Below are 55525 nucleotides of genomic sequence, written 5' to 3'. Positions count from 1 at the left end.
GACCAGCTCCGACGACCCGAGCGCTCCCAGCAGAGCACGCCGATCAAAGGGGTCCCTTTTGGATGCCGATAGGGGGTCCCAGTCGAACGCCGATTGACAGACTTGTTGAAAGTTGATAGAGCCAGCTGCGAGAACGCGTTCCAGTCCGATCGCGCGAGCCCCACCGTCTCGTCGAGAACGTCACAGCCGGTCTCTAGGATCGCATCGGTAGGGATCAGCGACCAGCATCCGGATTAGCTGTCTTCTTTTGTCATTCGGCCGGTGAGTCCTAGCCTGCGTTCGCCTTCAACCCCGCCGCCTGGATGCCCGCGACCGCGCAGGCCTCGTCATTGTCGGAGGTGTCGCCGGAGACACCGACGGCGCCGAGAAGCGTCGTGCCGTCCATAATCAGCACGCCGCCGGGGACCGGCACCAGTGCGCCCTTGGCGATCGTGTTCACCGCGTCGATGAAAAAGGCCTGCTCCTGCGCGCGCTGGAACAGCGCGCGTGAGCCCATGCCCATCGCCAGCGCGCCATAGGCCTTGCCGTGCGCGATCTCGCCGCGCATCAGGCTGGTGCCGTCCTGCGCAGCCGCGAGCTTGAGCACGCCGCGCGCGTCCAGGATGGTGACGACCAGCGGCTTCAGCTTGAGCTCGCCGGCCTTCGCGAAGGCGGCGTCGAGAATTTTGCGGGCGGTGTCGAGGGTGAGCTCAGCCATGGCTGGTTTCCTTTGTAGCTGGAGAACTGGAATTGGGTCCGTCGCGATCGAGGCTCATGGCCAGCACCCGCGCGACGTGAAGGGCCTCGCGCCCGGCACCTTCGTGGATCTGGTGCCGGCAGGAGGTGCCGTCGGCGACGACCAGCGTAGTCTGGTCCGCGCGCCGCACGGCCGGCAGCAGTGACAGCTCGGCCATCTCGATCGAGGCATCGTAAGTGTCGGCACTATAGCCGAACGCGCCGGCCATGCCGCAGCAGCTCGATTCGATGGTCTCGACCTCAAGGCCGGGGACGAGGCGCAGCACCTGCTCGACCGGCTTGAAGGCGCCGAAGGATTTTTGGTGGCAATGGCCGTGCACAATGGCTTTGTCGGCCAGGTTACCGAGCGGCAGTTGCAGCCGCCCGGCCTCGGCCTCGCGCACCAGAAATTCCTCGAAGGTCAGCGCGTGGGCACCGACCGCCTTGGCGTCGTTGTCCTTGCGTAGCGAGGCTAGCTCATCGCGGAGCGTCAAGAGGCAGCTCGGCTCTAGACCTATGATCGGCACGCCGCGCGCGGCGAAGGGCGCGAAGGTGGCCACGAGACGATCGAGCTCGGCCTTGGCCTCGTCGACGAGGCCGGCTGACAGGAACGTGCGGCCGCAGCACGGCGCGCGACTGCCGCTCGACGGCTTCGGCAGATGCACGCGATAGCCGCCGGCCGCGAGTACGCGCAGCGCTGCGTCGAGATTTTCGCGCTCATAGATGCGGTTGAACGTATCGGCGAACAGAACCACTTCGCGGCCGCTCTCCGGTCCCACGCTGTCAGCCGGCGGCACGAACACATCGTTGCGGAAGGCGGGCAGGGCACGGCGCGCGCTGATGCCGGCAAAGCGCTCGAACAGCTTTCGCAAGAGCGGGCTGCTGTTGCGCAAATTCGCCAGCGGCGCGAAACGCGATGCAAGGTCGGCATACCGCGGGAGGTAGCCCACCAAGCGGTCGCGCAACGTGAGGCCATGGGACTCTGCGCGCGCGGCCAGCACTTCGATCTTCATCTTGGCCATGTCGATGCCGGTCGGGCATTCGTGGCGGCAGGCCTTGCAGGAGACGCAGAGTTTTAGCGTTTCCATCATCTCGTCGGAGGAGAGCGCATTGGGGCCGAGCTGGCCGGAGATCGCGAGCCGCAACGTATTGGCGCGGCCCCGCGTGACGTCCTTCTCGTTGCGCGTCGCGCGGTAGGACGGGCACATCACGCCGCCCTCGAGCTTGCGGCAGGCGCCGTTGTTGTTGCACATCTCGACCGCGCCCTGGAAACCACCGCCGGCGCCGGGATAGGCGGACCAGTCGAGCCTCGTCTTCAGCTCGCCGACCCGATAGTCGGGCCGGTAGCGGAACAGCGAGCGGTCGTCCATCCTGGGCGCATCGACGATCTTGCCGGGATTGAGAACGCCGTCGGGATCGAAGCGCTGCTTCACGTCCTTGAAGTCGGCGACGAGGCGTTCACCGAACATGGTCTCGTGGAATTCGGAGCGCACCAGGCCGTCGCCGTGCTCGCCGGAATGCGAGCCCTTGTATTCGCGCACCAGCGCAAACGCCTCTTCGGCGATGGCGCGCATCGCCTTGACGTCCTTCTCCAACTTGAGATTCAGCACGGGCCGCACATGCAGGCAGCCTTCGGATGCATGCGCATACATGGTGCCGCTGGTGCCATGCTTGGCAAACACCTCGTTCAGCCGTGCGGTGTAGTCGGCGAGGTGTGGCAGCGGCACCGCGCAGTCCTCGACGAAGGAGACCGGCTTGCCCTCCTGCTTCATCGACATCATGACGTTGAGGCCGGCGGCGCGGAAATCGGCAATGCCGCTCTGGAGTGCCGGCTCCGTGATCTCGACCACTCCGCCCCATTTGCGCTTGTCGTTGTTCCAGCCGAAGCCGAGATCGCCCATCAGCTCGCCGAGCTGCTTGAGGCGCGCCAGATTGTCCGCCTGGTCTTCCTCGGCGAATTCGACCACCAGCACGGCGTCTGGATCGCCCTTGATCGCGGCGGAGATGATCGGCTTGAACATCGCGATGTCGCGGCCGAGCGCGATCATGGTGCGATCGACCAGCTCGACTGCGATCGGCTTGAGCTTGACCAGATGCTGGGTCGCGTCCATCGCTTCGTAGAAATTGCCGAAATGGCAGACGCCGAGCGCCTTGTTGCGGATCACAGGCCACAGCTTCAGCTCAACCTTGGTGGTGAAGGCCAGCGTGCCCTCGGATCCGACCAGGAGATGCGCCATGTTGTTGGGTGCATTGCGCGGCACCAGCGCATCGAGATTGTAGCCGCCGACGCGGCGCTGCACCTTGGGAAAGCGCGCGGCGATCTCCTCGGCTTCGCGCATCCCGAGATCGAGCATGTCGCGGAACAGGGCCCGTGCGCTGTCGCCGGCCTCGACATCGGAGAGATCGCGTGAGACCTCGCCGAAGCGGCTGAGCGTGCCGTCGGCGAGCGCAGCTTCCATCGACAGCGTGTTGTCGCGCATGGTGCCGTAGCGAAGCGAGCGGCCGCCGCAGGAATTGTTGCCGGCCATGCCGCCAATGGTGGCGCGCGAGGCCGTGGAGACGTCGACCGGAAACCACAGGCCGTGCTTCCTGAGCTGGCGGTTGAGGTCGTCGAGCACGATGCCGGGTTCGACCACGCAGGTGCGGCCCTTGACGTCGAGCGACAGGATCCGGTTCAGATGCTTGGAGAGGTCGACCACGAGCCCGTCATTGACGGTCTGGCCGCATTGCGAGGTGCCGCCGCCACGCGGGGTGACCTTCAGCCCCTCGTCGCGGGCGATGGCGAGCGCCCGTAGCGCCTCGTCGATGGTCTTAGGGACCAGCACGCCGGCCGGCATGATCTGATAGAACGAGGCGTCGGTGGCGTAGCGACCGCGGCTGAAACCGTCGAAAAGGACGTCCCCGGTCATTTCCTTGCGCAGGCGCCGTTCGAGCGAGGAAGCGTTTGTCATCCCTGATCCCGGACCGATCGAGCGAGGTGGCCCAGCCTTGCTGAGTTATTCACTATGTCTCGCGTTCGATTACATTGTGAATTCAAAATGAGCAACCCGGCCGTCCTCAGGACTAGGCCGGTGCGTTCTCTTGGGGCTCGGTCAGGTGCTCGATCGCGGCCGCCCGCTTGTTGCGCAGGTGTTGGAACAGGATGTCGCTGAGCTCGCTCGCGGCCCGGCGGCGCAGCGCATCGAGAATGGCCTCGTGCTCGCGCATCGCCTCCGCCCAGCGCTGCCGCTTGCGTGCGAAATTGGCGGAGTAGCGAACGCGCCGGATCCGGCCGGCGAAGTTGGCGTAAGCCGTCTTCAGCGTCTCGTTGCGCGCGGCCGCGACGATGCTCTCGTGGATCCGCTGGTTGGCCTGGAAATAGCCGTGCATGTCGCGATGCAGGTAGCGGCCGTACATCCCGTAATGCAACTGCTCGATCGCGGTGATTTCCGCGTCGGTGATGGCTTCGCAGGCGAGGCGCCCGGCGAGGCTCTCCAATCCCGCCATCACGTCGAACAGCTCCTCGAGGTCGCGCTGGCTGAGCTGACGCACCCGCGCGCCGCGGTTCGGTAGAAGTTCGATCAGCCCCTCGGCAGCAAGCACCTTCAAGGCTTCGCGCAGGGGCGTTCGCGAAATGCCGAGCATCTCGCAGAGCTGCCGTTCGGGAACGCGCCCACCTTCCGGAATATTACCCTCGACCACGTAGTCGCGCAGCCGCAGCAGGATCTCGCCATGAAGCGAGGCCTCCTGGCGGTCGCCGCCATTTGTGGCGGGCGGGGCAATCGGAACCCCGGTGTTGGGAATCGTGGATTTCATTTGCAGCACAGTAGTTTGCCTGTTTGGTCGCGTCGACGGCCACAATCGAATACCAAAATTCGATTGAAAGGACAAAAAATGAATGCAAAATAGCCGATGGGGCCGGTGAGAGTCCCACCGACCGGGAGGTTTCCATGCATCAGGGACGCCATTTCCTCCAGATTCCAGGTCCGAGCCCGGTCCCCGAGCGCGTGCTGCGCGCGATGGACATGCCGGTCATCGACCACCGCAGCGCTGAATTCGCCGAGCTCGGCCGCGCCGTGCTTGAAGGCAGCCAGAAGATTTTCCAGACCAAAGCTCCCGTCGTGATCTTCCCCTCGTCGGGGACCGGCGCCTGGGAGGCCGCGATCGTCAACACGCTGTCGCCGGGCGACAAGGTGCTGATGGTCGAGACCGGCCATTTCGCCACGCTGTGGCGGCAGATGGCCGGGCGCTTCGGCATCGAGGTCGATTTCGTTCCGGGCGACTGGCGCCGCGGCGCCGATCCCGCCGTGATCGAGGCCAGGCTCACCGATGACACCGCGCATGCGATCAAGGCCGTCATGGTCGTGCACAACGAGACATCGACCGGTGCGACCAGCCGCATCGCCGAGATCCGCGCCGCGATCGATCGCGCCTCGCATCCGGCGCTCCTGATGGTCGACACCATCTCCTCGCTCGGCTCGGTCGACTACCGCCACGACGAGTGGAAGGTCGACGTCAGCGTCAGCTGCTCGCAGAAGGGGTTTATGCTGCCGCCCGGTCTCGGCTTCAACGCGATCTCGGACAAGGCCCGTGCCGCGTCCAAGACCAACAGGATGCCGCGCTCCTATTTCGACTGGGAGGAGATGCTCAAGCCCAACGCGAAAGGCTTCTTCCCCTACACGCCGGCGACCAATCTGCTCTACGGCCTGCGCGAGGCGATCGCCATGCTGCTCGAAGAGGGCCTCGACAACGTGTTCGCTCGCCACCAGCGGCTGGCTGCTGCGACGCGCGCTGCCGTCAAGCACTGGGGCCTTGAGATCCTGTGCCAGGAGCCGGCCGAGTACTCGCCGGTGCTCACGGCCGTGCTGATGCCGCCGGGACATGATGCCGACCAGTTCCGGAAAGTGGTGCTCGACAATTACAACATGTCGCTCGGCTCCGGCCTGTCGAAGGTCGCCGGAAAGGTTTTCCGCATCGGCCATCTCGGCGAATGCAACGCCCTGACGCTGCTCGGCGCGCTCACCGGCGTCGAGATGGGCTTGTCGGTTGCGGGCGTGCCGCATCGCTCCGGCGGGGTCGACGTCGCGATGAAGCTCTTGGAGCAGCGCCCGCAGGGCAATGCATCGCCGCATCTGAAGGTCGTCGGCACGTAAGGTGGTCGCGGTGAAAGGGGAGGGTATCCGAGGGCAGGTCGGCCCGTTATGCACGGACGGACCCTCTTGGAGGAGGGGACAAGCCGGTCAAATGGTGCTATTCGGCGCCCACAAACCAAGGCTAGACCGGGAAGGACGCCGATGACCGTGCATACTGGAAGGCATTTCTTACAGATTCCAGGACCGACCAATGTGCCCGACCGGGTGCTGCGGGCGATGGACATGCCGACCTTGGACCATCGCGGTCCGGAGTTCGCCGAGCTCGGTTTTGCGGTCCTCGCCTCGATGCAGCGGGTGTTTCGCACCAAGCAACCCGTGATCATCTTCCCCTCGTCCGGCACCGGCGCCTGGGAAGCGGCGATGGTCAATGTGTTCGCGCCCGGCGACAAGGTTTTGATGTGCGAGACCGGCCAGTTCGCCGTGCTGTGGCGCGGCATCGCCGACAAGTTCAAGCTGGACGTCGATTTCATTCCAAGCGACTGGCGTCATGGCGCCGATCTCGCCGAGATCGAGAAGCGTCTTGCCGCCGACAAGCAGCACGCGATCAAGGGGGTCTGTGTCGTGCACAACGAGACGTCGACCGGCTGCGTGACCCCGCCGCTCGAAGTGCGCAAGATTCTCGACCGCACAAAGCATCCGGCGCTGCTGATGGTCGACACCATCTCTGGCCTCGGCTCGATGGAATACGAGCACGATGCCTGGGGCATCGACGTCTCCGTCGCCGGCTCGCAGAAGGGTCTGATGCTGCCGCCGGGGCTCGGCTTCAACGCCGTCTCGGAGAAAGCGCTCGCGGTGGCGAAGGCCAACCCCGGCATGCGCTCCTACTGGGACTGGCAGGAGGTTATCAGCTTCAACAGGCTCGGCACCTTCCCCTATACGCCCGCGACCAACTTGCTGTACGGCCTGCGCGAGGCAGTGAAGATGCTGGAAGAAGAGGGGCTCGAGAACGTATGGGCCCGCCACAAGCGCCACAGCGTGGCGACGCGTGCCGCGGTCAAGGTCTGGGGGCTGGAGACGCAGTGCGCCGATGCCAACGCGCATTCGCCGGCGCTGACCGGCGTGCGCATGCCCGAGGGCCACGACGCCGACGACTTCCGCAAGGTGGTGCTGGAGAATTTCGACATGTCGCTCGGCACCGGCTTGAACAAGGTCAAGGGCAAGGTGTTCCGGATCGGACATATCGGCCATTTCAACGATCTGATGCTGATGGGCACGCTGGCCGGCGTCGAGATGGGGCTGGATCTCGCCAAAGTCCCGCACCGCGGCGGCGGCGTGCTGGCGGCCATGGACGTCCTGAAGGGACGCGACGTGAGGCCGATGGCCAAGGCGCAGGTCGCCTGAACCACTCTAAAGCGCAACAAGCTTCGTCGCGCTTTGGATCTATCGTTTGAGCATGATCTTTTTCGGAGAACCGCTGCACACTTTTCCGGATCATGCTGCAGTTGAACTGAAGAGAGCGCGCGATGAACCTACCTGCGACCGCCAACGAAGACCTGCTCTACTCCGTCCAGGACGGCATCGCGCGGATCACCTTCAACCGCCCGCAGGCGCGCAATGCGCTGACCTTCGCCATGTACGAGCGCATGGCGGAGATCTGCCAGGAGATCAACGCCGACCGCTCGATCAAGGCGCTGATCCTGACCGGGGCCGGCGACAAGGCATTTGCCTCCGGCACTGACATCTCGCAGTTTCGCGCCTTCAAGACCGCGCAGGACGCGCTCGACTACGAGGCCCGTATCGACCGCGTGCTCGGCACGCTCGAGCAGTGCCGCGTGCCCGTGATCGCTGCGATTGCGGGAGCTTGCACCGGCGGCGGCGCCGGCATTGCAGCCTGCTGCGATCTCCGCATCGGCACCGAGACGACGCGGATCGGCTTTCCGATCGCGCGAACGCTCGGCAATTGCCTGTCGATGTCGAACATCAGCCGCGTCGTCGCGCTGGTTGGTCCCGCCCGCACCAAGGATTTGATCTTCAAGGCGCGCCTGGTCGAGGCGCCCGAGGCCCTGGCGCTCGGCCTGCTCAGCGAGGTCGTGCCTGACATCGAGACGCTGCAGCGCCGCGCCGACGAGACCGCAAAGCTCGTCGCCAGCCATGCCCCGCTGACGCTGGAGGCGACCAAGGAGGCGGTGCGTCGCATCCGCCGCACGCTGTCGCGCGAGGAGGGCGAGGACCTGATCCTGAAGGCCTATATGAGCGAGGATTTTCGCGAGGGCATGGATGCCTTCCTCAACAAGCGCACGCCGAACTGGAAGGGCAAGTAGGGAATTTGCTCAAAGAGCGATCCTGATCGAGAAAGCGAAACAGTTTCGTTTTCTGCTTCGGTATCCAATTCGCGCGACGATTGACCGAAACTTTCAGCGCGTAGGATCTTCTGGAGCGCCGCAGGCGGCCGGCGCTTTATCGGGCCAGTCGAAGCGCGTGCTTTTCGGCGCCTACGTCGAAACCGTTCAGCAGACTATTCTACGCTGATTATGCAACGTTGCGAAATCGACCTGCCTCCACCGGTTGGACTCGCCAAGCGTTCGCAGAGATGAGCGCCGACTGTGGCCGGCCAACGAATTTCCGAAATCACCTCGGCCGTTACGAAGAAAATCCTGGTGCAGGAATTCATCGGTATGTGCACTCGATCCTCGTGCCAAACAGGCTGCCATCGGTCTGTTAGACGCACGCCGCATCTCCAATTCTGATAGATGCATAGTGGATGGAGATTAGTTTGGTTACGAGCTCTCATCATGCTTGGCTTGGTGCCGACGACTAGCTGATATGCAAAGCACCAAAGTAGTGCTTTTGGTATTTACATATTTCCGAAAGCGAAACAGTTTCGCTTTTTAAGATTTTTTGTTTGAGTTAATCAAATTGCCTTGACGGAATTCCGAAGCGCTCTAATCTTTCTTGCGGGGTAGGGCGACAGTCCTGCGGGGGGTCCACAGGATTTCAGCGTGAGAGGGACCGCATGAGGGACGTTGAGAATTACGACTTCACCAAGATTCCCGCCGAGTGCCGCGAAGAAGTTCGGCATCTGACGATCCAGATCCGGGCGTCTTTCCGATCTTCCACCGAACGCAACATCGCGGCCGGCAAGGCGCTGATCGCGGTGAAGTCCAAGCTTAAGCGGGGTGAGTTCGCCACCTACTGCGTCGAAGCTCTCGATCTGAATCCTCGAATGGCGCAGCACTACATGTGCCTTGCAAAGTTGGCGGACCGTCTCGGCGAGGAGGTCGTCTCTCAAGTGCCCCCCGGCGTCGCCTATAAGCTCGCTGCCAAGGATGCCGATTCCGAAGTGGTGCAGGCGATCTTGGCCGAAATCGCCGCTGGCAACATTCCGACGATCGCGATCGTCGTGGAGCGCATGAAAGACGCGAAAGACGCCGGCGCGCGGCGCCGCCACGGCGAGATCTCTTCGGAGGAGATCGACCGGCTGGCCTTCATGCTGACCTCCGCGCTGTCGTCCGCTCAGCTCGCGGCGTTCGTCGGCTTCCTGGCTGACGCCAAGTCTTCGGCGATCGGCGAACTGGGAAGGAAGTGCGGTCTGCTTGGCGGCGCGACCGAGGCACCGGTTGTTCCTCGTCCGCTTCCCCAGACCGTCTTCGGTTAGTTCATTCCGCGGTAAGGATTGCCGGTCTCCTGGCGAAGCGCTGATGTCCTTCATCAACGCACCCATCGTTGGCGCGGCGATCGCTTGTCCCGTTTTTCCGGACGCTTGGCGTCCGACAATAAGGAGGCTGGACCAGCAATGAACGTAAACGTCCGGACACTGCTGGAGCGTACGCTGGCATGTTGCGAGCGCATTCCCAAGCGCGAAGTCAGCCCGAACGCGCTCGATGCCTACCTCGCGGAGTTCGAGCGCATGCTGGCATCGGGCAATCTCGATCCGTTGCGGCCGGAGATCAGCCGCGGCGGCTTCTATTTTTCCCGTGCTGCATTTCATACTGGAGCCAGGATTTCTCTGATCAACCTGTTCTGGGCCTGCTACGATGCCGCAGAACGGGAAGACGCAGATCTCGCTCTGGACTATGCGCGCCGGCTCCATCGGATGTTGGTCCTGGTCGAGAAGGCCTTGGCGCTCGAGCCCCCTTGCGAGCCTGGCGTTCTGCCCTTCGAGAACGGACCTTCCCGTTGGAAACCGTCCAAGACCGAAGAGACGGAAGAGGGTGAAGAATCCGGCGGCGGCTCGGGCGGAAAGAAGGACGTCTTGGCAGTCCTGCACAAGAGAGGGGGCGACTGGACGAGAGAATTGTGGGACGGGGTTCCCACGGACTGGAAATATCGAGCGGCGCTCGCGGTTTGCTTGATCGCTCCGATCAGGCCCGAAGAGCTGACTGAAGGGCTGCGCAACAACGTGCATCGGGTGGGCGTTCGTCTTTCCGTGCGAGATAATGAGCTCGCGATCGAATATACACCCGCCAAGAGCCATCGCGGCCGATATGGCACCGGCCGCAGCACGATAACCGTAGACTGGATCATTGTCGGAGGGCCGGCGCAGTATCTTGCCGACTTGTGCGCGGGCGGGTGCTCGGTGGTGACGATCGCTTCGACCGATGCTTTCCGCAAAGCGCTTGGCAGGCTCGGCGAGCGCGTTCTTCGCGACGCGGTTTCCATCACGCCCTACGTCGTAAGGAACCAGGTTGTGGCGGACCTGAAGGCAACTTACGGGGCCGGAAGGGAGGTCGCTATTGCTGCCGGCCACGGTACCGACAAGACCCAGTCTCATTACGGCCATCACCAGCATGGTCGGAAGCTGGTCGGCTACGTGAGGATCGAAGCCGCCAGAGAGCCTCGCACCGGCAGCATCGACCGCGCGAGGCAGCTCGCAAATCGTCGCACGCTGAAGACCAAGTCGGATCGCTGACGGTCTTAACTCCTGACTGTTGGACGCCAACTGGGCGACGTGCCGTTTCGGGGGAAGGTCAGGGCGAGAGCAAAAGATCGTTCGGGCGTTTCCGATGCAGGGTGTCTGTGGCGGCGCGCACTCGAGCGCAACCTGTGCACAAAACGATTGTGCGTCGGCAGGATGCAGCAATCGCACGACATCGCTCAATTGCGAGCGGCCCAAGCGTCATGCTCGCGCATCACGACCTCTACGATGCGACGCAAGCGACGGACCGAGCCGCCATGCCAATGGCGCGCGATGGCCTCTTTTTCCGTAGTCGTGAACGGGATCATCCAGCGACGGTCGAGACCACGATCGCGCAGGATGTCGGCGATCACGGCAGGCAGCAGGGCCTCGAGGTCCTCGGCGGTGGGCCTGGGAAATTCGATGTGCCGAAATCGATCGCGCAATGGGGAAGGCAGCGTGTCGGGGTGATTGGCGGTGGCAACATAGGAAACATGACGCAGGTCCAGTGCGGTCTGCAGAGCAGGATCAGGGTATTGACGCGCGGTCTCCAATTCCAGGAAGGCCAGCAGGCAGTCGAGCAACCGGCCATATTCGCGGCCAACCGCGGTTTTGTCGATTTCATCGATCAGGATCCCGGGGTTGGCGTGGCCTGCGCGGGCGATCGCCAACATGGGGCGGCAGACCTGGGCGCTCGACCAGCGCCGGTCGGTGCCACCGAAAGCCGAGCCGTCGACTGCCGTGGCATCGGTGCGCCAGAGAGATACTCCGAGGTGATGGAACATGCGCTCCACAAACCGCGTCTTGCCCGACCCCGGTTCGCCGCTCAACAGCAATGGGCTTACTCTCACCGTTGGCCGACCGACGAGATCGGCGAGGACGAAGTCGACGACGACGGCCGCATACGGAAACTCGGCCAGCAGTGCTCGACGCACTTCGGAGAGAGGAGGCATGGCGACGAGCGGCAAGGGGATATTGATGACCTTACTCAGGGGCGCGACGATGTCCTTGAGCCTATGGCGCGAGAACTCTGCCGAATCCAATTGGGCGACCACAACCTGGCCGTTCGGCGCCGGCGTATCGCCGCGTCCATTGCCCTTCACGGGAGCCACGGCGAGATCGGCTTTGGTCCGTTCCACGCGTTCCCTGGTGGCTTGCGCCGAGATTTTGGCGGTGGCGGCCTCCATCCGATATGTTGCCATGCGCGCACCCAGAGCCGCCGCGGCGGTCGCGGCCGGGGTCTGAAAGGTTCTGGTGACGTCGTCCGCACAGACCGGCAAGGCTGCCCAGCCATAGGTCACCGCCTCTGCCTCGGCGGCGAGGTGAGGGGGGCTGTCGTGGTCGAGCTTGCGCAGCGCGGCGAGCAGCGCTCGAGCGACACGGCGATGGTCCTCGATAAGAGCCCGATCGCGGGGCAGTATCAGCGAGGTCAGGCGGATGCAATCGGCAAGTCCCCGCAGCTCACTCTTGTCTTCGGCGACGGCGCGGTGGTCGAGCTCCGCCGCGAGCCTGTGACCCGTTTCGGCATTGGGCATGCCGAGCCATGCGGCGGTGAAGGGTAAGCCGGGACAGCTTTCCTCGATCTCTGCAGCAAGACGCCGATGGACCGAATTGACGCCGCGCGAGGCGAGCAGCCCATAACGCAGAATTCGCGGCAGCATGGCGAGTTCGTCGTCGCTCGCGGCCGAATCCTCAGCCGCTCCCTCGAGGAGATCCAGATCGAAATCGGTGAACGGCGTGTCGTCCGTATCGTCGGTCATCGTCTTGCCCCTGAATGCGTCGCTGCAACCGGCCGAACCGATCGGTGCCGTGACCGACCTCGACAGGCACGGAAGGCAATGCTTGGTGCTTCGGATCTCGATGGGCGGTGAAGTGCCGCCATGCGGTGAGAGACCGACGTCACACGCTCCCGGGAGCGTGCAACGTCGAGATCCGTACTAGAGGTGCATCAGGGGGCGCTGATTGGGATCGATCGCCCGCCACTTCGAAGAGTCGACATGGGCGCCGCACGCCACGGCGGCGGCGATCGCCATCGAGGGCAGAGCGACGTCGACCGTCAGGCGCATGCGATCGGAGGCTCCTGGGATCGGGCTCAATACGCCAGCATCGAACAGTGCCGCGCGGCGGGCGCGGTTGACCGCGCTCGCGCTCGGATTCGTGGTGATGCGGATGTCCGAACCGGCGGCCACCACGAAGCGGTCGCCGGCGGGATAGCCGTGTGCCCACAGCGTATCGTCATACCGAAGCTCGAACTCGCTGCCGCCGCGCGGCAAATCGACACCGATTTCCATCGGACCGGTCTCGTCCGCCTCGACGGTTTCGGACGCGGAGACCTCAGCGACCTGCTCGTGCGCGTTGGCGAACGGCGAGGGCTCGAAAGCGGCGAGGCCGGCGTCGAACAGAAGCCGCTTGCTGTCCTCCAGGATGCGCTCCAAAAGCGGAACGTCGAGCGGGTCGACTTCGGGCAAGCGGGGCGGGCAACCCGCCACCACCTGCAACGCGCTGCACGCCCTGGCGGTCTGCGTCAACGTGTACTGCAGATAGACAGCCGTGTCCTTGGTGAAGCGGAACCCTTCGGCGCCCCTGACAACAAAGATCCTCTGCACGAAGGCCTTCTGGGGATCGGCGGCATGTTCTCCCAACCGGCGGCCGAGATTGTTGGTCTCTCCGAGATAGATGCGCCCCGAGCCGACCATGGTGTAGAAGGCGGGGCAGGCAACCTCGCTTGCGATGAGGTCCGAAATCAGGGTCCACGGAAAGTCGAGAACCCGGACATGGGCGGCGCGGTCGGTGACCTCGCGCACATCGGCAATGCCGCCGTACGGCCGGTAGATGTGCGTGGTGCTGCGGGCCAGCACGGCCTTGCTCTTGAACAACGACATTGAAGAACTCCTGGGGCTTATGAAGATCCTCGTTCCGACGGGCAGCACGGCACCCGGCTCGAACGGGCAAGTGCGCGGTGCGGCCACGTCACGCTGGCGCGTCATAGGTCCGCGGATCGAAATCGGGGGTGAGTATGGCGGTGCTAGTTCGAGGGCGAAGGCAAGGCCATTGCCTCGTTCGCCGACTTGTGGCGCGCGAGCGCGTGCAAAGCGAGCACGGCCTGCCCCCCGGGGGAACCCCAGTCTCCGTAAACAGCGCGCTTGAAAGCGGAAACGATCGCCGAATCGGCGGTATAATGGCTCTTAGCCATGATGGACTCCTGGTTAGTCTGTTGTGGTCAGGCCGTCGTCCGGTGCTGCAACATCGGCGGCGGCCGCCTTCGCGTTCATTGCGATGGCAGGACAAATGTAGAACGCGGATCTGAGAAAACCCAGCGGCGGTGGCATAAATTTTTAGTGGAATGGTTAACGCCGCTGCGGTTCGTTTGAGCGCGGCGGCGCAGCCTATCGTAATCGAGAGGCCACGTGCAGGAAAGGAGCTTTGGTTGAAGATCGATTGTTTTGAACCATCGTCTCGTTCTCGCGTGAGAACTTTGTCTATGGATCCGCTCTAGGAGCGTGGCCGCAAGTGCGGGTGCACCGCGACTCGTCGCCTCAGCAGCAGGTTCCGCCCAAAGTCACATTGCGCAACTGCCCGAACGTGCCATTACTTGCCGAGACAGGGACGTGCCGAGCTTGTCAGCAATAGAACCACAGGGAAGAGACGCGTGCGAAAACTGATGATGGTCGCTTGCAGTGCAGGAGCATTATTGGCATCTGCTCCCGCCTTTGCCGGCTGGGAACCGGCAAAGCCCGTCGAGATCGTGGTGGCGGCGGGCGCGGGTGGCGCCTCCGACCAGATGGCGCGGATGATGCAGGCCGCAATCCAGAAGAACAATCTGATGAAGCAGCCGATGGTCGTCTCGCTCAAGGGCGGCGCATCGGGCGCGGAAGCGCTGATGTACATGAAGTCCAGCGAGGGCGATCCGAACAAGTTGCTGATCGCCTATTCGCTGATCTACATGCTGCCGCTGTCGGCAAAGATCCCGTTCAACTGGCGCGAGCTGACCCCGGTCTCGGTGATCGCGCTCGACCAGTTCGTGCTGTGGGACAACAGCGCAGGTCCCAAGACGATGTCCCAAGACGATGAAGGAGTTCGTCGCGGCCGCGATCGCAGCGCGCGCATTGCGTAGGGCGTGTTGCGGACGGTGAAAGCTGCGCGCGGAATCAGATCAGTTCAAGCGAGCGCTTGAAGTAGGCGATCGTCTCCTTCAGCCCATCCTCGAGCGCGACCTTCGGCTCCCAGTTCAGCGCCACCTTCGCCTTGGCAAGGTCGGGCTGTCGCTGCCGCGGGTCGTCTTGCGGCAGCGGCTTGAACGCCAGCGTCGAACGCGAGCCCGTGAGCTTGATGACCTTCTCGGCGAGTTCGAGGATCGTGAACTCGGAGTTGTTGCCGAGGTTGATCGGGCCGGTGATGTCTTCCGGTGTCACCATCAGCCGCGTAATGGCCTCGACGAGATCGTCGACATAGCAGAAGGAGCGGGTCTGCCCGCCGTCGCCGAATACGGTGATCGGCTCGCCCTTGAGCGCCTGGACGATGAAGGACGACACCACACGTCCGTCGTTGGGCTGCATGCGCGGGCCGTAGGTATTGAAGATGCGTGCGACCTTGATCGGCAGGCCGTGCTGGCGCCAATAGTCGAAGAACAGCGTCTCGGCGCAGCGCTTACCCTCATCGTAGCAGGAGCGGATGCCGATCGGATTGACGTTGCCCCAATAGTCCTCGGTCTGCGGATGGATCAGCGGATCGCCATAGACCTCGCTGGTGGAGGCCTGGAAGATGCGCGCCTTCAGTCGCTTGGCGAGGCCGAGCATATTGATGGCGCCGTGCACCGAGGTCTTGGTGGTCTGCACGGGGTCGCGCTGGTAGTGGATTGGCGAGGCCGGACAGGCCAGGTTGAAGATCGCGTCGACCTCGATGTAGAGCGGGAAGGTGACGTCGTGCCTGACCGCTTCGAACAGTGGATTGGCGATAAGATGGGCGATGTTGCGCCGGCTGCCGGTGAAATAATTGTCCGCGGACACCACCTCGGCCCCCCGCTTCGAGCAGTCGCTCGCAGATATGCGATCCGATGAAGCCGGCGCCTCCGGTCACGAGGATGCGGCTGTTATTGTAGCTTTCAAACGGCATGATCGGTTCCAGGAGGGATCTCGGGGGGCAGACTCGTCCGGGGAGGGAGGCCGGCAGAGTGGTATCGGCTATGGGCGGAAAAGCTAATAGGCTTGCATTCCGCTTATGACCTTCGAAAGTGAACCTGATCCTGAAGGCCTAGATGAGCGAGGATTTCCGCGAAGGCATGGACGCCTTCCTCAACAAGGGCAAGACGAATTGGAAGGGCAGGTAAGGTATCATAAGCTTTCGGCTTCGTCAGTCGAAAGTCATATACGATGAATTGCCCGCCTGCTTGAACTCGTCAGTATTAGTCCGCACAATGCAGGGATATTTTTTCCGCACTACAACTCAAAAAACATCAGGGGATGAAACTCGTGCGAATTCCAGTGAAGGCCATCGGCGCGGCGACGGCGCTGTTGTTGAGCACGCCGGCCTTTGCCGGCTGGGAACCGGCAAAGCCCGTCGAGATCGTGGTGGCGGCGGGCGCGGGTGGCGCCTCCGACCAGATGGCGCGGATGATGCAGGCCGCAATCCAGAAGAACAATCTGATGAAGCAGCCGATAGTCGTCTCGCTCAAGGGCGGCGCATCGGGCGCGGAAGCGCTGATGTACATGAAGTCCAGCGAGGGCGATCCGACCAAGGTGCTGATCGCCTACTCGCTGATCTACATGCTGCCGCTGTCGGCGAAGATCCCCTTCAACTGGCGCGAGCTGACCCCGGTCTCGGTGATCGCGCTCGACCAATTCGTGCTGTGGGATAACAGCGCAGGTCCCAAGACGGTGAAGGAGTTCGTCGCAGCCGCGAAGGCGGCTAGCTCGCCGTTCAAGATGGGCGGCACCGGCTCCAAGCGCGAGGATCACGTGCTGACCGTCTTCCTCGAGCAGAAGACCGGCGCGAAATTCTCCTATCTGCCTTACAAGTCGGGCGGCGAGGCGGCGACCCAGTTGGTCGGCAACCACACCGAAGCCAACGTCAACAACCCCTCCGAAAATCTCGAAGTCTGGCGCGCGGGCCAGGTGCGTCCGCTCTGCGTGTTCGACAAGGAGCGCATCGCCTACACCACCAAAGTGACCGAGACGCAGTCCTGGGCCGACATCCCGACCTGCAAGGAGGAGGGCGTCGATGTCCAGTACCTGATGCTGCGCGCGATGTTCCTGCCCGGCAAAGTCACGCCGGAGCAGCAGGCGTTCTATGTCGATCTCTTCCACAAGGTGACACAGACCGCCGAGTACAAGGATTATATGGAGAAGCAGGCCCTGAAGCCGATCTTCCTCACCGGCAAGGACATGGTGCAGTTCCTCGAGGAGGACGATGCCATAAACAAGGCGCTGATGACGGAAGCCGGATTCGTCGCGAAGTAGCTGCTTGTCACCTCGCCCCGCTTGCGGGGAGAGGTCGGATTGCATTGAAGACGCGATCCGGGTGAGGGGGGACTCTCCGCGAGTCCAACTCTCACTGGCTCCCCGGAGACTCCCCTCACCCGACCCTGTCCCCGCAAGCGGGGAGAGGGGGAATTGAACGCACTCCGTCCGTGACAGGTAATGTCCCAAACCGATCTTGAAATCGTCGTCGACGATCCGACCGCGCCTGAGGAGGACTCCCCCTCCGTCGTTTCCTCCGGCACGATCGAGATCGTCGTCTGCCTCATGCTGCTGGCCCTCGCGGTCACGCTCGCCTACGATAATTGGCGCACTGGTGCGGCTTGGGATGCGACCGGGCCCGAGCCCGGCTATTTCCCGTTCTATCTCTGCGTCATCCTCGGCGGCGGCAGCCTCTACGGTCTGATCGCGGCACTCCTCGCGCACCGCGCGCCGCGCGAGACCTTTGTCACCCGGGCGCAAGCCCGCCGCGTGATGGCGGTGTTCGTGCCGACGCTGCTGTTCTGCCTATTGACCCAATTCCTCGGCCTCTATGTCGCGAGCTTCCTCCTGATCTCCGGCTTCATGCGCTTCGTCGGCAAGATCGCGCTGTGGAAGTCGCTGCTCACAGCCTTCGTGTTCACGGCGATCATGTTCGTCACCTTCGACATCGCCTTCGACGTCATCATGCCGAAAGGGCCGCTCGAAGCGGCCCTCGGGCGCTAGGGCGGATCGCGATGGAAGCGTTTGGTCTCCTGATTCACGGCTTCGCGGTCCTGCTGACGTGGAAGACGGTCGTGCTGATGCTGGTCGGGCTGGTGCTCGGCATCTTCGTCGGCGTGCTGCCGGGGCTCGGCGGCCCCAACGGCGTTGCGATCCTGTTGCCGCTCACCTTCACGATGGATCCGACCTCGGCGATCGTGATGCTGTCCTGCATCTATTGGGGCGCGCTGTTCGGCGGCGCGATCACCTCGATCCTGTTCAACATCCCCGGCGAAGCCTGGTCGGTCGCGACCACCTTCGACGGCTATCCGATGGCGCAGCAGGGCAGGGCGGCGGAGGCGCTGACCGCGGCGTTCACGTCCTCCTTCATCGGCTCGCTCGTCGCGGTGCTCTTGATCACCTTCCTCGCGCCGATGATCTCGTCCTTTGCGCTGAAATTCGGTCCGCCCGAGTTCTTTGCGGTGTATCTATTGACCTTCTGCTCCTTCGTCGGCCTCGGGCGCGAGGCCAAGCACAAGACCGTCATCTCGATGTCGCTGGGTCTCCTGCTCGCCGGCGTCGGCATGGATACGGTCTCGGGCAATCTGCGCATGACCTTCGGCTCGGCCGAGCTTTTGCGCGGCATCAACTTCCTGGTCGCGGTGATCGGCCTGTTCGGCATCAGCGAGATCCTGCTGACGATGGAGGAGCGGCTGGCGCTGCGCGGGCATGCGGCGAGCATCTCGCTCCGCGTCGTGCTCAGCGTCTGGAAGGACTTGCCCAAATATTGGGTGACGCTGCTGCGCTCGTCCTTCATCGGCTGCTGGCTCGGCATTACCCCCGGCGGCGCGATTGCGGCGTCCTTCATGGGCTACAACCTCGCCAAGCGCTTCGCCAAGAATCCCGAGGGTTTCGGCAAGGGTCGCATCGAGGGCGTGTTCGCGCCTGAGACGGCGGCGCATGCGTCCGGCACCTCGGCGCTGCTGCCGATGCTGGCGCTCGGCATTCCCGGCTCCGGCACCGCGGCCATCCTGCTCGGCGGGTTGATGGTCTGGGGGCTCAATCCCGGCCCGCTGCTGTTCGTCGAGCACAAGGATTTCGTCTGGGGCCTGATCGCCTCGATGTATCTCGGCAACGTCGTCGGTCTCGCGCTGGTGCTGACGACGGTGCCGATCTTCGCCTCGATCCTGCGCGTGCCGTTTGCGGCGGTGGCGCCAATGATCGTGGTGTCCTGCGCGATCGGTGCCTATGCGATCCAGAACGCGATGTTCGACATCTGGCTGATGCTCGGCTTCGGCATCGTCGGCTACGTCTTCAAGAAGATCGGCATTCCCCTGGCGCCGTTCACGCTCGCGCTCGTGCTCGGCAACCGCGCCGAGGATGCATTCCGCCTGTCCATGATCGGCTCTGGCGGGACCCTGAAGGTGTTTTGGTCCAACGGCCTGGTGGGCTCCATCACGACGCTGGCGATCGTGCTGCTGTTCTGGCCTGTCATCGACGGTCTGCTCGCCCGCGTTGGTTGGACGCATCGGACCAGGGCGACATCGCGCGAAGCATAATCTCTTAGAGACGATGTCGTTGTGTCCCGATGCGTCCAACGGCCTGGTGGCTCCATCACGACGCTGGCGATCGTGCTGCTGTTCCGGCCCTTTGATCGACGGCTTGCTCGGCCGCGCTGGTATTGCCCGCCAGTGAAACCCCAAACAAGGCCGCACCGTCTCTGAGTCGGCGGCTGCGCGCATTTGGAATGCCAGACGATCTCGCGTTCCATCCTTAGTGGCAGTGAGGGGACAGTGTTAGCGATCCGCCGACAGGAACGAGGCCATTGATCTCTTGATTGGATGATTGGAGCCGGCCTCCCTAGGCTGGCAGGCGGCCTCGGCTATCTCCCTCCAGCCGCTCCAGGGCCGCATCTCGCATGAACAGTGCGTAAATCCTCCGTTCAGCGGCGGTTGGGCATTAGCATCCTATAAGAGTCATTGCGCGAACTTGCTTCCATTGCCTTAGTTACAGCTCGATCAAAGGGGAGAGAAACAGTGCTTATTCAAGCTGCGCTACTAGCGCTGGGTGCCGTTGGACCAATATCGGCCGCACCTGTCCAGGAAGCTCAAATCCAACAAATCCAATTCCGAGGAAGAGACGGCGGCTGTCCGCCTGGCTACGACTTCAACTTTTCGAACGGCCGCTGTTATCCGAACAATTATCACGCCCCCGGGGTCTACAAGAGGCCGCTGCCCGATGATCCGCCTTACGGCTATTACCGGCCCCACCGGCAAAGGTACCCGTACCCACCAGGGTATTATGACCGCTACTAGGATGTCCGCGCGGGCTCTCTCTGACGATTGTGGAATCTTATGTCTGCTGGCGTCTTCGCGAAGCAATGCAGGTTGCAGCGGAATATGCATAAGAAAGCGAAGAAGCAGTCGGCCCGCGGCGGCAAACAGGATCACGCCCTCGTCGCGGGCGGACAGGACTAAGAGGTGCGGTACGAAGCAAAGAAGACGCGCCGATCGGTCTCTGCCGAACAATGTGAAGAAGGTGGGCGGCAGCCGTAAGAATGTTGAGCGGCGCTTAGGTCGATGAGGGGCCATCTATTAACTTAGAAACGAGCGTCGCCACAGCCAGTTCGAATGCTAAGTCTTGCGTGCCATTGAAAGACAAGACGTGTTGCCACTTGACCCCAGTTCTTCCCCCTTGAACTGGGCTTTCGTTTTGCGTCCGATTCACAAAGTTGAATGCATAAGGAGATGTTCTTGAGGATCAAACGACGTTTGCCGACCAGACGGCGGCAGACCGCTCGGTCCTGGCTCGTTTTCAATCGGGAAACCTCCACGCTGGGGCTGATGTGGTCTACGTCGGGTTTCATGCGCGGCAGCTTCGATCGACAACATCGGTACAACAGTCAAGGGGCTTCGGCGCCAACTTCCGCCTGAGGTGGCGCCATGCGCCTGCTTCACTAAGCGAGCGAATTGCCCATAGCTATGAACGTTTTTTCAACGAAAGCCCCAGGTGACATAGGAAGATGCACGTCGCCAGGATCGTCGCGAACCTCCACGGCTCACAAGCCCATTCCGGCAGCGATAACAGGCGCACCGAGACGTTTGCGGCCAGGAAGAACACAAGGTAGTGGAGTAGGTAGATCGAATAGCTCGCATCGCCCGCTCGAACCAGCCAACGGAACGGTGCGCGGCGCCAAGGCAGTCTGATGTTGACGAATCCGGCAAGTAGGGCAGCAACGGCAGGTGCGGTCCAAAATGGGTATTCGTGGGTGCTGCCTATCCATAACAAGGTGACGCCAATGATGATGAGCGGGATCGGACTAAGAAGGGCAAGCGGCTTTCGGAGGCTGAAGACGATGAGTATGTAAGTAACGAAGACGGGCTCATGAAGCCGTAAAGGATCGTCTGGAGAGTTCCGGACAGCCGAGCCCCAGTAATCGTTCGCCGCGCTCGCGGCTGCCGTACACCTCGCTTGGCACCAGGCCATCATACGACTCGCTAATGCAGGCCAGCGCATATGCGAGAGGCTGGGGCGGGTCTTGGATCACAACCAGGACGGCGATGCCAGCAGCGAGTACGCCGAGAACTGTCGGGTGCTGGTCCAAATGCTGATCGAATATCTCGACGGCATCGACCCCGACCCGGACCTAGAACCCACAGTCGGCGGCTCCTGTGACTACGAATGTGCGCCGCCAGAGTGATGCCGATCCGTCCCTTAGCTCTCTCGATCGCGCCCTGGATCAAGTCCGCGGGGTCATTGGCGCCTGCGACGACGTCGAGCATGAGCACGATGGGCGAGAGCCGGAGGACCGTGAGGACGATCCTGCTGAGAGCGGGATTGCGGACTGGGAGGTTTGCTGGAGCAGGCAGGAATGCAGGACTGGACGCATACGATCATGGGCTAGAGCGAAGCCCCGCCGGTTCACGCTGGCGGGCCTTTCAATTTAGGAGGCTGGCTTCTGCTGATCGCCTTCTGGGGACTGCAGCACCACGCATGAATTGCCGGCCTTGCAATCGGTTGCCGCTGGTGAACGCCGGTTGGCGTGGCTAGCATGACATGCAATCCGTGTGGCAGCGGCTACCGACCAAAGTTGCAGGAGTTTTCGGCCGACAGGTCCGTTGAACCTCGCCGCCCTTTCGATTAGGAGTTAAGAGGGCGGGGAGTTTTTTTATTTTGTTTCGTCCTTGGATAATTCTGGCTGTTTTGGGCTGCATGTCCTTTGCACACGGCGCTGTCGCACAGAACGTTGTGGGCGAAGCTCCATATGACGAGGCATGTCTAAAACTTGCACTAGTTGCAGTTTCAAAGGCGGAACTGTCGCAAAATAAAGAAGCTGTGGCTTGGCTGATCAAATGCGCTGCTCATCCAACTCGGCGGATGTGCCTCGGGGCCGACGCGTTTATCAAGGCTGAGCGGAAGGCGTCGCCCGTGATCTGCGAGGAAAAGTCGCTGCCCGAAAGTGCGGCGAGGTCCGCCCTAGTTGCTTATGAGAATGCGATAGCTCAGCCACCTCCGATAATTATGAGTCAGTCACCTCCTCCCGCAACCGCGAAGATCGCAAAATCTGCGCCAGATCCCGTCAAGCGGAAGAGCGCTTCCAGCCGAGTTGAGCGGCGACGCGGCGGCGGCAGTTAGTGGTGCGATACCGACCGATTCCTTGCATTTACTACCTGTTCATGGGAGGTCCGGCGCTAGCCCGAAGATTCGTTAAGAGGCAGCCGTAGTTCATAACTCCCTTCGGATCGCTGCGTGGCTCCAGTTCTCACGTTGATCCAATGCTTCTGCCGACCGCCACGGCACGGCCGATCGCGATGCTTGGAGACCAGGCCCTCGAGTCCCATGCGGCAAGCTGCCCGAAAGGTCGGGTCCGAACTCCCCGCGCTCGAAAGGGGCCACACTGATCCCCGGCCGGCGCGCCAATAGCTGCTGCACATTTGCTTTGCGCAGCTGGAGGGGCCGCAAATCGTCGCCGGCCATCGAGGATATCGAACGCGTAGAGCTGCACGTCGTGAGCATATAGCCGGCTGTATCATATATAGCGGCTGTGCAGCGCGTTGAAGTCGCTGATGCCGTCCAGCCCAAGGATCACAGCCTCGCCATCGATCACAAAGCGCTTCTGCCGGTTCTTCAGCGCCGCGCCTAAGCAATCAAGGGATACGCCTGGTCCAGTCGGTGCCATTGAGAGAGCAGGCGCACGCACTCGTTGTCCCATAACGAGCATCGGATAGCCATCGCGCTTTAATTCGTGAATCCAGTCCGGCCCTAAGGGCACTTGCTTGGCGGCGGTGGCCAAGCAGAGCTCGTACTCCATCGGATGGCGGAAGATTGGCACTTGCTGTGAATTTTACGGATCCTGGCCAATAGAGCACGTCCTGACCGGAACAGTGCTAAAGCGAATAGAGGACTGGGGTGACATGCTGATAGCCTCGTTCTCGCCTGGCCTTGATGCTTGAGGATCAGGGCAAACCTCCAGCGGCCCCGGCCTCACGACCCCTCTAAATTAGCGGGGCCGGCGCCGTCCAATCGCCATCATCGTCCCTTCGCTGCCGGCGCGCAGGATGGCGCCGCGCTGACCGCAAGCCCTACAGACGAACCGAGGCTCGAGCTGTGATAGCCGGTTCTCGTCCGGCCGTTTGTCGACTTCGGAGGCCGGAAGCTTCACGCTGTGGCCACAACGATAGTCCCGACAGAACGCGATCAAGTCACGCACGCCGGTCGCCCGCAGCTCGCCGAGCGTGATCTTGACCGGCCTTCTGTCAGCCTCAGTGCGTGTGGTAGATCGAACGGGACCTGTCATTCCGCAATCAAAGCGGCATCGTAAGTACCTCGCAAATTATCGTACGTAGCGGCTCGGGATGCGCGCAAGCTACTGCCCATCGTGGATATGGAGAACTAAACGGGCGCCTTCTTCTCGAAGCTCAAGGTGACCGCTAGCGTCACGGCCAATGCTTCCCCCATGTCGTGAAGAGAAGGCGAAAGGGCGTATTGCGCCGTGTTGCGTGGAGCAGCCTACGACCATTCCTTCCCGCTGCCGACCGAGACTGTCTTGAATATCCGGCCAATACGCAGGCCCTCCCAAATCACGACATGGTCGTCGGAGGCTATTTCTCCGCGTCCGTCGCTTAGTGAGGTCGTTCGGCATGTTCGCGGGCTTATCGCACGTGAACGCAAAGAGAACATTTGGGCTGCAGCAAAGCGTGTATCGGCCGCTTCAGCCGTTCGCACAGGAAATTTCCGGCGTTCGGCCCGGTGCCGCTCCCGGTTGCGTCTGGTCGGCCTGCTCAAACCCTCGACCAAGCTGCACTATGCTCACTTCATCTGCTGTGCGCTAATGTCTGTTGATCCCGACGTGTAGCCCCAGATGCCCCAGAGAAGCGCGAGCCGAACAGATCGCGCAGCGTGACTGAATGTGCTACCACGCGATCACACGGAGCTTCTGCTTTCAATGTTCCGGGAATGCGGAACTCAAGTGATGGGCGAAGACCTGAGAGTTCTTATCGCGATCACTGTCACGCCATCGTAGCCCTGGGCGAGTCCTTTGCAGTCCGATATCTGACCTCTTTCTAGCCCCAAACGCGGGCGTTGCTATCGCCTTCTGCGATTCGTGCTCTGGGATTGTGGTTGTGTGGCCGAGCCAGCTTCAGCGCCTGATGACGCCAACGTATCAATTCGCGAGCTCACGGCGCCAAGCTGATCAGAGAGGAGTTTGTGCTCCCCTTGGTTCATCGCGACCGCGCGTTGCAGCTGGCTCACTTGCTCGCCCAACTTCTGTTGGTCCGTCTGGATCTCGGTAATGGCCTGCTTAACACCGGCTATGGCTTGCTGAGTTTCGTTGATCGCGCTCTCTTGGCGCGGGGCTGCTGCGGCCTGCACTGAATCAATCTTCTGATTCAACCAGAATGTGCCGCCTGCAGCTAAGATGGCGACCAAGGCCAAAGCAAGCCAAGAAAGGAGTGGACGGCTTACGGACGGAGATGGCAAAGACGGGTCCATGCTGAGAGAGATCCTTGTACCGGGGAGCGGCGAATTAACGCCCGAGTTCTAACATGGTTGCAGCGGTAGTTCCTGTGCGCGGTATGTGAAAGGGGACCACAGAAACGATGCAACAGTTCTCACTCGTGGCTGCCAAACTTCACTAAGTGATCAACGGAAATCTCCCATCCACGCTTTCAAGCTTACGGTAGATGAATTAAGCTTGCTTCGATTTTACATCGAAGGCTGCACATGCGAAACTGCGCTTCGAGAAGCGCTCATCGCAATGGCCAGGCGCGTCATACGATACGGGCTTCTTTCAGTCTTGCGATTTCGTCGGCGTCGAAGCCGAACTCCCTCAGCACCTCGTCAGTCTGCTCGCCGAATTCCGGCGGCCGCGCCACCATCCTGCTCGGCGTGCGCGACAGCGTCACGGGCTGGCCGACCAGGCGGATGTGGCGGTCCTCGTTGTTCGGCACGTCCTGCGCGATGCCGAGATGCTTGACCTGCGGGTCCTCGAACATTTGGTCGATGGCATAGATCGGCCCGCAGGGCACGCCGGTCTCGTTGAGCTCACGGACCCAGGTCTCGGTCGACTTCGTGACGGTCCGCTTCTCGATCTCGGCGTTGAGCGCGTCGCGGTTCTTGGAGCGGGCAGGGGCCGTCGCGTAGTCCGGATGGGCAAAGAGCTCCGGCGCGCCGATCGCCTGGGCGCAGCGCTCCCAGATCCGCCCGCCCGTGGTGGCGATGTTGATGTATCCGTCCGACGTCTTGAACACGCCAGTCGGGATGCTGGTCGGGTGGTTGTTGCCGGCCTGCTTGGCTACCTCTTTCTCCATCAGCCAGCGCGCGGCCTGGAAGTCGAGCATGAAGATCTGGGCCTGAAGCAGCGAGGTCTGCACCCATTGGCCCTTGCCCGAGACCTCGCGCTCGAGCAGCGCGGTGAGGATGCCCATGGCGCAGAACAGGCCCGCCGTGAGGTCGGCGACGGGAATGCCGACCCGCATCGGTCCTCCGCCCGGCGCGCCGGTGATCGACATCAGCCCGCCCATGCCCTGCGCGATCTGATCGAAGCCCGGCCGCTTGTGATAGGGGCCGTCCTGGCCGAACCCGGAAATGCTGCCATAGACGATGCGCGGGTTGATCGCGGCGAGGCTCTCATAGTCGATGCCGAGCTTCTTCTTCACGTCGGGGCGGAAATTCTCGACCAGGACGTCGGCTCTGGCGGCAAGGCGCTTGAACACGGCGAGCCCGCGCTCGTCTTTCAGGTTCAGCGTCATCGCCCGTTTGTTACGGTGCAAATTCTGGAAGTCGGAACCCCGCCTGGGTCCGCCCGGCTGCTCGCCACCGGCATCCTCAGTCAGCGCGTCGATCTTGATGACATTGGCGCCCCAATCCGCGAGCTGCCGCACGCAGGTCGGCCCGGAGCGGACCCGGGTCAGATCGAGCACGGTGAAGCGCGACAGGGCTTCCGAGGCATGCGGAAAGGGCATCGTGAAAGGGCTCCGGGACAGATTGCGGCGTCTACCATAGTGCCGAAAGGCCATGCGGCAAGCCTGGGCTGGAGCGGATGCCGCCTGTCGAAATGCAATGGCTGGCGCGGTTTGCTGCGCTGCGTGAAGGGATCAGCGCGACAGGCGCTTCAGTTCCGCGCGCGCCTGCTCGGCCAGCGGGGTGTCGCCGTGGCGCGCAATGAAGAGTTCGAACGCCTCCCGCGTTCCTTTCCGGCGGGCGACTTCGTATTCCTCGGCCACCGCAACGGCAGGATCGCGAGCCATTGGCGTGGAGGGCGAGCGGCCGGCCTTGCTGCCGTCTTCCGCGTTGGCCTTTTCTACCATGACGAGCAGCCCTCCGAAGGGCGCATGATCGAACGTGGCGAGCGCTGCCAGGGCGCCGAACAGTCCGGCCGCGAATGAGCGTTTTGTCATGAAACCCTGCAAATCATGGGCGCCGCATGGAACTGAGGTTCCTGCTTGTGCCCGTATGAGTACGGGATTTAATGGCTAACAGCGCATTATAAAAGAAGTCCGGGTGCCCTTGCCCAATTAAACCAAACGTTCAACTGTCTCGCTGAATCATGTGTTAACGCCTCGAATCGGAGGCTTGCTGCTTCGGAGATCGCTTTGGCAACCGCAGTCACGGTCACCAAGACCAACAACGCCGACGTCGACGGCATGCTGTCGGGCTACAGATGGTCGGGGGCGATCTCTTACAGCTTCCCAGATTCGCCCAGCGACTACGCCAATCCGTATACTGGCGGCAGCAGCGAGCCGACCGCGTCGGGCTTCGCCCCGGCGCCGACCCAGATGCAGGCGGCGATCAACTACGCCATCGGATTGATCAACGGCTACACCAACGCCAACGTCCAGTATGCAGGCACGAATGGCGCCGACATCATGATCGCGCAGTCGCCGTCGGCCAACCCGACCTCCTACGCCTACTATCCCGGCAATTATGCGCCCGGCGGCGACGTCTGGTTCGGGACTCAATACAATTATTCTCTGGCCAAGCTCGGGAATTATTACTTCGCGACTGCGCTGCACGAGCTTGGCCATGCCTTTGGCCTCAAACACAGCCAGGAAGCGGGCGGCCCCGCCAATGTCGCCGTGCCCAGCGTGCACGACGACAGCGAATACACCGTCATGAGCTATCGCAGCTACGTCGGCGCTTCGACCACGTCCGGATACACCAATGAGGCGTACGGATTTCCGCAGACCTATATGGCCAATGACATCCTCGCGCTGCAGACGATGTACGGCGCGAACTTCACGACCCAGAGCAGCAACACGACCTACACCTGGAATCCCACCACGGGGCAGGAGTTCATCAATGGCGTCGGGCAGCCCGCGCCGGGCGGCGGCGCCGGCGGCTCCGCCAACCGAATCTACGAGACGGTGTGGGACGGCGGCGGCGTCGATACCTACGACCTGTCGAACTACACGACGAACTTGAGCATCAACCTCAATCCCGGTGCATCGTCGGTGTTCTCCTCCGTGCAACTGGCCAATCTCGGCAACGGCCATTACGCATCGGGCAACGTCTACAACGCCTATCTCTATAACGGCGACGCACGCTCCTATATCGACAACGCCATCGGCGGGTCCGGCAACGACACGATCGCGGGCAACGCCATCGCCAACGCGCTGAACGGCGGTAGCGGCAACGACACGATCATCGGCGGTGCGGGCAACGACGCAATCAATGGCAGCTCGGGGACCGACACCGCGGTGTATTCGGGCAGCCGGGCCAGCTACGCGGTTTCGTACAACGCGACGACACAGACCTTCACCGTGGCCGACCTGCGCAGCGGCTCACCCGACGGCACCGACACCGCGACCGGAGTCGAGTTTCTTCAGTTCTCGGACGGCACGATCGCAAGCGCCAGCGTGATCAACGTTACAATCGAGGCGGTCGGGTCGACTAGTCTGGTGCAGACGGGAGACAATTTCTATCTTGCCGCCATCAGCACGGTCAGCGGGCCTGTCCTGAAGATCTCCGGCTCGCCGGTCAGCGCCAACGTGTATGGCACCTGGGCGCCCATTGCAGCCGAGCAGACTGCCAGCGGATACGATGTGGCCTGGAAGGACTCGGCGACGGGTCACTACACGGTCTGGAGCACGGACGGCAACGGCAACTATACGGGCAATATTGTTCCCGAGGTGACGGGGACGAATGCGTCGTTTGAGTCGCTCGAGACCACCTTCCACCAAGACCTCAATGGCGATGGCAGCATCGGTGTTCCCAGCGCCACTATTGAGGCGCAGGGTTCCACCAAGCTGGTACAGACGGGAGACAACTTCTATCTTGCCGCCATCAGCACCGGTAGCGGGCCTGTCCTGAAGATTTCCGACTCGCCGGTTAGCGCCAGTGTGTATGGCACCTGGACGCCCATTGCAGCCGAGCAGACCGCCAGCGGATACGATGTGGCCTGGAAGGACTCGGCGACGGGTCACTACACGGTCTGGAGCACGGACAGCAACGGCAACTATACCGGCAATATTGTTCCCGAGGTGACGGGGACGAATGCGTCCTTTGAGTCGCTCGAGACCACCTTCCACCAAGACCTCAATGGCGATGGCAGCATCGGTGTTCCCAGCGTCACTATTGAGGCGCAGGGTTCCACCAAGATGGTGCAGACGGGAGACAACTTCTATCTTGCCGCCATCAGCACCGGTAGCGGGCCTGTCCTGAAGATTTCCGACTCGCCGGTTAGCGCCAATGTGTATGGCACCTGGACGCCCATTGCAGCCGAGCAGACCGCCAGCGGATACGATGTGGCCTGGAAGGACTCGGCGACGGGTCACTACACGGTCTGGAGCACGGACAGCAACGGCAACTATACGGGCAATATTGTTCCCGAGGTGACGGGGACGAATACGTCCTTTGAGTCGCTCGAGACCACCTTCCATCACGACCTCAACGGCGACGGCGCGCTTGGAATTCCTTCGGGAGCCGCTACGGCCGACGCGTCATCTGCAACGAAGTTTCACCTGCGACATGAGGAGGGTTTTGTTTTCCAACCTGAGATCCAGCACATTGGTCAGATCGAGGCTAGTGGTCCAATCAACATCGGATCCGCGGATTTTTCAAGCGATCTTCGGAACACTGGAGTTCAGTTCGAGGCGCAAACGTCCTTCTATAATCATGGATTCTTGGAAAGCCACCCGAGTGATCCGGCCTTCTCTCATCTTGATTATTCAGGCCTGTCTCATGTTACCGACGTTCTAATGCGAAGCTTCCTCATCCACTAGGCTGACGAGTGCACACGCGACCAACCCTGCGACCCTCACCCGCGCTTCGCTTGGAGAGAGCCCGCGCCATGACCCAAACACTGAGATGATGTTGGAAAGCCAAGCCATCAAGAGAAGCGGTGCATCCAATCAAGTCAGCTCGAGCGTGTGCTTGAAATAGGCGATCGTCTCCTTGAGCCCGTCCTCGAGCGCAACCTTCGGCTCCCAATTGAGCACGGCCTTCGCCTTGGTGAGGTCGGGCTGGCGCTGGCGGGGGTCGTCCTGCGGCAGCGGCTTGAACACCAGCTTGGAACGCGAGCCCGTGAGCTTGATGACCTTCTCGGCGAGCTCGCGGATCGTGAATTCGGAATTGTTGCCGAGATTGATCGGGCCGGTGACGTCTTCCGGTGTCACCATCAGCCGCGTAATGGCCTCGACAAGGTCGTCGACATAGCAGAAGGAGCGGGTCTGCCCACCGTCGCCGAACACCGTGATCGGCTCGCCCTGGAGCGCCTGGACGATGAAGGACGACACCACACGTCCGTCATTGGGCTGCATGCGCGGGCCGTAGGTATTGAAGATGCGTGCGACCTTGATCGGTAGGCCGTGCTGGCGCCAATAGTCGAAGAACAGCGTCTCGGCGCAGCGCTTACCCTCATCGTAGCAGGAGCGGATGCCGATCGGATTGACGTTGCCCCAATAGTCCTCGCTCTGGGGATGAATCAGCGGATCGCCATAGACCTCGCTGGTGGAGGCCTGGAAGATGCGCGCCTTCAGCCGCTTGGCGAGGCCGAGCATGTTGATGGCGCCGTGCACCGAGGTCTTGGTGGTCTGCACGGGGTCGCGCTGGTAGTGGATCGGCGAGGCCGGACAGGCGAGGTTGAAGATCGCGTCGACCTCGATGTAGAGCGGGAAGGTGACGTCGTGCCTGACCGCCTCGAACAGCGGATTGGCGATAAGATGGGCGATGTTGCGCCGGCTGCCGGTGAAATAATTGTCCGCGGACACCACCTCGGCCCCCACTTCGAGCAGTCGCTCGCAGATATGCGATCCGATGAAGCCGGCGCCTCCGGTCACGAGGATGCGGCTGTTCTTGTAGCTTTCAAACGGCATGATCGGTTCCAGGAAGTGTCGGGGCGGAGTGGCCACTGAGTGGTACCGCCAACGGCCGGGCTCGCCAATAGCCAAATGGCTTGAGAGAGAGGTTGGGGTATTTGAAGCAGGACGGCCCTGGAGCCGTGGCTAGAACTCCCGCCGCTTGAGCCAGGCCCGCGCACCCCAATGGGCAAAACACCAGGCCGACCTGATCAGCGACAGGTGTTCGACATTGCGGTAGATCTGCCAGACCCATTTGGCCGAGCGGACCGGGCGGCTGGAGACCGACGAACCCCTGACGCGGTAGCGCGCAAGGTCCTCGTTGAGGCCGTATGCGGTGTGGCCGCGCTTGAGGATCGAGAGCCACAGGCAGAAATCGTCATAGCCCTCGTTCTTCATCGCGACGGGACCGGCGATCTCGCGGTCGACCATCGCGGTCACCGTTGCGATTGCGGTGTTCTCCAGGAGCTGGCCATAGGTGAGCGAGGCCGGCACGTCGATGAGCCGTCCGGTGACCGTGTTGGTTTCGTTGATGCGGCGGAAGGCGGTATAGCTGAGGGCGGCCCGCTTCGCCTTCGCGAAGGCGAGCTGCCGCTCGAGCTTTTCGGGCAGCCATAGATCGTCGCTGTCGAGGAAGGCGAGATAGCGGCCCTGAGCGGCGCCGATCGATGCCTGGCGCGCGAGCGCCGGGCCGCCATTTTTGGCCTGCCGGATCAGCTTGACGCGGGCATCGCGCGCGCCGATCGCCGCGATGATGCCCGGCGTGTTGTCGGTCGAGCAGTCGTCCGCGATCAAGAGCTCCCAATCGGCGAATGTCTGGGTCTGCACCGAGCGGATCGTCTCCTCGATCAGGCCTTCGACGTTCCAGGACGGTGTGATGATCGAGACGAGCGGCATGATGGGTCCGTTCAATTCACACAGGCCCGTTCGGCCATTGCGGCGTGCAAGGAGGCCGCAAACGTATCGAGCAGTTTGGGATCGCTGATATAGAGCTCGCCCGGATGAGACCGGCGCCAGGCGGACTCGAAATAGGGCGCACCCTTGGCGGGATCGAATGGCCCGGTAGAGAGCGCTTCGCGCAGCCGCGCGGGCACGTCGGCCAGTCGATCGACCGCATACACCAGAGGGCAGGAGCGGTAGAAGGCATCGCCCATCACCACGACCGGCTTGCCGAGCAGCAGCGCCTCGGCACCCGACTTGCTGTTGACGGAGACAACGGCGTCGGCGCGATTGAGCACGGCGTAATTGTTAGTCTGCGGCGTCAGCAGCACGAAATTGTCGAACCGGCGCGCGAGCTCGAGCAGGCGGGCGGCCGAGATGGCGCCGATCTGGGCGGGATGTTCCTTCACCACGAGCACGTGCGAATCCGGGATGGTGCGCAGCAGGAAGTCGACGGTCGCGACCTGGTCGAGATAGTCCGGCGAGCGCAGCGTCAGCGCCATGTCGGCCGGAACATGGAAAGGATAGTAGACGAAGGGTCTTTCGGGTAGCGGCTGGTAGAGCTTGCGCAGCCGACTCGCGTTGAGCGCCATCGCGGCGTGCACGCGGGCATGACGCAGATTGTGTCCGAATTCCTGGTGCTTGCCGAGCGCGAACTGGTCCCAGAGCTTCTCGGCGAGACGATGGGCATTGCGCAAATTGATGACCTTCTTGAACGCCGCCGAATAGTGGTGCTGATCCTTCTTGGGGATGACGATCGCGCGCTGCGTCAACGTTTCGTCCAGATAGGCGCGCACCTCGGCGGACACGGCATCCGCAGGTTTTGCCATGACGTCCGGGGCGGCAAAGCTGTCCGGCGTGAAATACATCCGGCCGCGAAAGAACGAAGGCTCGATGAACCAGTTGCGGATAGCCCGGCGCCTGGCGGCGTAGAAGCTAGCGATGACAGACAGGAAGCCGCCGAGCTCCTGGACCAGTTCGGCGCGTCGCTCGTGCGCCTCCAGCCGGTCGAGCACCGCCTCCATGGCGTTGGCATAGATCATGAAACGCCGGCGCAGCGCCGCCGTATCGCTGATGCCGAAGGTGAAACGCTCATGGCTGAACAGGAAATTGGTTCCGTCGAGTCCGTAAGAGGCAACGCGCGCGTCGAACGCCTTGCGATCGTCGGGCGAGGGGGCGGCCTTGAACCCCTCGCGATACATGTTCGTCACCGGCACGCCCTCGGCGGCCGACATTTCTGCGCTGCGATCGTCGAAGGCGAGCAGTTCGACCTCGCAGCCGGCCGCACGCAATCGCTGCGCGACCGGAATCCAGAACCGGGTCTGGTATTCGGCAAGGGTAGTGATCAAAATCGTTTTTTCAGAACACATGCTAGGGTGAGGCGGGGTTGTATGTTTGCGGCCTTCGCATATAGAAGGGCGCGCGACAGTCAAGCGTGGATAAATCCTTTTTTGCTCCGAATTGTCGTAGTAGGCTGCCCGTCGAGGCCTAATGCCTGGAAACGCCATGGCTGTTGCGCCGGCCATTCGGGAAAGTTGGCCGCATGAAACGGGTCATTTTTCGAGTTGACGCTTCGGTCCAGATGGGGATGGGGCACCTCACGCGTTGTCTGACTCTGGCCAACATCCTCGCCGAAGGCGGAACCGCATCGTGCTTTCTTGTGCGTAGCCATGTCGCTGCGTTGGCTGCACTGGTCCAGGGCAACGGCCATGCCGTGCGGCTCTTACCGGATCCACAGTGGGCGGATCCGGAGGCGGCCAATTCGGACCGCAGCTATGCGCACTGGTTGCCTACGACGTGGCAACAGGATGCGCAGCAGACGTATCAGGCGGTTGAGGAGATTGGACCAGTCGACTGGCTTGTCGTCGATCACTATTCGCTTGATGCCCATTGGGAGAATGCCTGTCGACGAGACGGTTTGCGAATCCTCGCGATTGACGATCTCGCCAATCGTCCGCACGATTGCGAGATCCTCCTCGATCAGAACCTCGTTCAACGGATGGAGACGCGCTATCGTGACCATGTATCGGCTTCTTGCGTGCAATTGCTCGGGCCGAGATACGCGTTGCTTCGTCCTGAATTTGTCGAGCAGCGTCGCTTATTGACGAGCCGCAGCGGTGAGATCGGCCGGATCCTCGTTTGCTTCGGTGGCTCTGATCCGACCAACGGCACGGCTAAGGCGCTGCAGGCTATCGCGAGTCTCGGGGTCTCAGAAATTGCGGTGGACGTTGTCATCGGTCAGAGCAGCCCGCATGCAGAGTCGATCGTGCAACTTTGCGGCGAGTTGCCGCATGCGCAGGTGCATCGGGGGGCAAACAACATGGCCGAGCTGATGCGGCGCGCCGATCTGTCGATCGGAGCTGGTGGTGGGATGACTTGGGAGCGCTGCTGTCTGGGCTTGCCCGCTGTCGTGGTCGACATTGCGGCAAATCAGGTTGGTGCCTTGACGGCGCTGGCCGACGCGGGGGCGGCGCTGTATCTGGGATCGGGCGCGTCTGTCACAGCCGAGACGCTTGCCGACGCCATCCGCTCGCTGCAGGCCGATTCGGCCCGCGTAAAGGTATTGGGAGAGGCCGCCTTTGCGCTTGTGGATGGCGAGGGTAGCGCCCGCGTGCGTGTCGAACTCGGTTCCCGATTCTAGCAGGCAAGCCGAACCAGTTCCCAAGGCCGTGAGATTCCCTTGATCTTACAATGGGAAGCGGCGTCCGCACTCGCCTCCCTTTTTGTTGACTAGCGCGGGGCTTGTGCCTATGTGGATCGCGGTTGGGCGGGCTTGCGATCATGAACCATTTCCAAATTAGACCGGCCACGAAGGACGACGCTCGACGGTTGTTCGAATGGCGCAATGACGACTCGACCCGCAGAATGTCCAAGTACAAGGGCGGCGTGGGTTGGGACGAGCATGTGGGCTGGCTTGATCGACGGCTCAAGATGGACCAGCCCAACCTTTTCATCTTCGAGTTAAACCAGGAGCCGGTTGCGACCTTCAGGATAGATGGTGAAGACGTGTCTTATACGGTTGCGCCTGAGCATCGTAATCGTGGAGTTGCAAAGATGATGCTGAACGAAGTCAGGTCGCGTTTTGGTTGCCTTCGCGCCCACGTCTATGCCGACAACGAGCCATCTATCAGGGTCGCGCGGAGTGCTGGGCTCGATGTTGTGATAATGGATCCCTGATCCGACGAAATGATAAGGGTGCGGTCGCTCCTGTGGCGCCGCTGTCTTCGAAAGTGTCAGGAGCATGTTATGACAGACCCTATCTCCATTGCCGGTCATTCGATCGGCCGATCGCATAGGCCATTCATCATTGCCGAAATGTCGGGCAACCACAATCAGTCGCTCGACCGCGCTCTGGCGATCGTGGATGCGGCCGCGAAATCGGGCGCGCACGCACTCAAACTACAGACCTACACCGCTGATACGATGACCCTTGACCTGAACGAGGATGAATTCTTCATCGACGATCCCAACAGCTTGTGGCGAGGCGCGTCACTACACAAACTCTACCAGGATGCCTATACCCCATGGCAGTGGCATGCTCCGATCTTCGAACGCGCCCGGTCATTGGGCATGATTCCATTCTCGACGCCGTTCGATGCTACGGCGATCGATTTTCTCGAGAGTCTTGGCGTTGCCTGCTACAAAATCGCATCGTTCGAGAACACTGATCTACCGCTCATTCGCAAGGTCGCGGCTACCGGCAAGCCCATGATCATTTCGACAGGCATGGCCACCGTGGCCGAACTAGATGAGACGGTACGGGCGGCGAGAGGTGCGGGCTGCAGACAACTTGTGCTCCTAAAGTGCACGAGCACCTATCCCGCAACGTCCTCCGACACCAATCTGCTGACGATCCCCCATATGCGGACGCTGTTCGGTTGCGAGGTGGGCCTTTCGGACCACACCTTCGGGATTGGTGCGTCAGTTGCAAGCGTGGCGCTGGGTGCGACCGTGATCGAGAAGCATTTTACGCTTGCGCGCGCGGACGGCGGTGTCGACTCCACGTTTTCAATGGAACCCGAGGAGATGGCGGCTCTGGTGGTGGAGACCGAGCGCGCTTGGCTCGCGCTTGGAGAGGTGCATTATGGCGTCACGGACAAGGAACGCAAATCGCTTGTGTTCCGTCGCTCGCTCTATGTGGCCGAGGATCTCGCTCCAGGTGATGTGCTAACCGAAAAGAGTCTGCGAATTATCCGGCCCGGTCTCGGCCTGCCACCAAAATATTTCGAGACTTTGCTTGGCAAGCGCGTCGGACGGGCGGTCCGCCGCGGGACGCCGATGAGTTGGGACCTGCTCTCGTCCGCGGACACTCCCTTTCAGACGCCGCAGGGGATGTCGAGGAGCGATCGTGGCTGAACAGCCCCAAGTCTGTCTGATCGTCGACAACCCGCTTCGCGACCTCGATGGGCTAGTGCTACTCGCTCGGCAATTGTCAGCGCGTGGCGCGCTTACCACGCTCGTGCCCATGTACGAGCAGGGGTTCGATGTCCCAGCCTTGCGGCCTGATCTCGTGCTGCTGAACTACACCCGTCCCAACAACGTCGACCTGATCAAATCCTACAAGCGCGCGGGGATTCTCGTTGGCATTCTTGATACGGAGGGAATTGGCGGCAAGAATGCGGATCAGTTCGCAAACATGGTTAAGAGTGCGGGCCGCCCCGACCTTGTTGATCTCTATTGTGTCTGGGGACAGGCGCAGTACGCGGCGTTCCTGCGGCAGGGCACCGTCGCGGCCGATCTCCTGCACGCCACCGGCTGTCCACGCTATGATTTCTGCGCACCGCCCTGGCGAGCGGCGTTGGCGAGCCCGTCCGTCGGTTCGGGCTACGTCCTCATCAACACGAATTTCCCGACTGTGAACCCGCGGTTTTCCGGCAGCTCGTCTGCCGAGGAGGACTCGATGGTGCAGGCCGGCTTCGCGCGCGGCTTCGCTCGTCAGTTCATCGCTGATGGCAGCCGAGCCTACCGCAGCACATTGGACATGGCCATCAAGCTGGCAGAGCACTTTTCTAAAGTGGAGTTCGTGCTGCGGCCGCATCCGTTCGAGAACATCAACTCGTATGATGCGTTCGCCGCCTTGCCGAATGCAAAAGTGATCCAGAGCGGAACGTCCCTCGAGTGGATCAGCGGCGCGCGTCTGCTTGTCCATCAGAACTGTTCCACCGCGATCGAAGCGACTATGCTGAACGTGGAGCCGTTAAGCATGGAGTGGTTCAACACGCCCTCCCTGCGACTTGATGCAGCGACGCGGGTCAGTCGCGGAGCGCAGGGAGAGGCTGAAATGCTCGAGCTGGTCCGGCAGGGCCTCGAAAATCGCATGCCGCCGCTGCCCTCTCAGACGGAGGCATTTCGCCGCAAAATCATCAGCGACCTCTATACCGCCGTGGATGGCGCGAGCTCCGCCCGCGTTTCCGAGGCAGTTCTCGCAACCATCGCTGCCGGCGGGGGCTGCAAGCAGCCGGTGCATTTGTTGCCGCCGCCGTCTTTGCGCGGTGTCGTGGCCGGCGCGCTTCGCCGAACGCTAGGATATAAGGCAAGTTCGGTCCTGCGCCGGAGCTACAGCTCCGCGGAGAGCGAACGTCGGCGGGCCGGGAAGGCATTCGACGCCGAGACCGTGAACGCGATATTGCAGCGTCTTAATGCGGCGTCGTTTGATAGCCGGCGATTTGCAGCCCGGCCTGCCGCGAATGGCCGAACGAGAAGGTTGAGCAGCGGAGCAAGCCTGCAGCTCGTAGAGGTGAGCTGAGCGTGCTGCGCCGGTTTCTGCATAATACTGCAATCTCTGCGGTCGCCTACGGGGCCGCGGGCGTGCTGGGACTCCTTTCGGTTGGACTTGTTGCAAAATCCTATGGGATTGCCGTTTTGGGTCTGCTCGTCTTGGTGCGAGCGTTTCTGCCAAGCGGATTTCTCGCCCTGATCGATCTCGGTGTGTCGGAACTTGCCACGCAGGTCGTCGCTCGCGGGCGGCTCGGAGATTGGAGGCTGGCGAGCGAAAAGGTATCGCTTCTCACCGTGATTGCCACTGCCACGGGGATCATCTCGAGCATGGCGCTATGGCTTGCGTCCACCTGGCTCGCTGTCGCCCTAAAGGTGCAGCACGAGCAGGTTCTCGGGTTCGTTTCGATGCTGCACGTTACGGCGCTCGTGCTGCCAATCTGTTTCATTGGACTGGTCGTGGAAGGAGTTCTCAAGGGCTTTGAGCAGTACGCTTGGTTGCGTCTCACTGAAGTCGGGAGCAGCTTGTTTTATATCGGTTCGATCTACCTTGCCGCTTTGGAGCAAGCTCCGTTCGAATGGCTTGCGTATGCCTATCTCGGAACGACGGTGACGAAGTATCTGGTGTTGGGCATCGTTGTCAAAAGTACAGTCCATGGCTCTTTATTGAGATTCACGTTGTGGACAGAGGCAAGCCGTAAAGATCTTCTTCATCGATGCCTGCAGATGTTCAACAATAGGATCGCAGGAACGTTGCAGCATACTCTTCCGCCTCTCGCGATTGGGTTTCTGTTTAGCCCCATCGAAGTAGGGACCTACGATTTGATCACGAGGTTGCCGCGCTTTTTGAAGGCGACGATGGGGCCACTCTATTCGGCGATACTTCCCCTCTCGGCTCGTATTGAAGAGACCACCGATACCCGCCGCTTGCAGATCTTAGGGCGGAACGGCCTCGTCTTGCCAGCAGCCTTTGTGCTGCCGGTCTTGATGGTGCTTGCTTTGTTCTCGCGCCAGGTTTTGACAGTGTGGGTAGGCCCCCAACACTCTCAAGAATGGCCTTGGGTTGCCATGTCGATGCTGGTCCCGGCGATAACGATACAGCTTGGTGCGGGCCAGACGGCATTGATGGTTAGGTCGGAATTTCTCACCTTCAGTACAAAACTTCTATATTTGCAGGTCTTGACCCAATACGCAATCACCCTGTTAGCGCTTGCTTGGTTTCGTGAGCATGCATTCATTCTGGGGTGGGCTATCTCGCACGTCGTGTTTGCACCGGTCCTCGCACACAACATGCTCGCTCAGATGAGTTTGCCGAACTCATTGTTCTGGGGGCAGCTTTGGCGCCACTTGGTGGTCGGGATCATCCTTTCCGGAATAGTAGGCCTATGCAAGTTCGTCCTGCCTCTCGACAGCTTGAGTGAGCTTATCATCCTGGGCGGCCTTCTCTGCCTTATTGCGTTAGCCTTGAGCGGTGCGATCGTTCTGACGGGCGCCGAGCGGGTGATGTTTGGACGTCTTGGGCGCGCGCTGGTGCGTCGCGAATAGGCTCTGCTTCGATGGGAAGATCGACCAAACTTTCTCGCGAAACTAGACTTCCGGTCATTGCGCGACAATGCAAGGTTGATAGTTGAACTCTGAGAGCGTAAAGACGCCCAGATTGGGCCAAATCTTACGTTTGGTGCTGTGGCGCGCCGGCCCTAGTCCCGCTGACTGCAACGAGTATCTCAGGACATGTCGAGCGATCTGAAAATTTCCGAGGCCCTTGAGCGCGGTTACCCGCCTGCAGTCTTGTATCTTCGCAATGATGATGTTGTGGTCACCGAAGTCTGTGCCTTCAACTACTTCTCGATCTTCCTTAAGGAACAGCAGGACGCCGAGGCTCACATCTGGTTTTTCGATGCGGAGGGAAGGTGCGTCAACTACCTTCAGAAGGATCTGGGATTCAACGGTCAACTGCAGTTGAGGACTTCGGACCTATGTCCCGACGTCTCGGGGACCGTCGCCATGACATTGCTGCCGAAGCAAGGCGCGAGCGTTCGTCCGGGGAAGAAGGTGACGACTGGCTACTACACCCAGTACTACTCACGGTGCGGCGCTATCACCTTGTCCCACGAGCGCGAGGCAGTTGCCGCCAAGCCATTCCCTACACCCGCCTGGATGCAGACTTACCTGACGAGGTTCGTCGAGGTATCGGGCGTCATATTGGTCAATGCCTGTCTTGCGCCGGACGGGGAGGCTTTTGGAACCGCGAGACTGCGTGCGTTGGATGGCACGGTATTGGGCGAGAGAAGCCTTCCAAGTATACCGTCGATGGGAGCGCGGCGCATTAGCACGATGGACCTGTTCCCCGATGCCACGCGTCTTATAGGCTCGGCAGAAACTTTTGCGCTGGAATTCAGCGGAGGTAATATGGCGAGTCCCTTTAGCTTCTATCAGTTCGCCAACGGCAAGTTCAGTTTGCATCACTTCTGAAGGGGACACACGTGAGTCGATTTCCAGCCACGCCTTGGAAGCCCCACGAGCCGAGGTTCATGCTTCCCACCTTTGAGGGGCTTGAGTGCAGACTGGCGTTTTCAATCCCCATCTGGCACAAGGCGATCGATGCCAAATATTTGCGCAGCCTCGTGGCCGGCAGTTTGAAAAAGAATCTGTGGGAGACAGTCAAGGACCTTGGTCCCGAATTCGCAAGTCTCCTGAGATCTGGGTTCAGTAGCAATTTGCGTTTCAAACTTCATGTGCTGTCGCGCGATGGAGAATACTTGGCCAGTCGAGAAATTCCTTCGACGCACAAACCGGGGGCCTCTTTTGAGATCGATCTGACCAAGTTGATCGCAGAGTTGGGGCTGGTGCCGCAAGACTATCTGATCGTCGCTGTCATGTCGCACGGTCGCATGGACGCCTATCGCTCCTCGCCCGGCAGCTTTTCCATGACCTATGTCGATCAGGACAACGTCGCCATCTATCGTACCGGCGCCTTTGCTCGCCCCCTAAACGAGGGACGACTGAAGTCTCACGTAGGGTTTACAGGTATCAACCCGAAAATCCTCGCAACAAAGGACTTTGTCAGCAGCTTGATGTTGCTCAATCATTCATCAGATCCAGACTACGCGCACGCGGTGCGACCCTCGTCGGTATTGATCCGCGAGGACGGAGAACAATTGAAAGGCGACTTCGGTGAAATTCCGCCGCTGGGAGCGCGTGAGATGTCCGTTGTCGACCTTTTCGGAGCCGATGTTTTTGATTTCCTGAAGCCCTTCGGCGGACGAGGAACTACCGTCACGACGTGTGTGGGCGTGACGCTGGCAAGCCTTCATTTGCAGCGCTCCAACGACAATCGTCGAACCATACTGGGAATTGAGCACTCGAGGCCGGCTCACATGAATCTGATGGGAATCATGCAGCACTAGACGGTGCACCAGATACGGCGGGAGTTCTGGACAATACCATTGCAAACTGGATGGGCTGGAAACTCCTGGCAGATTGCGCGATCCAGCGAATGATTTATGGCGCGAGGGTTATCTCATTGTGGGACTCGGAACTGTGGACGCTGTTGAGCGCGCTCGCTGTGTGTCTTGTGCTGCTGGCGATGGTGCGGATTGCAATCAACAAGCTCGGCCTGTTCATGCTCTCTTTTTTTGTTTTTTTCTCGCTTGCTTGGAGATTGCTGTCCGTCCTCTACATCGATTTAGCCGGCCCTGTGTTCTCGGAGCAGTTGGAGCGAGACATCGGTACGGGTTGGGCGGCCTTACCGCTCGCGGGCTCGCAGGGGTTGGTGATCGCAGCATTGATGTATTCGTTTCGGAAGAAGCGGCTCGCTGCGCTGACGAGCGGGCCGACGTTGGCCGATATACTTCCCGCCGGTCGTCCGACGCCATCTGATTTGGCGCATTGGGTGATAGGCCTCTTTGCGGTCGCGCTCTGGGTCGAACTGCTAATTCGCGGGCCGATACCAATATTTGCTGCTATGGAGCGTTATGACTATTCGGCGCAGTATGGTGGTCCCTTGCATCATCGGTTGATCGAGTGGGGTCCCATGTTGGCTTTTCAGCTGGGCGTCTTCTTCGCGGCTCCGTCATCGAGAGGTCGAGAGTTCGACCTGCGCTTCGCTGTGCTTTTTGGGATTTTCATCCTTTATTTGTTCGTCGTCGGGCATCGATTCTCCTCGTTCTTTTCGTATTCTTCTTTCTTTATCCTGCCCGTAGGTGCCGTGCTGCTCGCAAACACGACCGCGGCCTTCGACTATGCCAAGATTTTCAGGGCCGCTAGGCTGCCGATAGCCGTCGTTGCAGTCTTGATCCTAGGTGCATTGATTTACTCCTATGCCATTGTTAGAGGGTTCGAGCGCGACCAGCTTCTGTTCAAATTGTCCCAGCGCATCTTCGTGCAGCAGGGCGAGATGTGGTGGATAACTTACGAGCGTGTGTTTCTGCGAGCGGACTGGAGCCCTGGCCAAACCTTCTACAAGTTGTTTGTCAATCCCCTCGATCCAAATCGGAACTCGACCATGCAGTGGCTGATGGAGCTGGCTCTGCCGCTCGATCGCGCTCACTTCATCCTTGGAAAAGGTTCGGCCTACACCGGTGGTTGGCCCGAAGTGCTTTTCGAACTCGGTGGGCCGGTGGAAGGCGTGGCTCTTGTCGCTCTTTCGGCAATTCTGTTTTCGGAGTTCATGTTCCTGCTCACGCGCTGCATCGTGCAGGAACGCTATGCTACGTGTTTTTTCTTGACCCCGCTGTTGTATGCATTCTCCCTGTATGTCGTCACGGGAATGGTCAACTCCTTCATTCAGTTTACGTTTCTTGTGAAGCTGATGACCGCCATTTTTGTATTTGTTGCTGAAGAGAAATGGCGTTCGAGCTTGTCCGGGCCGTTGATTTCCTGCGAAAGCTTGGCTGCAGGCGAGGGAGGAAAGCGGCTTGAGTAGTGACCAGATCCGGACATCAAGCGGAGAGTATCTTGGTGGGATGCTAGTATTCGTTGGTCGGGCGGTTCGGCCGCGCATTTTTGCGATCGTGTCGGTCACGCTGGCGGTGATGCTGGTAGTGTTCCTAGTCGATCGTATGCTTCCTGCCGGCTATGTCGCTTCCGCCAATGTTAGGCTGGGCCGGGTCGATGGAGCGGAAGTGGTGCCGGTCCAGGCAGCCGCCCTTCAGGTGAACTCTCTGCCGTTCAAGCGGCGCTTAGTAACGGCCATGAACCTTCGTGCCGAAAACAATGACCGAGACCGGCAACAGATCCTGGACAGTCTGAGTGTGCGACCTCAGGCATCCGACGTGTTTTCTTTGACGGTTCGTGCCGGGACGGAGGAACGGGCTAGGGAAGCCCTCCAGGCTGCGGTACGCCAGCTCAGCGAGGGCCAGGACAAGCTCCGCAATGATTTGCTTTCGGAACTCAACGCGCAGATTGCGTTGGTCGACGCCAACATCGCCAATCTTACCAAAATTCGAGAGACGCTGGCGTCGCCGAACTCGTTGGACCCGGAGGTATCGAAGGATGCCGCAGCATTGATGCTACGGCGTGTGTGGGTGCTGGATCTCATATCTAAGAATGAGGAGAGGCTCGCCGCGGCATTGGGGGAACGGCGTGCCCTCGCGACGCGAATCGGTCCGACTAAGACCTATCCGACGACGCTCAGCGAGGACGTGACGATCATTCAGGTGTCTCCGCAGCCGACCCGACATGCGATGTTCGCTGGGGCAATTGCGTTGCTGGCGATGCTGCTGTATGCCATAATCCGTGGACCGAGTGCGGTCCGCGCACGCACTTAGGTAACGTGAATTGATCGCTTATCTGCGAGACATGAAACTCGATCCAGAATCAACTCCCTCCGGCGAACCGGTCTCGTGCTGAAGCAGGCGGCGATCCTGGTTGGAGGCCTCGGGACACGGCTCGGCGACAGAACGCGGTTTGTCCCTAAGCCGCTGCTTGACGTCGGCGCCAGGCCGTTCCTCGACTATATTCTGGACGAGCTGTCGCGTTATCCGACCATCGAAGAAATCTTGCTGCTTGCCGGCCATCGGGCCGAGAGTGTTGTTGAGGGCTACCATGGCAAGCGCTGGCGCGGTGCGTCCTTAACGGTCGTGTCTGAGCCGTGGCCGTGCGGCACAGGCGGCGCGTTGAAGCATGCTGCGTCGCGGCTCCACGGCCGGTTCTTTGTTTTGAACGGGGACTCCTACTTTGATGTCAATCTGCTCGATCTCGCTGCGCAATCGGCGAGATCGCGCTCGATCTGCCATATTGCACTAAAGCGGGATATGGCGGGCGACCGTTACGGCCGCGTTCTGCTCGATCACAAACGCGTCAAGAGCTTCCTAGCAGCCGGCGCCCAGCCGAGTGGCCCCATTAACACGGGCATCTATTGCGTCGATCGAGAGATTGTCGAGTACATCGACGAGATGCCGTGCTCGCTCGAACAGCAGATCTTTCCGCGGTTGATCGCAGAGGAGCGGCTTGAGGCCAATCTTTACGACGGCTTCTTCATTGATATTGGCGTTCCTGACGATTTTGAGCGTGCTCAGAGCGAACTACCCAAGAGGCTGAGGCGCCCTGCGGTCTTCTTCGACCGGGACGGCGTGCTGAATATCGACAAAGCTTATGTGCACCGGATTGAGGACTTCGAGTGGGTCAACGGTGCGCGGGAGGCTATCAAGCTGTGCAATGATCGCGGCTACTACGCTTTTGTCGTTACTAACCAATCCGGAATTGCGCGAGGCTATTATGGCGTGGACGATGTCCACCGGCTACACGACTGGATGACCGGCGAGCTCGCCGCAATCGGTGCGCATATCGACGAGTACCAGTATTGTCCCTACCACGAGGAAGGCACGGTTGAGGCGTATCGGCGCGTCAGCGACCGGCGCAAGCCGGCACCCGGCATGATTCTCGATTGCATGAAGGCATGGCCTGTCCGGGCGGAAGGGAGTCTGCTTATCGGCGATAATTGTCGGGACGTCGAAGCGGCCGTCGCTGCGGGAATATCGGGGCACTTGTACCAGGGGGGCGACCTTGCGGCGTTCCTTCGCCCGCTGCTCGAGGCCGGATCTAATACCGGTTGATCGCGCGGAACATGTATTCGGCCTGCTCCCAGTCCTCGATCGTGTCGATGTCCTGGACCAGGTGTCTTGGCAGGACAATTCCGACGGAGTGCTCCGAGAATATCGGTACGCCATCGCGAAACGCCGCGACGGTGCCCCAGTAGAACTGGCCTGCGTCGTGAAAGGCCGCTTCGAGGTCCTGCGACCGTGTCATGCGATGCTCTGGATGAAAGGGAACGACGCGACCTCCCGCAGTAAAGCGAAGGGCGCGCTGGATCGGAAAGGCGTAGCTTGTCACCGAAAAGGCAAAGGCAGCGTCGGATCCAGCCAGGAGATCATAGGCTTCGCGCAAGAAGTGCGCCTGCACTAGCGGTGCGGTCGGGTAGATGCAGCAGACGTGACTGACATCTTTGCCCTTTGCAAGGAACCAAGCAATGGCGTGCTTGACGACCTCGGCGGTTCCCGTGTGGTCGTCGGCAAGCTCCTTTGGCCGCATAAACGGCGTGGTTGCGCCGGCTTGACGCGCTATGGCCGCAATCTCATCGTCATCCGTGGACACGATGATCTCGTCGAACACGCCGCTCTCGCGCGCAGCTTCGATCGAGTAGACGATGATCGGCTTGCCGCAGAACGGTCGGATGTTCTTGCCGGGAATCCGCTTGCTTCCGCCGCGCGCTGGGATGACCGCGATCTTCATGCGAGGATTTTCGCAAGCGCCGCGATGACAGTGTCCTGTTCTGCATCCGTCATCTTCGCAAACAGCGGCAGCGTGATGGCGTCCTGGTAGTAGCTCTCGGCCTCCGGGAACATTCCAACGCTGAAGCCGAGACGTTGATAGTAGGGTTGGGTATGCACTGGAATGTAGTGCACGTTGACTCCGATGCCGGCGGCGCGCAGCGCCTCGAAAATCTGGCGACGGCTGAGCTTGATTTCGTTTCGCCGCAGCCGGATCACGTAAAGGTGCCAGGCCGAATTCGTGTCAGGATGCTGCCACGGGCAGATCACCGGCAGCTGCGCAAGCAGGGCATCGTAGCGTGCTGCGAGCTCGCGCCGACGCGCGACGAACGTATCGAGCCGGTCAAGCTGGCTCGTGCCGAGCGCAGCCTGGATGTCCGTCATGCGATAATTCAGCCCAAGTTCGATCTGCTGATACATCCAGGGCCCGTGTTGATCTTCGTTGGAGCGCCGTTCGTCGGAACTCTCCGGAGCCTGCGCAGGACGGATGATGCCGTGGGTGCGCAAATACGAGAGCCGCTCGGCAAGCTTCGGCTCGTTGGTCAGCGCCATACCTCCTTCGCCCGTCGTAATGATCTTGACCGGATGGAAGCTGAAGACAACGACGTCGCTGAGATGGCCGGAGCCGACCTTCCGCCCGCGGTAGTCGCCGCCGACAGCGTGAGAGGCGTCTTCAATGATGCGAAAACCGTAGCGATCCGACAGCGCGCGGATCTCGGTCATCTCGCAGGATTGTCCAGCGAAATGTACAGGGACCACGATCTTCGGCAGCCGGCCCTGCCCGCTTGCGCGTTCCAGCTTCTCCGATAGTGCCGCTACGCTCATGTTGTAGGTTCGCGGATCGATGTCGACGAAGTCGACGCTCGCGCCGCAATAGAGCGCGCAATTGGCGGAGGCCACGAAGGTATTCGGCACTGTCCACAGAATGTCGCCAGGACCGAGGTCAAGTGCCAGACAGGCGATGTGAAGCCCCGCGGTCGCGTTCGACACTGCGACCGCATTGGACGCCCCGCAGTATTTGGCGATCGCCTGTTCGAACCGTGGACCGGCCTGTCCTTGGGTTAGCCAGTCTGACTGCAGGACGTCCTTGACCGCGTCGATGTCCTCAGCGGAAATATCTTGGCGACCATACGGGATCATTGGACCGCAATTTTGTTGAATTCTCTGATCTCGGCCAAGTTGAGGAAGTGGTCGTTCCTTCCGGAATTATATTCGAAGCCGTCCGACACCGCTTCGCCGCGCTCCCCAATCTGGTTCGTGAAATAATCGACGTCACGACGAAAAAACTTGATCGTCGGCTTTATCACAAAGTGATCGCCGAATTTGAGCGTCAAATGCGAGTCGTCGGTTGGGCACATGACTTCGTGGAGCTTTTCGCCCGGCCGGATGCCGATCACCCTGGTCGGCAGTGTCGGAGCCATCGCCGCCGCGAGATCGGGAATGCGCACCGATGGTATCATTGGAACGAAGATCTCGCCGCCGGACATACGCTCGAAACTCTTGATTACGAAGTCGACGCCCTGCTGCAGCGATATCCAGAACCGCGTCATACGCGGATCGGTGATCGGCAGGTGATCGGTGCCCTCGGCAATCAGTTTGTTGAACAAGGGTACGATCGAACCGCGCGAGCCGACCACGTTCCCGTAACGAACCACGCTGAACGTGGTGCGATGGCCGCCCGCCATGTTGTTGGCCGCGATGAACAGCTTGTCGGAAGCGAGCTTTGTTGCGCCGTAGAGGTTGATCGGCTGCGCTGCCTTGTCGGTCGACAATGCGATCACCTTTTCGATGTCCGCCTCAAGCGCCGCCTGGATTACGTTCTCCGCGCCATGGACGTTAGTCTTGATGCACTCCATGGGATTGTATTCGGCCGCCGGCACCTGCTTCAGCGCTGCAGCATGCACCACAAAGTCGATGCCCTTCATGGCCGTGCGCAGGCGCTCGCCGTCGCGCACGTCGCCGATGAAGTAACGCATCGCCGGCTGATTGAACTCTTGCTGCATCTCATACTGCTTCAGCTCGTCGCGCGAATAGACGACAATACGCCGTGGCTTAAAGTTCTTCAGAAGACAGCTGACAAACTTCTTCCCGAAAGATCCCGTGCCTCCGGTGATCAGAATAGACTTATCGTTGAACATGCTCATTTCTGCGCCGGATCGTCATTTGCACGAAATACGAGAGTGGGGAGCTGGTTACCACACGCTCCTGCCGCCGTCCATCACCAGGTTCTGTCCGGTCATGTAGCTCGATGCATCCGAGCAGAGGAACTGGACCGCGGCGCGATATTCGTCGACGTCAGCCATGCGGCCCATCGGGATCAGGTGTGTCAGCCGTTCGACGAAGGCGGGATCCTGGTTGTTGAAGACGCCGCCCGGCGAGATCGCGTTGACGCGCACGCCGTGATCGGCCCAGTAGGTTGCAAGATATTTCGTCAATCCGATGAGACCGTGCTTGATTACCGAGTAGGTCACCGGCTTCACCGGCTGCTCTTCTTCGCGTGTCACATGCGGTTGACGGTAGAGCCGCTGGTCCGGCGCGATCACCCCGAGATCGGAGGCGATGTTCAGGATCACCCCGCGGCCACGTTTGGCCATCTCGCCGCCGAACACTTGCGCGCACAGCATCGCGCCGGTCAGGCCGACCGAAATTTCGGTCTGCCACTGCGGTACCGGGAACGCCTCGAAGCGCGAGGAGTGCGTGACGCCGGGCGCGGAGGTGACCTTGGGGTCGATCGCTGCGTTGTTGACGAGGATGTCGACGGTGACGCCGCGGCCTGCAAGCTGCTCGTTTGCAGCGCGCACCGAGTCGAGCGAAGCGACGTTGATCTCGAGCGGGATCAGATCGGCCGAAGGTGCGACCTGCTTTAGCGCCGCCGCGGCGGCTTCAGCCTGCGTCAGGCGGACATCGGTGACGACTACGCGCGCGCCGGCTTCCGTGAGCGCCGCGACATGCTGTTTGCCCAGCAGTCCGCCGGCGCCCGTGACGAGCGCGGTGCGTCCGGTCAGGTCGTAGCGGGAGAAGGGATTTGCCATCGAAGGCTCCTGTTCAGCTTCTGAGCTGGCCGCCGTCGGCTACCACGACGCTGCCGGTGATAAAGGCGGCTCGTGGCGAAGCAAGGAAGGCAACGACGTCGGCGATCTCTTCGGGAGTGCCGAGCCGGCGCAGCGCCACCTCGCGCTGGAGCATGTCGTCGACCGCCGGCTTGTTTTCGGCGATCTTGCGCGCCCAGGTGCCGTCCGGGCTCAAGATGTTCCCGGGCGCGACCGCGTTGATGCGGATACCCTCCAGCGCCAGCGGGCGCGCCAGTCCGCGCACGGTCGCGTTCAGGGCCGCCTTCGCACCGTAGTAGGTCACGGGCGCGCCAAGCGCCGCCATGCCCGCAATTGACGAGATGCAGACGATAGCCCGGTCGCGGTTACCGCGCGCCATCAGCGGCCGGGCCGACTCGATCATGTTGGTCGCGGCGAACAGATTGAGATCGATCATCCGCGACCATTCCGCCGCGGTTTCCTCGCCCGGCGGCACGGAGGCGCCGGTGCCGACATTGCAGATCAGGATATCGAGCCGGCCCCATTGTTTCCCGACGCTCTCGACCAGCACCTTGGCGGCGACCGGATCCGTGACGTCGGCGACATGCATCGAGGCGTTGCCACCGACCGCTGCCCGCGCGGCATCAAGCGCATCGGCGCCGCGCGCGGCGAGCGCGACCTTTGCACCCTCCGCGGCAAGCGTCGCGGCGATTGCGAGCCCGATTCCGCGGCTGGCGCCGGTGACGAGCGCGACGCGATCGTTCAGCTCGAGTTTCATCGCGCGGCGTCCTCGATCCAGCCAACCGTCATGTCGCGATATCTGGCCAGCGCGCCGGCATGGTCGCCGTTGGCAGCGCGCGCGGTCTGCAGGATGTACTGCCCCTTGTAGCCCGATCGCTCGATCAGCCGGATCGTCTTGGCGAGATCCGCATTGCCGGTGCCGAGCGGCACGGTGGTGCCGCCACGGACGCGGTCCTTGACGTGAACATTGAGGATGCGCGGCGCATAGGCCCCGATCTCCTCGTCGCTGTCATAGCCGAGCGAGGCGCTGTTGCCGCTGTCGTAGTTGATGCCGAACATGTCGGCCGGAAACGCCTCCATGAACCGGGCGAGCTCGCGCGGGGGCAGATCGGATTCGAAGATGATCTTGACGTTCCGTCTTGCAAGCGTCTCCGAGCGCGCGAGCAGCACGCGCTTCAACGTGTCGCTCTCGCTCTCGCGCTCGATCTTGCCGTTGTCGACCAGCGGGATCACCACGAATTCGATTCCGATGCGGCTACAGGCGGCGATCAAGAGGTCGAGGTCGGCGACGAGCGCATCGCGCACGACGGCATCAACCTTCCAGAACGGCGCCTGCATGAAGCAGTCGCCGGTCAGGCTCGGGATGCGCACGCCGTTCTCGCGCGACAGCGTCAGAATCTCCTGCTGTCCTGGCTCGGTCGTCAGGGGATTGTCGCGCAGCCGCTCCTGGTCGATGGTCCACTCCATCCGCGTCAGGCCGAGCGCCCTCGCGCGCGGGAATTCGTCACGCCATTCGTTCCATGGAAACGCCTGGATCTTGCCGTCGACGAGCGCCGACAGACGTCCCTGCATGAAGCCGATGCGTTGCAGCGTTGCGGTCACGATTTGCTGTCCGAACTGATGGCAAGGCCTTTGGCGATCCAGCCGCCGTCGATGAAGATCTCCTGGCCGGTCATATAGGCGGAGGCTTCCGATGCGAGGAAAACGGCAGCTCCCACCATGTCGGCGGGCTGCCCCCAGCGACCGAGCATGGTGTGGCGGCGCCGATCCTCATGCATGACAGGATCGGCGAAACTCTTCGCGGTCATCTCGGTCATGACATAGCCCGGTGCGAGCGCGTTGACGCGGATGCCGTCGGGCGCATAATCGGCGGCAAGCGCGCGCGTCAACCCGGCAAGACCAGCCTTCGCCGCCACATAGCCGGGATTGCCTGGAAAGCCGCGGACTGAATTGATGCTGGTGACGTTGACGATCGCAGCCGAGCCCGCGTTCTTCAGCAGCGGATGGGCGGCAAGGATGGTGGCATACACGCCGGTGAGGTCGGTTGCGACCGTCGCACGGAACCGTGTGAGCTCGCTTTCCGCGCTTTGGGCGGGAAGGCTGATGCCCGCGGCATTCACGAGTGCGTCGATGCGTTTGCCTCTTGCCGCAATGATGCGGAACGCACCTTCGATCGCCGCATCATCGGAGAGATCGCAGGCAATGGCCCTCACGCCGTGTGGCGCGGTCCCGGACCGGCTGAGCCCGAACACTGTAGCCCCCGCATCTTGCAGGCCGCTCGCAATCGCTGCACCGATGCCGCGCGAAGCGCCGGTGACGACCGCGACTTTGCCTGCGAGGGAGAAGGCGCTGAGATCAGGCATAGCCGTAACTGAGCATGATGGCGGCGCACAGCTTGACGTCTTCGGGACGGTCGATCTGGAACATCTTGTGACGCTCCATCACGTGAAATCCGATCTTGCCGCCGAGACGATTGCTCTGCTCGCGCAGGAGTGAGGGGATGAGAACGTAGAACGAGCCGTTCTCCAGGTAGCGCTTTTCGATCTGCTGCCGCATGCGGCGGTTGCGGAAATCGTAGTTGATCGGTTCCGGGCCGTTGGCACCGATCCGCCAGTTGAAGTAATCCTCGACCTCGCAGACTGAGAGCAGGCTATCAAGGTGCTCGCGGTCGAAGGTCTCCAGGGCCCGTTCGATGTCGGCGGACTCGCGGATCGGCGAGGTCGCCTGGAGCGCGACCACGCGCTCGAAGCGGCCGTGGCGCGCGTCGATGGCCTCAAGCGCGTGCAGCCAGGCGGATTCGGAGGAGGCGAGATCGCCGGAGATGTCGTCGGGCCGGCGCACGCCGAGGGCGCCGGCTGCTTCGGCCGCGGCGAGAATCTGGTCGCTGTCGGAGGAGACCGCGACCACGTCGACGCCGCGCGCCGCGCGCGCCTGCTCGACGGTCCAGGCGATCAGCGGCTTGCCGCAGAGATCGAGCAGGTTCTTGTGCGGGATGCCCTTCGAGCCGCCGCGTGCGGCGATCACGGCCAGCGTCTTGCGCGCCATCAGATGTGCCCCTCGAGACGCTCGAGCGCGGTCCAGAAGCCTTCGCCCATGTTCTTGTGGCCCTGCCATATCTCGGGAATGAACGACGCTGTCGGTGCATGCTTGCGCAGCACCTGTCCGATTTCGTCGAAGTCGATCTCGCCTTCGCCGATCTGGAGGCCTTCGCCGTCGAGGCCCTTGGCGTCGCCTAAATGCAGATGCGCGGTGTGCGGTCCGAGCTGGGCGAGGCCTTGCGCGAAGTCGAAGCCGAAATGATTGGCGGCGAGCTTGGTATGGGAAATGTCGACGCACATCCGCAGGCCATGCTTGGCGCAGAACGCAGCCGACTCCTCCGGGAAGATGAAGATGTTCTGGTGGCGCTGGCCGCCGAAATGCCAGGGGAATGGCGCCATGGTTTGCGGCGTCAGCTCGACGCCGGCCATGTCGAGCTCCGTCAGGCTCTGGGCAAAGATGCGGTAACGCTCGGCCTTCTGCTCCGGCGGCAGCGGCTCGTCCATGGTGAACCCGCCGATATTGGCGACGATCGGGGGGCGCTTGGTCTTCGGGAAGAACTTCTTCAGGCCGCGGGTGATGTCGATCACCGCCTGCGTTTGCTCCAGCGAATAGCGCCGCAACGCCTCGTCGGGCGTCGCGAGGTCCATCAGCTTGGAGCCCGCAAACAGCTCCGGGGCGTGCACGACGAAACCGAGATCATAGGTGCCGGAGAGATAGGCCGCCGGATCGCGCTCCATGTCGCTATAGCTTAGATGGAACTCGATGATGTCGGGCTGACAGATTTCCAGGAAGCGCTCGGTGTCGTGATAGCGCACCGGCACGCCCCACGGGCGGTCGAAGCGGTAGCGGCGAGCTCTTGCGGCGCCTTCATCGAGGTCGCTCTGGAAGAAATAGCCGTCGGACGATATCGTTCGCGTCAGCTTGCGGCCGAGCAGCGCCGGCATCTTTAGCGGCGACAGGCCCTGTCCCGGGCTCTTCACCGCAATGTCGCTCTCGGAGATGATCGTACCGGCCGGAAGGTCGCGCGCGGCCACCAGACTCTTCGCGAGATTTTCCCGGTTGATCAGCTCGCCCTGACTCAGCGCGCGTTCTGCGAGCTTCTCGCCGCGCGCCGCCTCGACCTCGCGGATGCCGGAGACGAGTGCCTTGAATTCCTCGGGCTCGAGGCTCGCGGCGTGATCGGGGCCTTCCATCTCGCGGTCGAGCGTGATGTGGCGTTCGATGACGATGGCGCCGAGCGCCACCGCGGCGGTCGAGACGGCGATGCCGCGCTCGTGGCCGGAATAGCCGACGACCGGGTGGATCTCGCGCAGCGTCTCCATGAAACGCAGATGGATGTTGTGGAGTGCCGCAGGATAGGTGCTCTGGCAATGCAGCAGCACATAGCTCGCATTGCGGTCGTCGAGGAATTTCGCCGCGGTCTTGATCTCGTCCGTCGTGCTCATGCCGGTCGAGACGATCAATGTCTTGCCGGTGGCGGCGAGGCACGCGAGCAGCGGCAGGTTGGTGAGATCGGCCGATGCGACCTTGTAGGCCTGCACGCCGAAAGTTTCGAGCACGGCGACGCTCTTTGCGTCCCAGGGCGTGCAGAGATATTGGATATCCTTCGCTGCGCAGTACTCGGCGATCTTCTTCTGCTGCGCGGTCGGCAGTTCGAAGCGGCGCAGGAGATCGAGCGTATATTCGACCGCGAGGTCGTCGTCCTTTCCGGACAGACTCGAGGCGCGATAGACCTCCTCGAGCTTGCGCATCTGGAATTTGGCGCAATCGGCGCCGGCCGCGACCGCGGCATCGACCAGCGCGATGGCGCGGTCGAAGTCGCCATTGTGGTTGTTGCCGATCTCGGCGATGACGTAGCAGGGTTGGCCATCGCTCAGAAGACGGTTGCCGATGCGGACCGGGGCAGGTGGTTTGAGCGATGTCATCAACATTCTCGTCTCATATGCGTCAGGCGAGCCGTGCGGGAAAGCGCGACTTCCACGTCCGCAGCCCGTTCTCCTCGAACATGATGCGCGAACAGCGGTGTCCCTGCTGTTCCAGCGCGGCGATGAGCTGGTAGCGCTCGAACGGACGTACGAAGAACATGAAGTAACCGCCGCCGCCGGCGCCCAGCAGCTTGCCGCCGACCGCGCCGTGCTGTTTGGCGAAATCGTAGATCGCGTCGATCGCGTCCGACGAGATCTTCGAGCTCAGCTTGCGCTTGGCGTGCCAGGCCTCGTCGATTAGCCGGCCGCATTCCAGGAGCTGGCCGCGCAGCAAATGCCGCCGGATGGCGCGCGTCACTTCCTTCTGCTTGGCGGCCGCAGCGACTGCGTCGCTGGTCTCGTGCTGCGCCTTCTGGTCGCGATGAATGGCGCCGGAATCGCGACCCGAGCCGGTGTAGCAGAGCACCAGGCTCTCTTCGAGCTCGGCGATAATGTTGGGGTCGAGCCGAAGCGGCACGATGGTGTTCTGGTCGGAGAAGAACTCCATGTGATTGAAGCCGCCGAACACGGTGGCGTATTGATCCTGCCAGCCGCCGGGGATGTTGAGCATGAGCCGCTCGGCCTGGAACGCCATCTCCGCGATCTCGTGGCGGTCCCACTGATCCCCGCGGAATTCGTTGAAGCAGCCGATGATCGCGGATGAGACCACCGCCGAGCCGCCGAGGCCGGAGCCGATCGGGAAGTCGGCCGACACTTCGAGCTCGAATCCGTAAGTCGGCCTGATCAGGCGCACGACCGACTTCATCAGCGCGAGATCTCCGTCAGTGCCGAGCTCGGCGAGATTGTCAGCCTCCACGGTGCGACGGAAGTCGTGCGAGTAGATCCGGATGCTGGGATCGTTCCGGCGCCGCAGCGTCGCATGAGCGTACATCTTGATGGTGGCGTTGATGACCGCGCCACCGTCATTTGCCACGAAATAGTGCGTCAGATCGGTGCCGCCGCCCGAGAAGCTGATTCGCACCGGCGAGCGGGCGCGCGCGAACACCTCGCTCTCTTCCGACAGGTTGAACAGCTCGCGGCTGAACACGTCGACCAGCCGTCCCTCGCCATCGAGGATCGGCACCACGTGCACCCGCTGGTCGAGCAGCTTGAGGATCTGCTCTCGCGGTCCGCCGGTCCGCGCCCAGACGAAGTTGCGATTGATGCAGGTCGCAACGCGGTCCTGGATTGTGGTACCGGTCAGCATGCGCCTGCGGATGTCGCCGTCCGTCACCGCGCCGACGATCCGTCCGCTCGCGTCCTGCGCGAACAGGATGCCGAGCATGTTCGCATTCAGGCGCCGGAAAGCTTCCTCAATGGTCTCGGTTTCGGCGATCGTGACGAGGGTTCGTTCAAGCACGTTTCGGCATCCAGGAAAGGCCAATTCGAGGCCATATCGTTACTGGGGTGGTATTACGGGAGCGGCTGGGACGATGCAAGGTTCCTGGGCCCCGGGGGATTACACCAAAATGGCACGTGTCAAGCGCTTCGACTGCGCAGTGGATCGAGCGCGGCTTCTGTAGAAGTCCCCCGAAAGGAGTCTAGGCGATATATATGTGATCGGAATCATCTTGAAATCGAGCACGGGCACCACCATACAGCGACGTGTTGCTGGGACGGTGACTTGATCGCAGCCGTGGAAGAGGAGCCTTTCCACGCATCCAAAGCGTTAACTGACAGCAATCCCGCTCCACAGCCGCCTAATCGGTGAAATCGCGACAGCAAGCTGATTAACACTAGTCTCATGACGAGCACTACGGCTAAGGCGCCGCAGAAAGCGTTGTTAATGCGTCGGAAAATGGTTTTCGGCTCGACCTCTTCAAGGCAGTCACCCAGTTCGTTCTTCCAGCCGCGCCCGGACTTTCCCCTCTCGGTCCGCTCGACTCGGTCCGTTCCGCAAGTGCTTAGATTGCCGAGAACCGCCAGTGCTTCAAGCTGCGCCACTGCGGCGAATTGAGAGTACCCTTGATTACGTCCCAGTAGACGTAGACCGCGTGCCTCGTCGTTGTGATGCACGCCCGCGCCGCAAAATGAGCGATCACGGACGCCGGCAAAGCCAATCAGTTTCCGGAGAGCGATCGATTCAATAACGACCTCCTTCTCGATCGCTTCGAGCGACGACCGGCAGTGCGGACCGTCCATCCCGGGCGGCGAAGGCCAGGCGTAAGGTGGCAGCCGATTAAAACAGTTGGTTCCCGTCACCAGCACGGGCTTATTATCACTCAGTTCGCCCGTTGTTTCATTGAATGGGTTAGGCATAGATGGGCCGCGGTCGACCCGAATTCGGGAACCGCATCCTTCAGGATGGTCCTGATGGTAGCGCGATCGTCGCGCGCGATCGCCTGCTCCAGCGCCGCAATCCATTTGCGCAGCGTCTGCATCGGCGGCTCGTTCGGCTGCGCCGCCATGATGCCGGCA

45 protein-coding genes and 3 pseudogenes are annotated in these 55525 nt (G+C 61.6%); 22 read left to right on the top strand and 26 right to left on the bottom strand.

The annotated features are described in order from the left end of the window. Positions 1 to 268 precede the first annotated feature (268 nt). From IVB01_RS07840 to IVB01_RS07830, 3 genes are all read right to left on the bottom strand, one after another. Positions 269 to 697, bottom strand: coding sequence for a heme-binding protein (locus IVB01_RS07840; RefSeq protein WP_247494404.1), 429 nt, complete (start codon positions 695 to 697; stop codon positions 269 to 271). Further along, positions 690 to 3665, bottom strand: coding sequence for an FAD-binding and (Fe-S)-binding domain-containing protein (locus tag IVB01_RS07835; protein WP_247494403.1), 2976 nt, complete (start codon positions 3663 to 3665; stop codon positions 690 to 692). Before IVB01_RS07835 ends, IVB01_RS07840 begins: the two co-directional genes overlap by 8 nt. A gap of 112 nt (positions 3666 to 3777) precedes the next feature. Next, positions 3778 to 4509, bottom strand: coding sequence for a GntR family transcriptional regulator (locus IVB01_RS07830; protein ID WP_247494402.1), 732 nt, complete (start codon positions 4507 to 4509; stop codon positions 3778 to 3780). Between the two features lie 134 nt (positions 4510 to 4643). Between IVB01_RS07830 and IVB01_RS07825 the strand changes: the two genes are divergently transcribed. From IVB01_RS07825 to IVB01_RS07805, 5 genes are all read left to right on the top strand, one after another. Beyond that, positions 4644 to 5846: an alanine--glyoxylate aminotransferase family protein gene (locus tag IVB01_RS07825; RefSeq protein ID WP_247494401.1), complete on the top strand. Its 1203-nt coding sequence runs from the start codon at positions 4644 to 4646 to the stop codon at positions 5844 to 5846. A 141-nt stretch (positions 5847 to 5987) separates the two neighbouring features. Further along, positions 5988 to 7187 carry an aminotransferase class V-fold PLP-dependent enzyme gene (locus tag IVB01_RS07820; protein WP_247278819.1) on the top strand — a complete coding sequence of 400 codons (1200 nt, stop codon included), beginning with the start codon at positions 5988 to 5990 and terminating at the stop codon, positions 7185 to 7187. Positions 7188 to 7309: 122 nt separating this feature from the next. After that, entirely contained in the window at positions 7310 to 8107 is a 798-nt protein-coding gene (locus IVB01_RS07815; RefSeq protein ID WP_247278818.1) for an enoyl-CoA hydratase/isomerase family protein, read from the top strand. Between the two features lie 692 nt (positions 8108 to 8799). Beyond that, positions 8800 to 9441 (top strand): hypothetical protein, encoded by a 642-nt coding sequence (locus tag IVB01_RS07810; protein ID WP_247494400.1) that lies wholly within the window; start codon positions 8800 to 8802, stop codon positions 9439 to 9441. A gap of 138 nt (positions 9442 to 9579) precedes the next feature. After that, positions 9580 to 10695, top strand: coding sequence for a hypothetical protein (locus tag IVB01_RS07805; RefSeq protein WP_247494399.1), 1116 nt, complete (start codon positions 9580 to 9582; stop codon positions 10693 to 10695). 185 nt (positions 10696 to 10880) lie between these two features. On the opposite strand, the gene IVB01_RS07800 is transcribed toward IVB01_RS07805, so the two are convergent. From IVB01_RS07800 to IVB01_RS07790, 3 genes are all read right to left on the bottom strand, one after another. Continuing rightward, positions 10881 to 12440 carry an AAA family ATPase gene (locus tag IVB01_RS07800; RefSeq protein ID WP_247494398.1) on the bottom strand — a complete coding sequence of 520 codons (1560 nt, stop codon included), beginning with the start codon at positions 12438 to 12440 and terminating at the stop codon, positions 10881 to 10883. A 177-nt stretch (positions 12441 to 12617) separates the two neighbouring features. Further along, positions 12618 to 13562 (bottom strand): hypothetical protein, encoded by a 945-nt coding sequence (locus tag IVB01_RS07795; RefSeq protein ID WP_247278814.1) that lies wholly within the window; start codon positions 13560 to 13562, stop codon positions 12618 to 12620. Between the two features lie 143 nt (positions 13563 to 13705). After that, complete coding sequence (locus IVB01_RS07790) at positions 13706 to 13873, bottom strand: hypothetical protein (protein WP_247494397.1); 168 nt, start codon at positions 13871 to 13873, stop codon at positions 13706 to 13708. A gap of 468 nt (positions 13874 to 14341) precedes the next feature. On the opposite strand from IVB01_RS07790, the pseudogene IVB01_RS07785 reads away from it, so the two are divergent. Further along, a pseudogene (locus tag IVB01_RS07785) lies at positions 14342 to 14771 on the top strand (tripartite tricarboxylate transporter substrate binding protein); the annotation flags it as partial. Between the two features lie 57 nt (positions 14772 to 14828). On the opposite strand, the pseudogene IVB01_RS07780 reads toward IVB01_RS07785, so the two are convergent. Further along, positions 14829 to 15792: pseudogene (locus IVB01_RS07780) on the bottom strand (UDP-glucuronic acid decarboxylase family protein). A gap of 121 nt (positions 15793 to 15913) precedes the next feature. On the opposite strand from IVB01_RS07780, the pseudogene IVB01_RS35675 reads away from it, so the two are divergent. The 5 genes and pseudogenes from IVB01_RS35675 to IVB01_RS07760 all read left to right on the top strand — a co-directional run. Beyond that, positions 15914 to 16006, top strand: a pseudogene (locus IVB01_RS35675) (enoyl-CoA hydratase); the annotation flags it as partial. Between the two features lie 148 nt (positions 16007 to 16154). Next, positions 16155 to 17135, top strand: coding sequence for a tripartite tricarboxylate transporter substrate-binding protein (locus IVB01_RS07775; protein WP_247494406.1), 981 nt, complete (start codon positions 16155 to 16157; stop codon positions 17133 to 17135). A gap of 180 nt (positions 17136 to 17315) precedes the next feature. Then, entirely contained in the window at positions 17316 to 17858 is a 543-nt protein-coding gene (locus IVB01_RS07770; RefSeq protein ID WP_247494396.1) for a tripartite tricarboxylate transporter TctB family protein, read from the top strand. An 11-nt stretch (positions 17859 to 17869) separates the two neighbouring features. Continuing rightward, positions 17870 to 19393 carry a tripartite tricarboxylate transporter permease gene (locus IVB01_RS07765; RefSeq protein WP_247494395.1) on the top strand — a complete coding sequence of 508 codons (1524 nt, stop codon included), beginning with the start codon at positions 17870 to 17872 and terminating at the stop codon, positions 19391 to 19393. Positions 19394 to 21372: 1979 nt separating this feature from the next. After that, complete coding sequence (locus IVB01_RS07760; RefSeq protein WP_247494394.1) at positions 21373 to 21534, top strand: hypothetical protein; 162 nt, start codon at positions 21373 to 21375, stop codon at positions 21532 to 21534. 1329 nt (positions 21535 to 22863) lie between these two features. Here the strand turns inward: IVB01_RS07760 and IVB01_RS07755 are convergent. The 4 genes from IVB01_RS07755 to IVB01_RS07735 all read right to left on the bottom strand — a co-directional run bounded on the left by IVB01_RS07755 (position 22864) and on the right by IVB01_RS07735 (position 26734). Further along, complete coding sequence (locus IVB01_RS07755; RefSeq protein WP_247494393.1) at positions 22864 to 23127, bottom strand: hypothetical protein; 264 nt, start codon at positions 23125 to 23127, stop codon at positions 22864 to 22866. 1292 nt (positions 23128 to 24419) lie between these two features. Beyond that, entirely contained in the window at positions 24420 to 24728 is a 309-nt protein-coding gene (locus IVB01_RS07745; protein WP_247494391.1) for a hypothetical protein, read from the bottom strand. Positions 24729 to 25105: 377 nt separating this feature from the next. Continuing rightward, positions 25106 to 26299, bottom strand: coding sequence for a CoA transferase (locus tag IVB01_RS07740; RefSeq protein ID WP_247494390.1), 1194 nt, complete (start codon positions 26297 to 26299; stop codon positions 25106 to 25108). A 132-nt stretch (positions 26300 to 26431) separates the two neighbouring features. Continuing rightward, complete coding sequence (locus tag IVB01_RS07735) at positions 26432 to 26734, bottom strand: hypothetical protein (RefSeq protein WP_247494405.1); 303 nt, start codon at positions 26732 to 26734, stop codon at positions 26432 to 26434. 195 nt (positions 26735 to 26929) lie between these two features. Here IVB01_RS07735 and IVB01_RS07730 point away from each other — a divergent pair, with 195 nt between their 5' ends. After that, complete coding sequence (locus IVB01_RS07730; protein ID WP_247494389.1) at positions 26930 to 29557, top strand: M10 family metallopeptidase C-terminal domain-containing protein; 2628 nt, start codon at positions 26930 to 26932, stop codon at positions 29555 to 29557. A gap of 129 nt (positions 29558 to 29686) precedes the next feature. On the opposite strand, the gene IVB01_RS07725 is transcribed toward IVB01_RS07730, so the two are convergent. The 3 genes from IVB01_RS07725 to IVB01_RS07715 all read right to left on the bottom strand — a co-directional run bounded on the left by IVB01_RS07725 (position 29687) and on the right by IVB01_RS07715 (position 32919). After that, positions 29687 to 30649, bottom strand: coding sequence for a UDP-glucuronic acid decarboxylase family protein (locus IVB01_RS07725; protein WP_247494388.1), 963 nt, complete (start codon positions 30647 to 30649; stop codon positions 29687 to 29689). Between the two features lie 129 nt (positions 30650 to 30778). Beyond that, positions 30779 to 31528 (bottom strand): glycosyltransferase family 2 protein, encoded by a 750-nt coding sequence (locus IVB01_RS07720; protein ID WP_247494387.1) that lies wholly within the window; start codon positions 31526 to 31528, stop codon positions 30779 to 30781. A gap of 11 nt (positions 31529 to 31539) precedes the next feature. Beyond that, positions 31540 to 32919: a capsule biosynthesis protein gene (locus IVB01_RS07715; RefSeq protein WP_247494386.1), complete on the bottom strand. Its 1380-nt coding sequence runs from the start codon at positions 32917 to 32919 to the stop codon at positions 31540 to 31542. Positions 32920 to 33113: 194 nt separating this feature from the next. On the opposite strand from IVB01_RS07715, the gene pseG reads away from it, so the two are divergent. The 10 genes from pseG to IVB01_RS07665 all read left to right on the top strand — a co-directional run bounded on the left by pseG (position 33114) and on the right by IVB01_RS07665 (position 44340). Continuing rightward, positions 33114 to 34211, top strand: a complete 1098-nt coding sequence (gene pseG, locus IVB01_RS07710) for a UDP-2,4-diacetamido-2,4,6-trideoxy-beta-L-altropyranose hydrolase (RefSeq protein WP_247494385.1) — start codon at positions 33114 to 33116, stop codon at positions 34209 to 34211. A 140-nt stretch (positions 34212 to 34351) separates the two neighbouring features. Beyond that, positions 34352 to 34747, top strand: coding sequence for a GNAT family N-acetyltransferase (locus IVB01_RS07705; protein WP_247494384.1), 396 nt, complete (start codon positions 34352 to 34354; stop codon positions 34745 to 34747). A gap of 69 nt (positions 34748 to 34816) precedes the next feature. Continuing rightward, positions 34817 to 35926, top strand: coding sequence for a pseudaminic acid synthase (pseI, locus tag IVB01_RS07700; RefSeq protein WP_247494383.1), 1110 nt, complete (start codon positions 34817 to 34819; stop codon positions 35924 to 35926). After that, the gene (locus IVB01_RS07695; protein ID WP_247494382.1) at positions 35919 to 37316 is read left to right on the top strand and encodes a surface carbohydrate biosynthesis protein; all 1398 of its coding nucleotides are present in this window, start codon (positions 35919 to 35921) and stop codon (positions 37314 to 37316) included. The genes pseI and IVB01_RS07695 overlap by 8 nt, the downstream gene beginning before the upstream one ends. Positions 37317 to 37318: 2 nt before the next feature. Then, entirely contained in the window at positions 37319 to 38830 is a 1512-nt protein-coding gene (locus IVB01_RS07690; protein ID WP_247494381.1) for a teichoic acid transporter, read from the top strand. Between the two features lie 186 nt (positions 38831 to 39016). Then, on the top strand, positions 39017 to 39757 hold the full coding sequence (locus tag IVB01_RS07685) for a hypothetical protein (RefSeq protein ID WP_247494380.1): 741 nt from the start codon (positions 39017 to 39019) through the stop codon (positions 39755 to 39757). A 59-nt stretch (positions 39758 to 39816) separates the two neighbouring features. Continuing rightward, positions 39817 to 40692, top strand: coding sequence for a hypothetical protein (locus IVB01_RS07680; RefSeq protein ID WP_247494379.1), 876 nt, complete (start codon positions 39817 to 39819; stop codon positions 40690 to 40692). 50 nt (positions 40693 to 40742) lie between these two features. After that, positions 40743 to 42209: a DUF6418 domain-containing protein gene (locus IVB01_RS07675; RefSeq protein ID WP_247494378.1), complete on the top strand. Its 1467-nt coding sequence runs from the start codon at positions 40743 to 40745 to the stop codon at positions 42207 to 42209. Beyond that, positions 42202 to 43053 carry a hypothetical protein gene (locus IVB01_RS07670; protein ID WP_247494377.1) on the top strand — a complete coding sequence of 284 codons (852 nt, stop codon included), beginning with the start codon at positions 42202 to 42204 and terminating at the stop codon, positions 43051 to 43053. The genes IVB01_RS07675 and IVB01_RS07670 overlap by 8 nt, the downstream gene beginning before the upstream one ends. Before the next feature lie 75 nt (positions 43054 to 43128). After that, a complete protein-coding gene (locus tag IVB01_RS07665; RefSeq protein WP_247494376.1) occupies positions 43129 to 44340 on the top strand; it encodes an HAD-IIIA family hydrolase in 1212 nt (403 codons plus the stop codon). On the opposite strand, the gene pseF is transcribed toward IVB01_RS07665, so the two are convergent. The 12 genes from pseF to IVB01_RS07605 form a co-directional block, all read right to left on the bottom strand. Then, on the bottom strand, positions 44327 to 45016 hold the full coding sequence (gene pseF / locus IVB01_RS07660; RefSeq protein ID WP_247494375.1) for a pseudaminic acid cytidylyltransferase: 690 nt from the start codon (positions 45014 to 45016) through the stop codon (positions 44327 to 44329). The genes IVB01_RS07665 and pseF overlap by 14 nt on opposite strands. After that, entirely contained in the window at positions 45013 to 46194 is a 1182-nt protein-coding gene (pseC, locus tag IVB01_RS07655) for a UDP-4-amino-4,6-dideoxy-N-acetyl-beta-L-altrosamine transaminase (RefSeq protein ID WP_247494374.1), read from the bottom strand. Before pseC ends, pseF begins: the two co-directional genes overlap by 4 nt. After that, on the bottom strand, positions 46191 to 47192 hold the full coding sequence (gene pseB, locus IVB01_RS07650; protein WP_247494373.1) for a UDP-N-acetylglucosamine 4,6-dehydratase (inverting): 1002 nt from the start codon (positions 47190 to 47192) through the stop codon (positions 46191 to 46193). The genes pseC and pseB overlap by 4 nt, the downstream gene beginning before the upstream one ends. 54 nt (positions 47193 to 47246) lie before the next feature. Continuing rightward, entirely contained in the window at positions 47247 to 48086 is an 840-nt protein-coding gene (locus tag IVB01_RS07645; RefSeq protein WP_247494372.1) for an SDR family oxidoreductase, read from the bottom strand. Positions 48087 to 48099: 13 nt separating this feature from the next. Next, positions 48100 to 48861, bottom strand: a complete 762-nt coding sequence (locus IVB01_RS07640; protein WP_247494371.1) for an SDR family NAD(P)-dependent oxidoreductase — start codon at positions 48859 to 48861, stop codon at positions 48100 to 48102. Next, complete coding sequence (locus IVB01_RS07635; protein WP_247494370.1) at positions 48858 to 49706, bottom strand: TIM barrel protein; 849 nt, start codon at positions 49704 to 49706, stop codon at positions 48858 to 48860. Before IVB01_RS07635 ends, IVB01_RS07640 begins: the two co-directional genes overlap by 4 nt. Then, on the bottom strand, positions 49703 to 50467 hold the full coding sequence (locus tag IVB01_RS07630) for an SDR family oxidoreductase (RefSeq protein WP_247494369.1): 765 nt from the start codon (positions 50465 to 50467) through the stop codon (positions 49703 to 49705). Before IVB01_RS07630 ends, IVB01_RS07635 begins: the two co-directional genes overlap by 4 nt. Next, positions 50460 to 51149: an acylneuraminate cytidylyltransferase family protein gene (locus IVB01_RS07625; RefSeq protein WP_247494368.1), complete on the bottom strand. Its 690-nt coding sequence runs from the start codon at positions 51147 to 51149 to the stop codon at positions 50460 to 50462. The genes IVB01_RS07630 and IVB01_RS07625 overlap by 8 nt, the downstream gene beginning before the upstream one ends. Then, a complete protein-coding gene (locus IVB01_RS07620; protein ID WP_247494367.1) occupies positions 51149 to 53068 on the bottom strand; it encodes an N-acetylneuraminate synthase family protein in 1920 nt (639 codons plus the stop codon). The genes IVB01_RS07625 and IVB01_RS07620 overlap by 1 nt, the downstream gene beginning before the upstream one ends. Positions 53069 to 53090: 22 nt before the next feature. Beyond that, a complete protein-coding gene (locus IVB01_RS07615) occupies positions 53091 to 54467 on the bottom strand; it encodes a CBS domain-containing protein (protein ID WP_247494366.1) in 1377 nt (458 codons plus the stop codon). Positions 54468 to 54673: 206 nt separating this feature from the next. Continuing rightward, positions 54674 to 55315 carry a hypothetical protein gene (locus IVB01_RS07610; RefSeq protein ID WP_247494365.1) on the bottom strand — a complete coding sequence of 214 codons (642 nt, stop codon included), beginning with the start codon at positions 55313 to 55315 and terminating at the stop codon, positions 54674 to 54676. Positions 55316 to 55329: 14 nt separating this feature from the next. After that, on the bottom strand, positions 55330 to 55525 hold a 196-nt coding region (locus tag IVB01_RS07605), incomplete at its 5' end, for a hypothetical protein (protein WP_247494364.1).

The organism is Bradyrhizobium sp. 164 (assembly GCF_023073715.1).
GTDB lineage: Bacteria > Pseudomonadota > Alphaproteobacteria > Rhizobiales > Xanthobacteraceae > Bradyrhizobium.
This window is presented reverse-complemented; position numbering and strand designations above follow the sequence as displayed.

What these genes read in the sequence shown, in the direction of transcription:
- IVB01_RS07830 (WP_247494402.1), bottom strand. Translation starts at nt 4,509, where the DNA reads ATGAAATCCACGATTCCCAACACCGGGGTTCCGATTGCCCCGCCCGCC.
- IVB01_RS07815 (WP_247278818.1), top strand. Translation starts at nt 7,310, where the DNA reads ATGAACCTACCTGCGACCGCCAACGAAGACCTGCTCTACTCCGTCCAG.
- IVB01_RS07640 (WP_247494371.1), bottom strand. Translation starts at nt 48,861, where the DNA reads ATGAAACTCGAGCTGAACGATCGCGTCGCGCTCGTCACCGGCGCCAGC.
- IVB01_RS07770 (WP_247494396.1), top strand. Translation starts at nt 17,316, where the DNA reads ATGTCCCAAACCGATCTTGAAATCGTCGTCGACGATCCGACCGCGCCT.
- IVB01_RS07820 (WP_247278819.1), top strand. Translation starts at nt 5,988, where the DNA reads ATGACCGTGCATACTGGAAGGCATTTCTTACAGATTCCAGGACCGACC.
- IVB01_RS07840 (WP_247494404.1), bottom strand. Translation starts at nt 697, where the DNA reads ATGGCTGAGCTCACCCTCGACACCGCCCGCAAAATTCTCGACGCCGCC.
- IVB01_RS07795 (WP_247278814.1), bottom strand. Translation starts at nt 13,562, where the DNA reads ATGTCGTTGTTCAAGAGCAAGGCCGTGCTGGCCCGCAGCACCACGCAC.
- IVB01_RS07625 (WP_247494368.1), bottom strand. Translation starts at nt 51,149, where the DNA reads ATGGCGCGCAAGACGCTGGCCGTGATCGCCGCACGCGGCGGCTCGAAG.
- IVB01_RS07810 (WP_247494400.1), top strand. Translation starts at nt 8,800, where the DNA reads ATGAGGGACGTTGAGAATTACGACTTCACCAAGATTCCCGCCGAGTGC.
- pseI (WP_247494383.1), top strand. Translation starts at nt 34,817, where the DNA reads ATGACAGACCCTATCTCCATTGCCGGTCATTCGATCGGCCGATCGCAT.
- IVB01_RS07645 (WP_247494372.1), bottom strand. Translation starts at nt 48,086, where the DNA reads ATGGCAAATCCCTTCTCCCGCTACGACCTGACCGGACGCACCGCGCTC.
- IVB01_RS07835 (WP_247494403.1), bottom strand. Translation starts at nt 3,665, where the DNA reads ATGACAAACGCTTCCTCGCTCGAACGGCGCCTGCGCAAGGAAATGACC.
- IVB01_RS07790 (WP_247494397.1), bottom strand. Translation starts at nt 13,873, where the DNA reads ATGGCTAAGAGCCATTATACCGCCGATTCGGCGATCGTTTCCGCTTTC.
- pseF (WP_247494375.1), bottom strand. Translation starts at nt 45,016, where the DNA reads ATGAAGATCGCGGTCATCCCAGCGCGCGGCGGAAGCAAGCGGATTCCC.
- IVB01_RS07705 (WP_247494384.1), top strand. Translation starts at nt 34,352, where the DNA reads ATGAACCATTTCCAAATTAGACCGGCCACGAAGGACGACGCTCGACGG.
- IVB01_RS07735 (WP_247494405.1), bottom strand. Translation starts at nt 26,734, where the DNA reads ATGACAAAACGCTCATTCGCGGCCGGACTGTTCGGCGCCCTGGCAGCG.
- IVB01_RS07740 (WP_247494390.1), bottom strand. Translation starts at nt 26,299, where the DNA reads ATGCCCTTTCCGCATGCCTCGGAAGCCCTGTCGCGCTTCACCGTGCTC.
- IVB01_RS07720 (WP_247494387.1), bottom strand. Translation starts at nt 31,528, where the DNA reads ATGCCGCTCGTCTCGATCATCACACCGTCCTGGAACGTCGAAGGCCTG.
- IVB01_RS07725 (WP_247494388.1), bottom strand. Translation starts at nt 30,649, where the DNA reads ATGCCGTTTGAAAGCTACAAGAACAGCCGCATCCTCGTGACCGGAGGC.
- pseG (WP_247494385.1), top strand. Translation starts at nt 33,114, where the DNA reads ATGAAACGGGTCATTTTTCGAGTTGACGCTTCGGTCCAGATGGGGATG.
- pseB (WP_247494373.1), bottom strand. Translation starts at nt 47,192, where the DNA reads ATGTTCAACGATAAGTCTATTCTGATCACCGGAGGCACGGGATCTTTC.
- IVB01_RS07805 (WP_247494399.1), top strand. Translation starts at nt 9,580, where the DNA reads ATGAACGTAAACGTCCGGACACTGCTGGAGCGTACGCTGGCATGTTGC.
- IVB01_RS07620 (WP_247494367.1), bottom strand. Translation starts at nt 53,068, where the DNA reads ATGACATCGCTCAAACCACCTGCCCCGGTCCGCATCGGCAACCGTCTT.
- IVB01_RS07685 (WP_247494380.1), top strand. Translation starts at nt 39,017, where the DNA reads ATGTCGAGCGATCTGAAAATTTCCGAGGCCCTTGAGCGCGGTTACCCG.
- IVB01_RS07680 (WP_247494379.1), top strand. Translation starts at nt 39,817, where the DNA reads ATGCTTCCCACCTTTGAGGGGCTTGAGTGCAGACTGGCGTTTTCAATC.
- pseC (WP_247494374.1), bottom strand. Translation starts at nt 46,194, where the DNA reads ATGATCCCGTATGGTCGCCAAGATATTTCCGCTGAGGACATCGACGCG.
- IVB01_RS07630 (WP_247494369.1), bottom strand. Translation starts at nt 50,467, where the DNA reads ATGCCTGATCTCAGCGCCTTCTCCCTCGCAGGCAAAGTCGCGGTCGTC.
- IVB01_RS07765 (WP_247494395.1), top strand. Translation starts at nt 17,870, where the DNA reads ATGGAAGCGTTTGGTCTCCTGATTCACGGCTTCGCGGTCCTGCTGACG.
- IVB01_RS07675 (WP_247494378.1), top strand. Translation starts at nt 40,743, where the DNA reads ATGGGCTGGAAACTCCTGGCAGATTGCGCGATCCAGCGAATGATTTAT.
- IVB01_RS07800 (WP_247494398.1), bottom strand. Translation starts at nt 12,440, where the DNA reads ATGACCGACGATACGGACGACACGCCGTTCACCGATTTCGATCTGGAT.
- IVB01_RS07825 (WP_247494401.1), top strand. Translation starts at nt 4,644, where the DNA reads ATGCATCAGGGACGCCATTTCCTCCAGATTCCAGGTCCGAGCCCGGTC.